This is a genomic window from Bradyrhizobium sp. KZN70725 (genome assembly GCF_055264925.1).
On record NZ_JBUYWT010000023.1, the window covers coordinates 1 to 56896 of the forward strand.

Below are 56896 nucleotides of genomic sequence, written 5' to 3' on the forward strand. Positions count from 1 at the left end.
AAGAACGCCGCCAGGTACTCGCGGCGATCGTTAAGCCGAAGGCCGAAAAGCCCGAGGTTTAGCCGCTAACCGGACAAACCAGCCCGCCCGCGGCCTACGCCGCATGCTTACGAAGGACCTCTACATCAAGAAAGAGATGGGCCTTGAGTTCGCCGAAAGTATCCACGCAGAACTCACGCTCCTCCCCGGCATTGGGCACTTTCCTCATCTGCAGAACCCAAAGCTGACTATCGATGAGGTTCGTGCTTCATTTCGATGAGTGCGCAATGGCCCAATCGCTGCACCTCGAGCCGAAGTAGAAGCGCCGGTCCGTGATTGACACCAGACTGATGACCGACATGCTTCTGGCCCGTTGCTGCCGTCGGCCCGGATGTCCGCTTCGCTCCAACTGCTGCCGATCCCTCAAACTGAGGCTTCGCCTCGCAGGCTCCGGCCACTCTGCACGCTATAGTGCGCCACAATACTCTGTTCGTGGAAACGCGGTGGAATTCAGACACCGAGCGGGGTTAAGTAGAGGCCACAACTCGGACCAGCGCTCGTATATGAGAGGAGTGAGAACAGCTTCACCAAAACTACGCCAAACTGCGCGATAGCAGCCGGCCGCCCTACTCCCACTCAATCATTTAGGAAGATGTTTCCGCGTTGATTTCCAAGCACAAATCCTTAGAGCTGACGAAGCGCTCTCTCCTCGGACAACCTTGCGGGTTGGTTTGGTGTCAACGGTACCGTCAACAAGGCCGGTCAGCCGACCGCGGATAATCTGCTCGGCCTCGCGCATGATGCGGTCGATCAGTTCCTTGACTGTCGGGATGTCGTGGATCAGGCCGACTACCATGCCGCAGCTCCATGCGCCGGCATCCATCTGACCGTTGATCATCACCTTGGGGTAGATGCCTGCGACCTGTGCATGGATGTCCTCGATCTTCAGCGACGCGCCCTTCGCACGCTCGATCTGGAGAAGCTCGTCGACGCCTTTGTTCCGCAGCACACGTTCGGTGTTGCGAAGCGCGCGCATCACCAGCACCGTATCGAACTCGGTCGCCCTGACCAACGCGTGCTTCACGTTGTCATGGACCGGCGCTTCCTTGGTGGCGATGAAGCGCGTACCCATGTTCATGCCGGCCGCGCCCATCGACAGCGCGGCGACCAGGCTGCGCGCGTCCGACATGCCGCCGGAGGCCACGAAGGGGATCTTCAGTTCGTCCGCTGCGCGCGGCAGTAGAATCATGTTCGGGATGTCATCCTCGCCGGGATGACCGCCACACTCGAAACCGTCGACGCTGACGGCGTCACAGCCGATCTGCTCGGCCTTGAGCGAATGCCGAACGGAGGTGCATTTGTGGATCACCTTGATGCCAGTCGCCTTCAGTGCCGGCATGTATTGCTCGGGGCTGCGGCCCGCTGTCTCCACGGCCTTGACGCCGCCTTCCCTGATCGCGGCGATGTATTCCGGATAAGGCGGCGCAGTGAAGCTCGGCAGGAAGGTGAGGTTAACGCCGAACGGCTTGTCCGTCATGCCGCGACAGCGCGCGATTTCCTTCGCCAGAAGCTCCGGCGTTTTCTGGGTCAGCCCCGTGATCATACCAAGACCGCCGGCATTCGACACCGCGGACGCAAGTTCAGCAAAACCGACGAAATGCATGCCGCCCTGGATGATAGGATGCTGGATGCCGAACAGTTCCGTGATTGCTGTCTTCACGTGAACACTCCGTTTTCCGATCAGCCCGGGCGGCCCCACCGCGCTTATTCGTCAGTTCCGCTGAGCCGTCCAGTATCCTGAGCAACGCGCGCCTCCCGAATAGCCGCTCCATGTCCCGCGACCGGAATTGCTCGAGAGCCGGCCCGAGCCGGTCGCATATTTATCCTGAACGGTCACAGACGCGTGGACGACGCCCGAACGCACCACTTTGCCCCTGAACTTCACGAGGTTGGGATGCGTGACGATGCCGTCGGTGATGTTGACGGAGAAATTATAGGTCGGGTCGCACGCGCCTCGCTGCGTCACGAAGAGAAGGTCCCAAGACCCGTCATATGCCGAGCGAGCTTGTGCGGCCGATACGAAGACGACCAGGCAACCGGCGGCTATCGCTGATGTGAAAAGGTTTCTCATTGTGTGCTCCATTGTTTTCGTCGTTTGCTTCGTCGAAAATCTTGCCTCAATGCGGTTTGCCGATCCGGCGGCCGTGGCCGATGCGGCATGCACAGCTTATCATTCTGCCGCGAGCGCATGGTGGCGCCGCGGCAATCCGACCCGGCCCCATGTATCGGTCAACGCCTCACCAAGCGCGTCAATCAGCTTGTCATCGTGATAGGGAGTCGGCGTGATGCGGAGGCGCTCGGAGCCACGCGGGACGGTGGGATAGTTGATCGGCTGGACATAAATGCCGTGCTCTGCGAGCAGGAGATCGCTCGCCTCTTTGCACTTCTCCGGATCACCCACCATCACCGGGACAATGTGCGTCTCACTGGGCATTACCGGCAGGCCCACTGCTTTGAGCACGGACTTTACCCGCGCCGCGCGCTCCTGGTGGCGGTCGCGCTCCCATTGCGAAGACTTGAGATGCCGGATCGATGCGGTAGCAGCGGCGCAAACCGGCGGCGGCAGCGCGGTGGTGAAGATGAAACCCGGCGCGTAAGAGCGCACCGCATCGATGATATCGGCGTTCGCAGCGATGTAGCCTCCCAGGCAGCCGAATGCCTTGGCCAGGGTGCCCTCGACGACGTCGATGCGATGCAACGCACCTTCTTGCTCGGCGATGCCGGCGCCACCGCGGCCGTACATGCCGGCCGAATGAACCTCGTCAATGTAGGTCATGGCGTTGTAGCGCTCCGCGAGCTGGCAGATGCGCTTCACCGGCGCGATGTCGCCATCCATCGAGTAGAGAGCTTCGAATACGATCAGCTTCGGCCGCTCGGGTGCCTCCGCCCCCAGCAATTCTTCGAGATGATCGACGTCATTATGACGCCAGATCTTCTTTTCCGCGCCAGCCCCCCGCACGCCTTCGATCATCGAATTGTGGTTCCAGGCGTCAGAGAGGATCAGGCAGTTCGGCAGCAGTTTGGCGATCGTCGCGATGCCGGCCTGGTTGGACACATACCCCGAGGTGAAGACCAGCGCGGCCTCCTTGCCGTGCAGATTGGCTATCTCGCGCTCCAATTCGACCAGTGGATGATTGGTGCCCGAAATGTTACGGGTTCCGCCCGCGCCAGCGCCCATGCGGGTCGCGGTTTCGATCATTGCGCCGATCACCTTCGGATGTTGACCCATGCCGAGATAGTCGTTCGAGCACCAGATCACGACCGGCCGTGGGCCATCTGGAGAATGCCATACTGCGCGCGGAAAACGTCCGGCAATGCGCTCGAGATCGGCAAACACGCGGTAGCGTCGTTCGGCGTGCAGCCGAGTTAGCGCCGCAGAAAAGAAATGATCATAGGTCATCGCGGATCTTCGCCTGGTTTTGCTCAACGATTGGGACTTCGCCTACTCAAAGAGCCGCCGAGCCCATCCGGTCCGCCGTGGCGCGTCAGGCCCCGAAAGGGGCGGCCGGTCCTCGGGAGGGAAAAGGACCGGCCGCGGGGAAGCCCGGCGAGGGACAGGGGGAGACACGCGCCGGGAGCCCAAGCTGCCTTCAGCTCATCGTGACAGATGCAGATGTCCCATGTTTGGCGAACCATTTTGGCCCCGGGCCACGCATGTAATGACGGGCCGATACCGATCATGAGCCCTCGCCATAAGCTTGCTCAGTCTGCACGCGAGTTCGTTCACCATTTCACCAAGCGGCACTTTCCGCGATCCTATTGCGCGCATGCTGACCTCAATGTGGTTTTCCAAGTACGAAGGCGAAAGGGACCACGAAGAGCTCATCGCCCTGGTCGTCACTGACATGCAGGACCCAGTCACGCCAATCCTCGAGGCTGTGCTCGTTGGTGAAGGATTGCACGAGGCGGGTCGCATGATCGTGCGCCTCGGCGAGATCGTTCACCACGGTGCCGTGTTGATCGAGGAAAACCTTTTTCGCCGTGGAGCGGTGGAAAAATACCTGGGTCATGTCCGATCTCCTTCGAACGGTGTCGCGGCGGCGGTGGACGGACGAGCCAAGGCCTTCGCCGCATCGGCATGCGAAGCTTGCTGCGCTCGCCGCTCGTACATGTCGGCAAGCGCCTTGAGCTGATCCGCAACCTCTCGATCGTTCACGGCATTGGCGGAATGGAGCAAGGTCTGCGCCGTTTTCAGATATTCCTTGCCTCGTCGTGAAATCTGCAACGTCATGGTGCCTTCCGTCGAACCTGCGATGCGAGATCAACTCGCCTTGGCCTGTGTTATGCGGCATTTTCCCGGACGTGGCTTTGCTCTGGTTGCCGCTATTTTGTCATGGGTTGCTGTCGGCGGCGGCCGGTGTATCCGGCCGATGCGTCCGCGACGCTTGAAGTGAGAGCGGCCTGGACGGCGCGACGGCAGTCCTCAACGGCCCTACGACTGCACGAAGATGGGTCCGCGATGCGCGGTACCGCGGTCAGAGCTGGCGCTCGCGTATCTCGTCGAATTCGTCGCGGCAGGCCTCGCTGAATTCGCGCAGCAGATCGATGGATCCGCATTTTGCCATGTCACGCAGTTCGTCGAAACTCTTGTCCGGCTCCAGATAGGTATCCATGATCGTCTTGGCGATGTGCTCAGCGCTCCGCACGACCGGCTTGGAAGACAGCACGCGCATCCTGTTGAGCTTTGCGTACAGGGCAACCAGTCCGGGGGCGCCGTCGCTGACCTCATGATGCTGAAGCGCATCGATGTGACATCTCGCCGCTTCCTCGATGAAATCCCGATAGAGGATCTGTCGCCGATTCTTCTCGTGAAGCAGCCATTGCGCGCGGACCTGGCTACGGTGGTTCAGCCAATTGGCCACCCCGCTCGTCAGGCCGCCAATCGTTGCACCGGAGAGGGCCGCGAGTGCAGAGATGATGGAGGCGTCCATGTGATTCAGCGCTGCGTTTGCAGATTCATCATCTCGCCATGCGCCATCATGTTCTCGTTCAAGTTGGCCATGATCACCAGAGAGCCTGCGAGAACCAGGAAGACGATGAGCACGCCAAATGCGAGCGCCAGCACATTGTGGGTGCTGTCCAGCCCCGTCGTGATGTGAAGAAAGAAGACAAGGTGCACGCCCATCTGGGCAATGGCGAGGACCGCCAGTCCGGCCGGCACGCCGGGCGCCCAGATCGCCGAGGTATTTGCCACCCAGAACGACGTGGCCGTCAGGATAGCCGCCAGCAGCAAGCCGATCGTGTATACGAGCAAGCCGGAAGATACGCTTCGCTCCGAGGCCGGAATCGCCGGCCGGTCTCCCGGTGCAACATCCCAACGCGTGTCGGTCATGGCAGGACTCCCATCAAGTAGACAATCGTGAATATCAGGACCCAGATGATGTCGAGCGCATGCCAGAACAGGGAGAAGCAGTGCAAGCGACGCACCACGACCTGCTGGAAACCCCGCAGCGACAGCTGAAACATCATGAGAACGAGCCAGACCAGCCCGACCGCCACATGCAGCCCGTGACAGCCGACCAGGGTGAAAAAAGCGGAAAGAAAGGCGCTGCGTTGAGGGGACGCCCCCACCGCAATCATCTCCTGGAATTCGCGTAGCTCGAGATTGAGAAATGCCGCACCCAGCAGGAATGTCACTACAGCGCCGAAGACGGTGCCGAGTTGGTGGCGCGAATTGACGGCCAGCGACATCAGTCCGCAGCTGTAACTGGAGAGCAGGAGAAACGCAGTCTCCATCCCGGCGTTGCGGAGATCGAACAGCTCGGCGCCGGTCGGACCGCCCGCACTCGCTTTTGCGAGTACGGCATAGCTCGCAAACAGCGCCGAGAACATCACGATGTCGCTAAGCAGGAAGATCCAGAACCCAAAGCCAGCGATGATTCGCTTGGGCGCGGGACCCGCCTCGCTGACATCGAGCAGCTCAGCTTGGCGGACAGATTCTACCTCAACCAGGACGTTCATAGCGTTACCTCCGCCGAATGCGTCCGATCGAACCGGCCAAGCTGCTCCGCTGGGATCTCGACTTCGTCCTCCGTGCGGAACATGAAGGCGAGCCACGTTATGGTCGCGCCGAGAAGCCCGACGCCTGCCATCCACCAGATGTGCCAGATCAGGGCGAAGCCGATGATCACTGCGAAGAACGCGGTCGCGAAACCAGCCGGACTGCTCTTCGGCATTTCGACTGGCTCATACCTGCGCTGCCTGCCTGGCAGTTCCTGCTTCGCGAGCACGCGCTGCTTCTTTGCCCAGAACGCATCGATGCCATCGACGCGAGGCAACGCCGCGAAATTCCAGGCCGGTGGCGGCGATGTGGTGGCCCATTCCAGGGTACGGCCGTTCCAAGGATCGCCCGTCGTATCGCGCAGTTGTTCACGGTGGCGAATGGACACCACGAGCTGGACCACCTGACAGATGATGCCGAGCATCACGATGACCGCGCCGGCTTCGGCAACCAGCAGCCACGGCTGCCAGGCGAGCACATCATAATGCTGCAGGCGGCGGGTCATGCCCATCAGGCCGGTCACGTAGAGCGGCATGAAAGCGAGGTGAAAGCCGATAAACCAGCACCAGAACGCGGCGACGCCCCAGCGCTCATCGAGCCTGAAGCCGAATGCCTTGGGAAACCAGTAATTGTAGCCGGCGATGGCGCCGAACAGGACACCCGGCACGATGACGTGATGGAAATGGGCGACCAGGAAGACAGAGTTGTGCACCTGCCAGTCGACCGCCGGCAACGCCAGCAGGACTCCGGTCAAGCCTCCGAAGACGAACGTCACCATGAAGCCGATCGTCCAGAGCACCGGCACGGTGAACCGGACGCGACCGCCGTACATCGTGAACAGCCAATTGAAGACTTTGACGCCGGTCGGCACCCCGATAATCATGCTGGTGATGCCGAAGAAGGCGTTCACGCCGGCGCTCGCGCCCATGGTGAAGAAGTGGTGCAGCCACACGGTGTAGGAGAGCACGCAGATCGCCAGGGTCGCACCGACCATCGACCGATATCCGAACAGCGTCTTTTCGGAAAATGTCGCGCTCACCTCAGAGTAGATGCCAAATGCCGGCAGGACTAGGATATAGACTTCGGGGTGGCCCCAGACCCAGAACAGGTTCACGTACATCATCGCGTTGCCGCCGGCATCCAGCGTAAAGAAGTGAAAGTCGAGGTAGCGATCGAGCAACAACATTGCGAACAGCGCGGTGAGCACGGGGAAAGCGGCCACAATCAGCAGATTCGAGGCGAGCGCAGTCCAGCAGAACACCGGCATACGCATATAGCTCATGCCCGGGGCCCGCATCTTCAGGATCGTGGTGACGAAGTTGACGCCGCTCAACAAGGTCCCAATGCCCGCGATTTGCAGGGACCAGAGATAGTAGTCGACGCCGACGCCCGGCGAGAACTGCAGCTCGCTGAGCGGCGGATAGGCGACCCAGCCGGTCTTTGCGAACTCACCGACAAAGAGCGAGACGTTGATCAGCAGGATTCCCGTCGCCGTCAACCAAAGGCTCGCGGAATTCATCGTGGGAAACGCCACGTCGCGGACACCGAGCTGCAAGGGCACTGCGAAATTCATCAGCCCGATCACGAACGGCATCGCCACGAAGAAGATCATGATGGTGCCGTGCGCCGAGAAGATCTGGTCGAAATGCTCGGGCGGCAGATATCCCTGCGCGCCGCCGGCGGCGACCGCCTGCTGCGTGCGCATCATGATTCCGTCCGCGAAGCCGCGCACGAGCATGAGCAGCGCTAGCACGATATACATCACGCCGATCCGCTTGTGATCGACCGATGTGATCCATTCCCGCCAGAGATACGGCCAGTATCCCCTGACGGTGATCCACGCCAGAGCCGCCAGGACGACGGCGCCGACGCTCACGACCGTGCCCATGATGATCGGTTCATGAAAAGGAATGGCGCTCCAGTCGAGTTTGCCCAACAGGTTCATCGTTCTGCCCTCATGGATTTGGGATAAGCGACACAGAGACCGGGGGCCGGCTGCATCGCGACATTCATGACGTTGGCAAACAGGCCGTCGACGACCGACCGATACGTAAAGGGCGCAACCGCCCTGCTCGGACGAACCAGACCGCCGTAAGCTTGCGCGTCGAGCACGGGTCCGGCGCTGCGCGCCGCAGCGGCCCATTGCGCAAAGCTTTCGGGCGCCACCGCGTCGACCTTGAAGACCATGTCGGAGAAGCCCGCGCCGCTGTAATTCGCCGACATCCCGCGATATGTGCCGGGATGGTCAGCCAGCAGATTCAGGCGCGTCACCATTCCGGCCATGGTGTAAATCTGGCCAGCGAGTTGCGGCACGAAAAAGCTGTTCATCACTCCCGAGGACGTTAGTTCGAAGCTGACCGGCGTGCCGACCGGGATCGTCAGATGATTGACGCTCGCGATGCCCTGCTCCGGATAGATGAACAGCCACTTCCAGTCGAGCGAAACGACTTGAATCTTCAGCGGCTTGGTGGAGGCGGTAATTGGCTTGGGCGGATCGAGATCGTATGCACCGATCCAGGCCACGGTGCCGACAAGCAGCACGGTCATCAGCGGGATCGACCAGACCAGTATCTCGATGCGGCCGGAATCGATGAAATCCGGCCGATAGCGCGCCCGCTCGTTGGATGCACGGAACCAGAAGGCAACGGCGAGCGTCGCAATAGCGACCGGAATCACGATCGCCAGCATGATGCCGGTCGCGTTGAACAGAATTTGCCGCTCGGCGAGGGCAACGGGTCCCTTCGGATCGAGCACGCCGTCGCAACCGGCGAGTGTCGCGGCCGTCAGCAGCACCAGGGTAAGCGAACCGTATCGCATATCAGACCTCGCTGACCTTGAAGGTGCGTTCACTGCGCGCGGTGTTCGGTTGTCGCGCGGCAAACGAGAACGCGCTTCCCCGGTCATCATGCGACAACCGCTTCGGCGTGAATGCACCACTGTTGTGGTCGACCAGAAGCGCTGCAAACAGCAGGAACAGATAGGCGATGGAGAAGGCGAACAGCCTGTGAGCCGCGCGGCGGTCGGCCGCAGCGCTCCTGTTCAGCTGAAGTGCGAGCAAGAGAAAAACCGCGCCGCAGATGGCGACGATCCCGCCAAAGATCATACCTGCAAAGCCGAGTCCCACGGGCAGCGCCGACGCGAGAACGAGGAGGCCGCTGTAGACCAGGACCTGACGCGTTGTTGCCGTCCGTCCTGCGACAACCGGCAGCATGGGAACACCCGCACGCGCATAGTCATCGGTGCGATTGATCGCGAGCGCCCAGAAATGCGGCGGCGTCCAGAGAAAGATGATGAGGGAAAGCGCGAGCGGTTCGAGCCCGACTTGGCCGGTCGCAGCGGCCCATCCGATCAAGGGTGGAAGCGCTCCGGCGGCACCACCGATGACGATGTTCTGTTGTGTCGCCCGCTTCAGCCACGCCGTGTACACGACGACATAGAAGAGGATGGTGCCAGCCAGCAGCGCGGCCGCCCCCAGGTTTGTTACCGCCGCGAGAGCTGCCACCGCGATAACGCCGAGCACGAGTCCGAAGATAAGCGCCTCGGTTTTCGAGACTTGACCGCGGGGAATAGGCCGCATCGCGGTGCGCGCCATGACCGCGTCGATGTCGGCGTCGTACCACATATTCAGTGCGCCGGCGGCCCCGGCCCCGGCTGCGATAGCCAGGATTGCGATGACGCCAGGAAATAGTTCCGGGCGCATCGGTGCAACCATCAATCCGACGAACGCGGTGAACAGCGAGAGCGCCATGACGCGCGGCTTGGCCAGACTTATGAAACATGGCAGTCGCTCTGCCCAGCCAGACCGCGAAGTCAGCCGGAAGCGCGACAATGGAATCGTGGACGTGTTCATGGTGGTCGATCCCTCAAGCGAGAGAGTTGTCGATGGACTTCACGGTTTCGCCGGCGCAAGGATTTTGTGCCGCCTCGCTATTCTGCTGCGACATCGCGCGGGGCTTCTGCACGCCTGGTGCGTAGCTCGAGGAGACCAAGCAGGATCTCGTCCCGTTCGGCTTCGAGCTCTTCGATAGTGCGCGATCCGACTTCGGCATGGACGCCGTCGATGAGCTTCTTCTTGAGCTCGGGCGTCAGCGTGGGCGATCCCAAAACCTTCCACCAGGCCGTGAGAGGTCCGGTGAACTGCTGCAACATATGCTCGATGCCGCCGGAGCCGCCGCCGAGGTGGTTGAGCATCACGTTGCCCATGATGCCCCAGCGCAGACCAGGACCCCAGGAAAGCGCCGTATCGACATCGGCGACACTGACAACTCCCTCATCTACGAGATAGTAGACCTCTCGCGCGAGCGCGGCCTGGAGACGATTGGCGACGTGGCCAGGAACCTCTTTGTTGAGCCGCACAGTCTGCTTGCCGATCGCGGTGTAGAACTCCGTCGCGCGCCGGATCGTCTCCTCCGAGGTTTTTGCCCCCCCGACGATCTCGACCAACGGAATCAGATGCGGCGGATTGAACGGATGACCGATGACGCAGCGCTCAGGATGCAGGCGACAATCGGACTGGATCTCGCTCATGGTGAGGCCTGACGAGCTCGACGCGATAATCACGTCGGCCGGCAGCAATTCATCCAGCTCGCGATACAGCTTCTTCTTGAAATCGATGCGCTCGGGCCCGTTTTCCTGAACGAGGTCCACACCGGTCACGGCGGTCCGCAGGTCAGGACAGAAGGCCAGACGAGACTGCGATGCGCCAGGAGCCAGGCCCAATCGCTCGAGCGCAGGCCAGGCAGCCTTCACGAAGCGTCGCAGCGACACCTCTGCATCAGGCGCGACGTCAGTCGCGACGACATCCATCCCCTTGGCGAGGAACTGCGCGGCCCAGCTTGCACCGATCACGCCAGTACCGATAATCGCGATCTTCTGAAATGGCTTGGTGTCGGACATTGTCATTTTCCTTTCAGGGCATTTCGACGTATGCGACGCCGGTGAGATTTCCTTGGGCAGCTAGCAGCATCCGCTTCTCGGTCCCGTCGAGCGTCGCCGCATAGAGCGAACCGGCAAAATCAGTCACGAACATGCGGTTGCCCGGAACATCGAGCGCGATGCCGATACCTTCCATCAGGTCCGAGACCACGATCTGCGGCGCGTTTTGCGCGGGCTTCGCGTCGACAGGCGCGCGGTTCACCGTGTTGCCCCGCGGAGGATTGCCGCGGTCGGTCCAGTAAAGAACACGATGTTCGAGATCGAGCTCGAGGTCGATCGGCTCGGGAAGGCCGTTGAAGAAGACCTCGACGTCGCTCCGATCAACTGCCGTCTCGCCCTTCGGGATATCGATCCCGGCGCGCAGGATGCGCCCGACTTCCGCGTTGTCACCGCCTTTTTGCGTCCAGTAGATCTGTCCCCGTGCCGGATCGACGGTGATTCCAACGCACCATCTGGTCTGATCACGCCGGTCATTTTCGCCCTCCCCCGTCTGGACCAGCGTCTCGATCTGCGAACCATCGAGATTCGAACGCATGACCCGCATCCCTTCGCGATCGGACCAGTAGAGCTTGCCGTTCGCCTTATCGAGATGGAGCTGCTTTGGCGTGAACGTGCCACCGGGCGAAACGATGAACCTGCGATTGCTTCCGTCGATATCGGCGCGTTCGATGGAGCCGTCGTTCAGCGCGGGGACGCCCATATTGGTCCAGTAGACGTGACCGGCTACCACATCGACGACGATGCCGTCGGGATGAGGGCAGTCGGCGGCGATCACTTGGGGATGCGAACCGTCCGGATCCATTGACAGGACGCGGCCGCCGCTCAAGTCGAGGAGGAACAATCGACCGGAGCGAGTTGTGGTCGACGCGGTTTTTGTTTGCGTGGCATGGAGTACGGTCATGGACTGTCCTTTGGTGTCGCTTCTGCGCCTGGCTATTCGGCCGCGCGCGGCTTCGGCAGGTTGGTGGAGAAATTGGCGGCCACTTCTCGCGGAACGCCGTGAGGGCTTCCTTGGGGGCTTCCTTTCGAGCGCCTCTGCACGGCTAGGCCGTGCGTTCCCTTGTTTTCGGAACGGCATCGCTTTCGCGCAGGCTTTCGATGCTCTTGGCGTCGAAGCCGAGCTCGCCGAGAATCTCCTCGGTGTGCTCACCGAGATCGGGCGCACGCCGGGCCGAAACCTTATCGACGCCATGGATCTTGATAGGGCTCGATACGGTTGAGGTCAGCTTGCCGCCGGCACCATTGAGCGGGACGATGATCTCGTTCTCCATGAGCTGCGGATCGTTGATCACCTCCTGAGGTCCGCGGACTTCGCCAAAGGTGACGTTCAGGCCGGCGAAGACCGAATGCCAATGCGACATGGGGTGTGTGCCGAACAGCTCGTCGAAGATGGCCGTGAGCGGCGCCATATTCGCCATGATCTGCGCCGGACTTGAAAAACGCTGATCGGTCAGCAGGTCGGCCCGACCGATCGCCTTGACGACGGTCACGAACTTGTCGGGCGTGACGATGAGAACGAACCAGATCCCGTCAGAGGAACGATAGACGTTCATCGCCGCGTTGGCGGGATGCGTGCGGTCGTGCAGTGGGGGAAACTTGGCGCCGGAAAGCGCCGCCTGGATCGAAACGCTTGCCGACCACACACCTTGGGCGAGCAGCGACGTCGTAACATACGCGCCTTTGCCGGTGCGTTCGCGCCGGTAGAGGGCAGTAACGATCCCCGAGTAGAGACCGACCGCCGTCGCGTTGTCGCCGCTGCCGCCCACCGGCCAGGTCGGCGGTGCGCCGGCATCGCGGGTCAACGACAGCAGGCCGCTGCGCGCCCAGTACGCTGTGACGTCGAAGCCAGGCAGGTCGGCATCAGGCCCGTTCTCGCCGAAACCGGTGAGATCGGCGTAGATCAGGCGCGGATTCCACCCTGCTACGTCCGCATATTCGAGCTTGAGCTGCTTGCGCGCGTGGTGCGGCGTATTGACGATGAACACGTCCGCCCAATTGACGAGTTCGAAGAGAACCTGCTGCGCGCTCTGTGACTTCAGATTGAGCGCGATGCTGCGCTTGTTGCGATTGGCGAGATGCCACTGATAGGGGTCCTCCGACATCGGCTGGATCGGGGTATGGTTGCCGCGCCGCCACGTGTCCCCGTACGGCGGCTCAACCTTGATGACATCGGCGCCGAAGTCGGAGAGGATCACGGCCGCGCCCGGTGCGGCGACGAAGCTCGAGAAGTCGACGACCTTCAAGCCTGAAAAGATGTTGTCGTTTGCCATTGGTGGCTCCTGAGTTCGATTGGGTTTGCTGGTGCAATATCAGCGGCCTTGGAATTCCGGCGCGCGTTTCTCGAGGAAGGCGGTGGTGCCCTCCCGCTTGTCTTCCGTCGAGGCGCAGATGCCGAAATACGAGGCTTCCAGCGCAAGACCTTCGCTTTGGCTGGTGTCGAGACCCTTGTTGGCCGCATCCAGCGAATACTTCACCGCGATCGGCGCGTTGGCCGCGATTTGCTTCAGGACGGCCTCTGCGCGTGCAATCAGGTTCGCGGCGGGAACGACTTCGTTGACCAGGCCTATGCGGTAAGCTTCGTGCGCCGAGATGGTCTCGCCGGTGAGAATGAGCTGCAGCGCGCGGCCCTTGCCGACCAAACGGGGCAGGCGCTGGGTACCGCCGCCACCGGGCAGCAGACCAAGCTTGACCTCGGGCTGGCCGAATTTGGCGTGTTCGGCGGCGATGCGGATGGTGCAGGCCATCGCCGTTTCGCATCCGCCGCCCAGCGCAAAGCCGTTGATCGCTGCGATCACCGGCTTGCCGAGGTTTTCAATCAGGTTGAGCACCTCGTGGCCGAAGCGGCTGAACTCTTCCGCCTCGTAGGCGTCGACGCGGGCAAGTTCGCTGATGTCGGCGCCGGCAACGAAAGCCTTGTCACCGGCGCCAGTCAGGATCACGCCGCGCAGGGAGCTGTCGGCCTTGGCGTCCTCGAACGCAGACCGCAAGTCTGCCCAGGTCGTCGCGTCCAGGGCGTTGAGCACCTTGGGGCGATTGAGCGTAACGTAGGCAATGCCGTTTCTCTTTTCATAGAGAACGTTCACGAGAGCGATAGTCATGGGGGACATGGTCATCTCCTGTCAGGGCGCAGACTGCGATTCTGCGCCCGCTCGCTGGTGATCAGACGAAGGCGCTGAGTCCGGTGATCGCCTTGCCGACGATCAGGGTCTGCATCTGGTAGGTGCCTTCGTAGGAGTAGATGGCCTCGGTGTCGGCAAAGAAGCGCGCCACGTTGTAGTCGACTAGGATCCCGTTGCCGCCCATCAGCTCGCGGGCCCACGCAACGGTCTCGCGCGCCTTGGACGTGCAGTACGCCTTGACGACCGCGGCCTGCGCGTCCGTCAGCTTGCCTTCGGTTTCCAGCTGCCCCGCGCGGACCAGCATGCCTTGACACGCAACGATGTTGCCCAGCATCTTCGCGAGAAGCTCCTGAACGAGCTGGAACGAGCCGATCGGCTTGCCGAACTGCAGGCGCTCCTGGGCGTATTTGAGGGCGTTTTCGTAGGCGCCCATCTGCGCGCCGGTGATTTCCCACCCGCTGCCATTCCGGGTGCCACGCAGCACCAGCGCGGCGTCCCGGAACGTTCCTTGGCCGCCCTGCAGACGATTCGCATCGGGCACGCGGCAGTCGGTCATCGTGATCTGGCCGTTCTGCACGACCTTCAGGGCGATCTTGTTCTGCATCTTCTCGACGCTGAACCCGGGCGTCGTCTTGTTCTCGACGATGAAACCCTTGACCTGGTTGTCTTCCACGTCACGCGCCCAGATGATCGAGACGTCGCACCACGGCGCGTTGCCGATCCAGCGCTTCTGGCCGTTGAGGATCCAGCTGTCGCCGTCACGCCTGGCCGTGGTCATGAGACCCGCACCGGTGCCCGATCCCACCAACGGCTCGGTCAACCCGAAGCAGCCGACCTTTTCCATGCGCGCCATCGGCGGCAGCCACTTCTGCTTCTGCTCCTCCGTGCCCGCGAGGTAGATGGACATCATCGCGAGTCCGGTGTGGACGCCGTGGAAGGTACAGAACGAAACATCGGTCCGTGCGATCTCCATCGCGACCAGGCCGAACAGCAACGGGCTTCCGCCCGCACAGCCGTAACCATTGAGGCCGAGACCGGCGATGTTCAGCTCCTTGTACGACGGCAGCAACTCGAACGGGAACGCGTCCTCGACCCAGTATTTGTTGATGATGGGCTGGACCTTCGTCTCCATGTAGGTCCGTACCTTCTTGACGATCGCCCGCTCCTCGTCGGAGAGCAATTCGGCGAATTGAAAGAAGTCGCTATTCGGCGGCGGAAGCTGTTTCGAAGGCTTTGGTGCGGCAGCGGTGGCCATGTCGGTCTCCATTCGTTGCGTGGCCTGCGACTGCGGCAGGCGTCTCATTCAACGCATTGAAGATTAGTGAAGCGACTAGCCGAAGGCTTTGCAGGGCTTGCTCTCGTTTTGTCATTTGTTGCGCGCGATCTGCGGCCGATGCAAAGGCAGGGATGACCGAGCGCGTCATCTCAGGAACGTTCTGATTGTGTTGGACGGGGTATGACAACGTCGAACGCGTGACGCGATCGAGGTCGGCACAGCGGACGCATTTCGACGTGCTCAGATCAGGTCGACGCCGCAACGCAAGAACTCGTCTCAGTGACGCGCTGTTGATCCAAATACCTGACGAAACTGACCTGGCGCCTGACCTGTTGCTTGCCTGAATGCGCGTGTGAAACTGGCTTGGTCGGAAAAGCTGAGCGCCAGTGCGATATCGACCAACGATCGATCGGCTTGCATCAACAGGTCTTTCGCGCGGTCAAGGCGCCTGGCGCTAACGTAGCGATGGGGAGATTGTCCAACGGCTTGCTTGAAGGCTCGTGCGAAGTGGTATCGGCTCAGGCAAGCAGCCGACGCCATGAGATCAAGGTTGAGATCGCCTTCCAGGTTCGCTTCGATAAATTCCATCACACGCTGCAGCCTGCGTCGATCGAGCCCGCCTCTCGGGAGAGGTATAAAGGGCTGGTTGGTCGACGCCATGATGTATTTTTGTATCAACCTCGCTGCCAGACACGATGCGAGGCCCTCAATCAGCAGACTGCCGGCGGAGGTTTGGCTCTGCAATTCCGATGCAATTGCACATCCGATCTCGGCCAGAAGCGGATCTTCGAACGCACTTTCATAACTCAGCGAGCCGATCAGGGACGGATCGACATTGATATCGCAATTGCCCAGCGAGAAATGGCTGAGTGGAAGATAGATATGCAAGACCCCGCTCATATCTTCGGCGATATCAACCGACCCGTCCTCCAAACCGGGAGGAGAGAGCCACACGATACCCCGCCTTACGACGATCCGACTTTCGATGCCTGGAGCCCGCCGCGCGATGAACGAATTATTACCGCGGACGTCGATGCAAATTCTTATTTCGGATTGTGGGGTCCTCCATGGGACCACGGCTTTGCTGACACTGCACAATTGGGCCGACAGGCCCGACCAGCCTCGATCTGTGGAAGTCGATAGCAGGTTCACTGGGCCATGCTTGCCCCAAAAATCGTAATATGGCCACGGCGCGTTGCGATCCGCAGCCGTCGGTTGCTCCCGCTGAATTTCCATGACGCGCTCCTGCAGAGTGGGCCTCAACTGTCGCTCGCCGGAAGGTTGGGTCAGAGAGCCCCTGCTTCACTGGACGGCGGAATAGAAAGGAGCATTTCCGAACGGTGGAAGGGCACGGATCACCGAAGTTCGAAGGCGGCCAGGACGATAGCAGCTCGCAGATAAGGCTACCTAATACTACTCTTGCCCAAGCGGCCTCGTCGCCGTTCTCACGCCGCCCGTCCGGCTCATAGCTTCAGCCGACCTGACGGGGCTTTCCGGCTCCGGAGAGGTCGCAACCGCGCTGCTTACGAAGCGGCTCTGCACCGGTTTGCGTGTCAATTCGACCACAGCAGCATCGGGACTGCCCGGCTGAGCAATCATATCGGTGGTGACGAGATTGGTCATTCGCAATTCATCTCGAGACAGTTCATGCAGATCTTCCCACGGTGGCACGTTCAGCGACAGCGACAACAGATCGCCCGCGCCGCCCATATCGAAGGTGTATTTGGCGAGCCGCCCGATATCGCGTTCCACGGTCACCAGATCATCTGCGCTGTAGGTCGCGGCCTTGGCGTTATTGGCGCGGTCGCCGAGCCAGATCTGATGCACCCGGACATGGGCAGTCTCGGGTACGTAACGCGTCTTGCCCGACAGCAGCAGGAACACGCACATCGATTCGCAATAGGCGACGGGCGCCATATTGGAAGGAGCATTCTGGGCGGTGTGGGTCTGGACGCTGATGCCGACGGTGGTCAGTGCCCCAAGCTCGCGGAAGCGCCGTCCAAGCGCGATCGCAGCGTTGACCGAACCGCCGCTGGAATCCAGCACGATGGTCGCGCCGCCGAGCTGTCGCCCACGGGCGAACTCATCAAAATCTTTAGGACTGTCGGCAGTCACGATCCCGGCCGCGCTGACCCAACCTCGGCAATTCGGCTGGCAATCGACCCAAGTGAACTTCATCGGCAATTTGCGTTCTTCGAGGACGACGCCGGCATGCACCGAATTGCTCAAGACAGCCATCAATGCGATGCAAAGGCCGGCGACCACAAGCAGCATCCATCCTCGGGTTTCCGCCCAACGAGCCCGATTTGAGGCTCGATCGGAGATGCGGATGCGCACTGAGGGTTTGGCCCTCGAGATTGTCGCCAGGCTGACCAAGAGGGACACGGCAAGCAGGTACGCTGGTATCACGAACATGATTGCGTTGCCTCGACCGTTATCGGATGTGGTCGGCCGAGCTGCGGCGTTTTACGAACACCGGCGACAGCTGATGGTAGCCGGCCAACGGCATGACTTCAGAACCGGCGCCTTGCCTGGGTTGATGCCTGGCCCGCCATTTTGGCCCTGGGCCGCGCATGTAATGCAGTTCGGGCCGGTAGCTGTCGCGCACGTCCATGATCAGGTTGTGAAAGACGCTGGCGAAGTTGCCTGCTGATTCAGCTGTTTTGCGAGCAAAGCCAAACAGTGCGCTTGTATCTATGATTCTCATCACCGAGCTCCTGAGTCGTCTATCGGTGCCAGGCGAGCCGTGATGCAACAGTGAACGATTGTCGGCCTTGCCTCACCGCAACGATCATGGCCGAGAAACCGGCGGAATTCTTTGCATCGCATGCTGTCATGTTGTCATTTCTTGCTGGCCAAAGGTAACCAACGCAGCTGGGATAGGGCTAAGCGATGTCTCTCGTCTTGACGGTGATGGCGGCCATCTCGCCCAGTTTGTCCCCTACCCGACTCCTCAAGCGGCGAGGTCGGACAAGTCCGTCTCTGGATGCTTGACGTTTTCGTTCTGGGCTTCGACGGCCTTGACGGAATTTTCAAACGCCTTCTCCAAAACGCCGCGGCCGATGGTCCCGAGCACGAAACCGAGCAGCCGCCCCATCAGGTTCTTGCCGTCACGTACGACAACCACGTCGATCTCGGTGGTGCCGTCGGGTTGACGTCTGAAGGTGTAGATGTGGCCCGACGCGCCATCCCACACATTGGAGTCGGCCGTCGTGAGCACGATGCGATTTGGATCGGACCAGTCGTAATGCAGGCGCTCCCAGATCCCACCCGAGCCTTCCGTGACATCGGCCTGCGAGACGCCCCGACGATGTACCTTGAGATACGCATCGTCGCTGTTGGCAAACAGCTTCGAGCGACCAGGCCCGAAATCGGTGAGCGCGGCGACGTACTGCTCCGGCGTCGCTGTGGTCGTCCGCTGAAGGTGGATGGTGGACATGTGAAACTTCCTCTTCCATTCGCACAATGCACGGCCCCGCCCGCATTCGCCGGCGTGACCGCTTGCACTATGCTTGCTCGAGCTTGGTAATCGTTGTCTCGGGCACGCCGGCAAAGTTGTTACCCAACAGATAACGCGGACTGGATTGCACCCATCTGGTGAGGTCTATCTCTTCGAACTTGCCGTTGTCCCAGGTCTGCACGATCTCAAGATCGTCATCGCCGATGTTCTTGATCGCGTGGCCAAAGCCCTGCGGAATGTAGGCAACATCTCCCGGATTGAACTCGGCGACCTTGCCGCGGCCGCCGGAACCGAAAAGCGCCACTTGCGCTTTGCCTCGCAGATAATAGTGCCATTCGTTGGCGTTCACATTCCAATGCAGCTTCTTCATGGCGCCTGGCTTGATGACCATCACGCCCCCCGACGTGGTTTTCGACACGGGCCACTCATCGACGGTGGCGAGTCGGAACGTGCCGCCATCGAAGTCGCGCACCGCCCGATTATCGTGCAGCAGGCTGAACTTGTGTGTGGAGTCTCTAGGCCAGGGCGCATCGAGAGCTTCCGAGGCGGGCAGCACCGGCCCCGCCTGAATGTAAGTCTCGCCCTTCGGGAAGGCGTCGAATACGTCCTTCGACACGCCGAAATTTAGTGCGAGCAGGTCCTTGGGCGTCACGTCGATCCAGTCCGTGATCGAGAATGTGCCGTGCTCGGAAAAGGCACCGTTATCGAACGACAGGATGAAATGACACGGCTTGTCGCCAATGGTCTGGATCGAGTGACCGTGGCCCTTCGGGAAATACCAGAGGTCGCCTGGGCCATAGTTGTTTATCTCGCTCGCTCCTGACGGATCGAGAACCACGGTTTGGCAGCGGCCGTCGATGACGAACGCCCATTCGGCTGCAATGGCGTGCCAGTGCAGCTCGCGCGACGCACCCGGCTCGAGAAACATGTGCACGCCGGCAATCCCCTTGCTGATAGAGAACTGGTGGACGGTGGCCTCTTTCGCCCAGCCGCCCGAAGTCACCTTCGGGACGCTGCCGTCGAGCGAGAAGCGGAAATCGGGGAGAGCCGCTACGTCCTTGGGATCGTGGTAAGCGACTTTATCGCCCGGAGGCAATTCGATCGCGTGTCGTCCAAAACCCCCGTCTCCCGGCTTGAACTGTGAAGGCCCGGCTTTCGCATTCCCAAGTGAGGATGCCGTCAAGAGACCTCCGGCACTGGCCGCCAGAATGTGACGACGTGAAATGGTGTTCATGGTAATCTCCTGTCTCACTTTTCCTTCTGAGACTGCTACTGCTGCATGGTCATCCATGGATTGGCAGCCGCACGAGTCGTTCAGTTCGAGGCCGTGTTCGGTTTGCGAACAAGCACGCTGTCACCTTCCCGGCTGATCTCGATCACGCCCGATGGCTGCGGTGTCGAGAGAAGCAGGCGCTGACCAGGTGTGAGAAGAGATACGACGCGGAACGGTGTTCCTGTCTCGCCTTGCGCCAGCGTGGTAACCACGCGAAATCCATCAGGCTCGACAGTGTAGTAGGCCACCCCCGATATCGCGCCGAGGTCGATGCTCTTGGCCTCGATTGGACGCAGCCCTTCTGCCTGGGCGGCCGTGACGGAGGCGATACCGAATGCGGCGGCGAGAAGCATGTTGCGGATTGACATGACGATTTCTCCTGATGGTTGACGATCGAGCACGGCGAAGTCTTCGATCACGACAACGGTTCGCCGCCCCGATGAATCCAGGTTCCGTTGATGACGATCGGTGTGCTGTCGGGCTGCCCGTTGACCGGACCGGCCGGCGGGAAGACGCTGTCGTAGATCGCGCGGGCTTCTCGTATCAGGCGGAGCCGCTCGCGCTCGGCCTTCGGGATAAATTGGATGACTTCACCCATATTCGCCTCCAGTTGGTAACGCCGTTTCCGGCAGGTCATGACTGGGAGGTGGGGCGAAAGGCCCGGGTCAACAGGCCGGGAAACCGGGAGTTATCCTTCCGGATTTTGGAAGCTCGACAGCGGAGTGAGCACCGGCTCGGTTTACTCCGCGAAAACTCGCTTCAGCCGCGGTGCTGCAAAGTCCAGGAACGCTCTGACCTTGATCGGCAGAAACCGGTTGGCGGTATAGACCAGATTGACCGGCATTGACGGCGGCTGGAATTCATCCAGCACGGTTGTCAAGGCTCCCGCTTCCGGACCAACCTCGAGTTGGTAAGCAAAGACGATGGAAATTCCCACGCCAGAGCGGGCTGCCGTACAAGCCGCTTCCGCGCTGCCCACGGTGAGCCGCGTATGCACCGGCGCCGCTATGGTCGCCTTGCCTCTGACGAATGTCCAAGCGTCGGGTGGCGAAAAGCCAGGATAGCTGATGCAATCATGCCCGGCCAAATCTTCCGGCGTGCGCGGCGTTCCGCGAGCCGCAAGATAGGCGGGACTGGCGCACACCACCCGGCGCGTCCTGCCGAGCCGTAGTGCGACCAGGCTTGAGTCCGGCAACTCGCCGATGCGCACCGCGACATCGATTTGCTCCTGGGCAAGGCTAAGCTTCTGATCGGTCGGGATCATCCTGACCTTGATATCCGGATAGGTCTTGAGGAAGTCCGCGATGATCGGCATCAGAATGATGCGCCCAAGGCCCAATGGGGTGGTTACGGCCAGCTCGCCTGTCGGTGTGGTATACTCGCCGGACGCCGTACGCTCCGCTTCGAGCACATCTGTGAGGATGCGCTTACAAGCCGCAACGTAGGACGTGCCTGCATCCGTCAGCACCAGCTGCCGGCTCGATCGGTTGAAGAGCTTCGTCCGCAGGTGAGCCTCGAGCTCGGATACGTTGCGACTGACTGTTGTGAGTGGCGTTTTCAGTTGCCTCGCCGCTGCGGACAAGCTGCCCTGCTCGACCACGGTCAGAAAGGTCGACATCGCTTCCAGGCGGTCCATCGGATCCCTTCCATAATTCGGGAGGATACCTTCCAATTTTGCCATATCGCCCCGGACTCCGGAAGACGGCATCGCCTGGGGTGGTCCGGATGGCCATTCGAGCGAGCCTTCCGCTGCCTGGAAGGACCCTTTCCACCTATGGCCCTTTTTGAGCCGGGCTCTCCAATCGATGTCTTTGGACGATGACGCGAGAAGCGCCGTCCTCAACACAGGAGAGTTCAATGACAAGGCATCTCGAATCCTATCGGTACGAAATCCAGTACAGCGACGACGCCGACTTCGTCACGTATCAGCGTAAGTCGAGCGACGGCGTTTGGCAGACGGTGTCGGCGTGGATGATCCCAAATTCGGCGGAGTACTGAGTATTGACGACCATTGCCGCGGCCGGTGGGCGGCGCTGCCTAGTGTGAGACTCGCAAACACTAACAGCCTCTAACAACCGATAACGAGCAAATTGCGCCGCCTGTGCCAAGTTAGCCTCGCAACAATGATGAATGCGATCCTGGAGCGCCACATGGAGATGCAATCAGAGCAGCCGGCCGCCGCAGGCCGCTATGAGCAGTGGCCGCACCGTGGCATTTGGGATCGGGACTGTCCAGGCCAGCTGCTGCTGTCTTCGACGGATCGGGGCTGGTCCGGCCTGTCGGCCGAATTGTGCACTGTTAGAAGAGGGGTTGGCCCGTGGAGGACCCCACAATCTGATATCCGGATTTGCGTCGCCACCCGGAGCAATCAAGCGACTCTGACGCGGCGGGCGCCGGGCATCGAAAGTCAGATAGTCGCCGAGCGAGGTACGGTTTGGCTCTCTCCTCCCGGCTTGCAGGAAGGTGAGATCGATTTCGCTGAGGATCTGCCGGAATTCCTGCACATCTATCTTCCGCTAAGCCAGTTCTCGTCGAGCAATCTCGACAACAAGACCGGCGAATCGGTAATCCACGCCCTAAACTACGAAACGGGTTTCGAAGATCCGCTGCTGGCCGAGATCGGATTTGCCATCGCCTCCGAGCTAAAGATTGAAACTTCCGCGGGCAGTGTGTTCGTCGAATCCCTCGCATCCAGTCTGGCGGCGAGGTTGCTGCAAAAGCGAGCCAGCGCATCGCGCACTCAGCTTTTTCCTCGTCGCGCTCGCCATGGGCTCGATCAGCGCAGACTCTTTCGTGTGCTGGACTACATCGATGCGAATCTGGAAAGTGACCTCAGCCTCGAAGGCATGGCAACGATCGCGTGCCTGAGCAAATACCATTTTGCGCGAGCCTTCCGACAAGCCGTCGGAGACTCTCCCCATCGCTACGTCAGTGCCAAGCGCCTGGAGCGGGCGAAAGCCCTGTTGATACGTGGCGATCGGCCCTTGGTGGACATCGCGTTGACGCTCAACTTTTCCAGCCAAGCCAATTTCACGCGAGCCTTCAAGCAGGTGACCGGGCAGGCGCCAGGTCAATATCGTCAGACGGCGGGATCCCAAGCATCCAAATCCTCTCTGACAGACGTCAGGCGTTCGCTTTCGATTTTTGCCTGAGCCTGCCTATCGTTTGCGAGCCAGCCGGCAGCAACAAATGACAAGACGAGAGCACGCGCTGCAAAGCCCCGCGTGCCATCATCCGACTATCTTCGCGGGCCTAGTCATTCACTGAAAGGCCGCTCGACGTGCCGATACGTCAATACTTCGTGTGGGTGGGAGGCGCCCTCCTCGTGTTGCTGTTTGCGGCCGACTGGCTGCTCCCAGCGCCTCCTGCCTATTCGCATTCCGCGGTCGCTCCGAGCGAACGAGCCAACCTGCGCATCACTTCGGATCAAAAATGGCCGGAGCGGGTGGTGTTCGACACCACTCACGCGCCCGTAACACACATTGCTGAGTCTGGCCTCGCGTCGGACCTCGTCCCCGAAGTCCTTTCCCAGACCTCGCGGCGCAGCCCACACGATGCGTTCGCTGCGGTGGAAGAAGTTGCGGCCGCTGCTCCGACAGCAAGAAATGAAAATGCATCGGCAATCCGTGCAAAGCCGCAGCAGACCAGAACGCGTATGACGAATGCAGCCAAGATCCACTGATCGAGACCCGACATGAAAGACGCTCTGTGCCTCGCCGTGTTCGCTGGCAAAATCCTGTGCCTCGTGATGTTCGTCGCGTTTCTGAAACCGGACGTCATCGGCGTCATGCAGACGTCGGCGACTCCAGCCGACTGCGGAACGAAACGCCCGATACCGCTGCAATGCGTTTCGAACGTATTTGCAACGGCGTCGCTGGCTGACGCGAGGTCATGCATCGCACATAGAAACTCCGTCCACTGCTGACGCAACGGTTGGCCGACTCCGTGACCCAAGCTGCCTCATTTCGGGACCGACATGCCGCCATCCTCTTCGCGCTGCGGACCTTTGCTGCGGCGATGCTGGCGTTTTCGATCGCGCTGCTGCTGGACATGCCGCGTCCCTATTGGGCCATGGCGTCAGTCTACATCACCTCGAACCTGTTCACGGGCGCAACTACCTCCAAGGCCGTCTACCGCATTCTGGGCACACTGATCGGCGCGGCGGGGACCATCGTGCTGGTTCCGAACCTCGTCAATGCGCCGGAGCTGCTCAGCCTCTGCATCGCGCTGTGGGTCGGCATCTGCCTGTATCTGTCGCTGATCGACGGCACGCCGCGCAGCTATGTCTTCATGCTGGCCGGCTACACCGTCGCGCTGCTCGGATTTCCCATCGTCTCGACGCCACAGTCGGCGTTCGACATCGTGGTTTCCCGCGTGCAGGAGATCATGCTCGGAATCGTCTGCGCGAGCGTTGTCGCGATGCTCGTGCTGCCACGCGGCGTGGCCTCCGCTGTCACCGCGCAAACCGACGCATGGCTGGCCGGCGCGCGCCGGCTCGCCGCAGACGTCCTGACGGGTCGCGGCAGCGATCAGCAGCGTGATAGCGAACGCATACGTCTTGCCGCTGCGGCCTCCGAAATCGACCAGCTGGGGCGTCATCTCGGCTTTGAGGCGACCACGTCCACAAATATCGGGCGAGGGCTGCAATTGCTCCGGCAGCACATGCTGTCGCTGCTGCCGCTGCTCGGATCGATCGAGGATCGCAAGCTGCCTCTCGGTCCGCATGACGAGGCGGCTGCGCGCATTTCCTCTATGTGCGCAAGGATAGCGGCATGGCTTGAAGCGGGAGGCCGCGATGGACAGGAAGCCGATGCGTTGCGCGCAGCGCTCGATAAAGCACGACCCGTGCTGAGCGCGGACGCCGGCTGGATCGAGATCGCGATCTCTGGCCTCATTGTACGGCTGCGCAACCTCGTCGATGTCATGCAGGATTGCCAGCTTCTGCGCGAGGCCATCTCCGAGGGGCGCAATCCCGAATCGCTTCATCTCGTCTTCTTTCATGGCGCCACGGCTGTTGCCGTCCCGCATCGCGACTACTGGTCTGCGCTCCTGGCGGCCGGGTCCGTAGCCCTTGCGGTGCTGTGCTGCAGTTGCTTCTCCATCGCGACCGGCTGGTCGGACGGAGTTGCCGCACCGCTTTTCGCAGCTGTCGTCGGCAGCTTTCTGGCGGGCGCGGACGATCCGCTGCCGGCGTTCCGCAATTTCTACGGACTATTCCTCGTCGTAATCGCGGTCCATGGCATCTACCTGTTTGGCGTGCTGCCGCGGATTACGACTCTCGAGGTGCTCATCGCCGCATTGATGCCTCCCTTCGTGCTGTTCGGCTGGATGACCGCGCGGCCCGCGACCGCGCGTATCGGTGCCATACTTGCCATCTACCTCTCGGTCCAACTCGCGTTGACCGAGACCTATTCGGCTGATTTTATCACCTATGCCAACTCCAGCGTTGCGCTGATGCTAGGTGTGGCGCTGACCGGCGTGACCTGCGGCATCGTTCGCATGGCCGGAGCCGATTGGATCGCAAAGCGATTGCTCCAAAGCAATTGGACCACGCTTGCATCAGTCGCCGAGCGCGCCTCGGATAAAGATCCCTTTGCGCTTGCCAGCCTCATGCAGCATCGCCTCGCCCTGCTTGCTACGCGTATCGCCGTCGTCCCCGCCGACGCAAGGAGCGGCGCCGCCAACCTTCGGCAGCTTCGGACAGCGCTCAACATACTCGGCGTGAGGCGATCGAGCCTGGGGCTGTCACGCAGCGCAAGAGCGGCAACCGAAGCGTTCTTCGCTCGTCTTGCCCCGATTTGCCGGACCCACACTGCGGGAGCGCTCCCCGATGAACTGGTAGGCCAGCTCGACGGCACCATCGCATTGGCGTTGCAGGAACCCAGGAGCGAAGCCCGCGATCACGTGCTGGTCGGTCTCACCGGCGTTCGTTCCGGGCTCTTCCCGGAGTCGCCGACCTATCAACCGCAGCAAATCGAAACTGGGACGATAGCCGCATGAAATATCAACTTGACCTTTTTGGCGTGCTCGTTCCGACGCTCCTGCTCTGGAGTGTGGTTGCCTACGCGCTTGAGCGCTTCATCAGCAAGCAGATCGCGCGTAACGGCCTCTATCGATGGATCTGGCATCCCGCACTGTTCGATTTCGCGCTTTTCATCTGCCTGCTCACCGGCCTCGTCTTAGGCTCAGCGGAGTTACTCACATGACAGCACCCGTCTCCCTCAAAAAGGCTCTATGGCGCGGGTTCAGGATGAAGTGCCCGAACTGCGGACAAGGCCACCTGTTCGGCGCCTTTCTCAAGGTGGTCGACAATTGCGAGGTTTGCGGTGAAGATTACACGCCGCAACGTGCCGACGACCTTCCGGCCTATCTCGTGATCGCGATCGTCGGCCATCTGGTCGTGCCGGGACTTCTTGCCGTCGAGATGGCCTATTCGCCTCCGGCGTGGCTTCAACTGCTGATCTGGCTCCCCGTCACCGGGCTTTCGGCTCTCTTTCTCCTGCAGCCCGTAAAGGGGACCATTGTTGGCCTGCAATGGCAGACCGGCATGCACGGCTTCGAGGCTGGCCGACAGCGCCGGGTCAATCAAGATCGCGTTGCAACGACGCCTGTACCGAACCTCATCTCCAAGGAGTTGGCGCCATGAAAGCCGTTCTCAACCCGCTACGTCGCTTCGCGCTGACCGGTACCGTTGTTTTGGTCGCAGTTTGGGCCGGTTACAAGCTGTGGGATTACTACTTTGATGCGCCCTGGACCCGTGACGGACACGTACGGGCCGACGTCGTGCCCGTGGCTCCCGATGTTTCCGGCTTTGTGAGCGAGGTTCTGGTTCGGGACAATCAGCAAGTCCAAAAGGGCGACGTGCTCTTCCGGATCGACCGGGCGCGCTATGAGATCGCGCTCAAGCAGGCAGAGGCGGTACAGGAAGGCAAGCGCGCAACGCTCGACAACGCCAATGCCGATCTGAAGCGCTACAGTGCGCTCACACCCGGCGTCGTGGTTTCTACGCAGCGGATGGATCAAGTCGTCGCGATTCAAGGCTCGGCCCAGGCGGCCTACGACCAGGCCGTCGCGGATGTTGCCCTTGCAAAGCTCAACATGGAACGCAGCGAGGTGCGGGCCTCGGTCAGCGGCATTGTCACCAACAACGAGCTGCGTCCGGGCGCCTATCTCACTCCCGGAAAGGGCGTGATGGCGCTGCTCGATAGTGACACGCTGCACGTGCAGGGCTACTTCGAAGAAACCAAGCTGCAGCGCATCCATGTCGGCGATCCCGTCAACGTGCGTCTGATGGGAAGCAGCCGTGCGTTGCTGGGCAAGGTCGAGAGCGTTGCAGCCGGCATCGAAGATCGCGATCGCAGCAACGGTTCCAGCCTTCTCGCCAACGTCAATCCGACCTTCAACTGGGTGCGGCTCGCCCAACGCGTCCCGGTCCGGATCGCGCTCGACCGTGCCGACGAGCGCAACGAACTCGTCGCCGGAGCTACTGCGACCGTCGAAGTCCTTGGGTCGGCTCCGCAGGGCGACATCGCTAAAGCTGGCAACCGACAAACCGCCTCACGCTAGTATGACTCAAAGAGCGACCAGTGGCATGTCCAGAGCATTGCAACATCGCCCCACGCTGGCGAGCAACACGAACCTTTCCCGGACGGTGCCGGTGTTTGTCCTCGGCCAGGGAGGCGTGTGCCGCTTTGTCTCAGGAAGCCGACCTCCCCGAGCGCGAGGATGGACTTGAATATCCTGATAGCATTTCTGGCCCTGGCGAGCGCAGGCGTTTTTGCGGCCCACACCATCGATGCGCTCCGCGCCTGAGCCACCAAGGGATGAGACGAATTGGCTTGGCCCGAGCAGTGAGCCTTGCCGGTCGTCCAGCCCAACTCCAATAACCGCCGCATCCGCGATCGAATGATCGACATTCATGCCGATAAAATCGCGCCTGTCCTCTTCTCCGGCACATGATAAGCTGCGTCCCCGGGACTGGAATCGTCTCCGACAGAGCGCGAAGCCAACGATGGCGAAAGGGCCGAAAAAATCCGCTTTTCCCCTGCAGAAGGAGCGCGACCGTATCCCGCGATCCAGGCTACCATCCTTGCTGGGACGCGAAGCAGAAATCGATCTCATCGATCAACTGCTTGACCGGATCGATCAGGGTGGGGCTACTCTCGTTATTAGCGGAGCAGCCGGAATTGGCAAATCGGCGCTGCTCGAGGAAGCCAAAGATCGAGCGCGGGAGCGCGGCATCGCCGTGCTCGGCATGACGGGCGTTCTCGCCGAAGCGCATCTGGCTTTCGCCGGGCTTCAGCAGGCGCTGCATCCGCTCATGAAGCAGGCAAAGTCTTTACCTGCTCATCAACGGTCTGCCTTTCTCAGCGCCTTTGGCATGGGCGGCGCGACCACCGAAGCACCGGATATTTGGCTGGTCGCACTTGCGACCCTGGCACTCCTGACAGAAGGCCCAGATCACAAACCAATCCTGCTGGCAGTTGACGATGCGCAATGGCTTGATGAACCGACGCGCCAGGTCTTGTCTTTTGTTTCCCGTCGGCTGAGTTCTGACCCCGTCGTTCTGCTGCTGGCTTTGCGCGAGGGTTTCGAGCTTCCATTTGGCGACGCCAACACCTTGCGACACGCTGTTCCGGCTCTCAGCGAAGCCGACGCGACCCGCTTGCTCGAGATGCAGGCGCCCGGCCTTTCCGAAAATCTGCGCAACCGGTTTTTGAGAGAAGCCGCCGGAAATCCCCTGGCGTTGGTGGAGCTACCGCGCAGCTCGCGTTCGGAGGATGATCGCGAGGCGGCATGGCTGCCGTTGACGGAGCGGCTTGAACGCACCTTCTCCAGCCGTCTGTCCGACCTTCCCGAGGTCACACGCATGCTGCTGTATATTGCGGCCGAGAACGACGGAAGCTCTCTCTACGAGATCATGCGTGCCGGCGAGGTGCTGCTGGCTCGGACCATTGATTTTTCAGCCTTTGAGCCTGCGGTCTTGGGCAAGCTCATCGAGCTCGATGCAACAGAGGCGCGGTTTCGACATCCTCTCGTGCGATCCGCGATCCACCAGGCCGCCGACATGGCCGTGCGTCAAAAGGTTCACGCCGCACTCGCCGGGGTCATCGAGGATCGGGATCGCAAGCTTTGGCATCGTGCAGCCGCGGCAATGGGTCCTGACGATGAATTGGCTGGCGAACTGGATCAGATGGCGCATCGAGCGCAGCGCAGAGGGGCCGGCAGCACCGTTGTCGAAGTCCTGCAAATTGCAGCAAAGCTGAGCAAGACGGTCGAGGCCAGGCGAGAGCGTTTCTTGCAGGCCGCCGAAATTGTGACGGACCTCGGGCGGCCGAAGTTGCTCGAGCATCTATTGCGAGAGGCTGCGGTTGATCCGTCGGACGAGTTAGGTACAGCGCGGGTCGGGTGGTGTCGGGAAATGAGCCAGTTCCTGACAATCAATGATCCCGGCAGGATCTCCGCGTTGGTCAAATTTGCCGACCAGGCACATGCGGGCGGAGCAAAGGACCTTGCAAGCAATCTTCTCTGGCGCGCAGCGCAACGCTGCTGGTGGAGTAACGCGAGTAGCGACCTGTGCTCAGACGTCCTCTCTGCGACTAGACGGCTCAAGCTCCTCGAGCTCGACCCAAGGGGCATAGCGATATCAGCCTATGCCGAGCCACTTCGCCGAGGTGGCGAGGTGTACGCAAAGCTGAAGGCGCTGTCCGAAAGGAGGAGCAACGATCCGCATGTCGCACGCATCCTTGGCAGCACTGCGAATGTTGTCGGCGCATTCGATCTTGGTGTGAGTTTTCTGGCCGATTCCACCGCGGAGCTGCGTAAGCAAGCTCGAATTGGCAACCTGTCGCGCGCACTTTTCGCCCAGGCATGGGCCGAAATGGAAGTCGGCGACTGGATTGGCGCGATGAGAGAGGCGGAGGAAGCGATCCGTTTTGCGGAAGAGATCGGATCCATCGTGTGGAAGGCAGCGGCTGCCATCGTGAAGGCGAAGGTTGCCGGCATGCAAGGCAATCTGGAGCGGTCTGAAGAATATGCGAGTGAAGCGGAACGCCTCGTTTTGCCCAGTCGAGCGAGCTTCCTGCTCGCGATGCTGCAACTGGCGCGAGGGATAACAGCCATCAGCGCGGGCCGGCATTCAGAGGCATTCGCGCATCTGCAGCGCCTGTTCGCGCCTGCCGATCCAGCCTTCAACGCGGGTCTGCAATTCTTTGCGCTGGCCGACTTCGTCGAGGCGGCTGTTCATTCGGATCGAGTGCAGGACGCGCGCAGCGTGATCGACGAGATAGAGCGCGTATCTGGCCCAAGACCGGTGCCATGGGTCCAAACGATGCTATCCTATGGCAAGGCGTTGGTCGCGACGAATGAGGATGCCGAACGGTTCTTCCTGGAAGGTCTTGGGCCAGCAGCCAAGAATTGGCCCTTCCTGCGCGGGCGCCTCTCGCTCGGTTATGGCGCCTGGCTGCGTCGGCAGCGGCGCTCCGCCGATGCACGAGCTCCGCTGCGCCAGGCACGTGATGTTTTTGACGCCCTTGGCGCCGCGCCCTGGAGTGATCGCGCGCGGGAAGAATTGCGAGCAGCAGGCGAGGCAAGCCTTCGCCGGACCGCGCAAGTCTGGGAGGACCTGACCCCGCAGGAGCTGCACATCGCCCAGCTAGCGGCGAAAGGACATTCGAACAAGGTCATCGGGGCGAGGCTCTATCTGTCTCATCGGACCGTCGGCTACCACCTGCAGCGGGTCTTTTCGAAGATCGGAATCACCTCCCGATCGGGCCTGTCTGCCATCCTCTCCACAGCCGGTACCTCGGCACCTTAATCCCATCAGTCACCGGACTGGTCATTTGACGGATGCCGCGCACGCCGCCCGGCCGCCTATTTTCGCGAGGTGCAATCCCGCGAGAACTGGCAGGAGGCCGCCTTGGAAACCGAAAGCAGAGTACCGGTAGCCCTTGCCACGAGGCTCCTTCAACCGGGGACCATGGAGCCAGCTGGCCATTCGAACGGCCTGTCAGCCAAGGGAAGGCTCGACCGACGCCGCCTGTTTCGAGTCCTCGACTACATCGATGGGCATCTGGAATGCGACCTCACCCTGGATGAGATGGCCTCGGTCGCCTGCCTCAGCCGGTTTCACTTCGCGCGAGCATTCAAGCAAGCCGTCGGGCAATCGCCTCACCGCTATGTCATTGCGCGGCGGCTTGAGCGCGCGGAAGTCTTGTTGACCGAAGGCGAAACGGCATTGGTCGAAATCGCGCTGTCTCTCCGATTCTCGAGCCAGGCAAACTTCAGTCGCGCATTCAGGCAGTCGACCGGTATGGCACCCGGCCAATATCGTCGCGAAGTGACAGTGGCGCGCGACATCAATGCGCTGCGCTCGAGGCGCGGTTTCAGCGAATCCGCCCTAGCGTCCATCGAGCCCGGGACAGCCTATTCGGCCAACATGTCGCCGCTTGCACATCCGAGCGACGAAGAACCGAGACGGACAGCAGCCACCCGCGCTGGCGCTGACCGCCGGCGGCTCGCGAGCGTCGGATAGGGAGACGAGCCATGGAACTGACCGCCACCACGATCCTGGTCGCCTTTGCCGGCGTCTTCTTGATCTGCTTCATGAAGGGGGCATTCGGCGGCGGCTTTGCCATTGTCGGCATTCCCATGCTGTCGCTGGTGATGGACCCCGTGACCGCCGGTGGCCTGCTGGCGCCCTTGTTCATCGCCATGGACCTGTATGCGCTGCGCTACTGGAAGCCCTCGACCTGGTCGAAGCCGGACCTCAAAATGCTGTTGCCGGGTCTCATGGCGGGAATTGGGCTCGGCTATGCACTGTTTCGTGTGCTCGACCATCGGGCCGTCGCAATCGTGATGGCCGTGGTCACCCTGATCTTCGTCGTGCTGTGGTTCTTCGGCGGCCCCGAGGTGACGATCCAGCCGCGTTCAACGCGGAAAGCCGTCGCTGCCGGCCTCAGCTCCGGAATCGCCTCAATGGTCGCACATTCGGGGGGACCGCCGCTTACGATGTATCTGCTCCCGCTTGGGCTCGCCAAGGACGTCTATGCGGGAACGGCGAGCATGTTCTTCACCGTCGGCAATGCGCTCAAGGCAGTGCCATGGTTGTTGCTGGTGAGGCCGGGCCACAACGTGTGGATCGTGATGGCGACGTGCCTGCTCGCCGTTCCCGCCGGCGTGTGGGCAGGCTGGCAGCTTCACGGCAGGCTCGACCAGCGCCAGATCTATCGGGCCTGCTACGGATTGCTCGTCATCACTGCGCTGAAGCTATTGTGGGACGGCGTGCACGGCTATCTGGGCTAGGCGACGACGAAAGCAGACAGATTGGCAGTAGGAGACGGCTTATGGCTATGATCGAGTGGTTTGACGACCTTGCCATTGGGATGCAATTCAGAACCGGTGAAGCCCAGATCACCGCTCCAGAAATCAAGCGTTTCGCGGCAGAATTCGACCCACAACCAATGCATTTGGACGAAGATTCAGCTGCCAAAACGTTCTTTAAAGGTCTTGCGGCATAGGGATGGCACACAGCTGCAATTGCAATGAGGCTGCTGGTTGAAAGCCGCCCGTTCGGTGATCATCCAATTATCGGAATTGGAGGCGGAGTGAGCTGGATGGCGCCAGTGCGCCCCGGCGACGTCCTGCACCTGGAGGGCGAAATCGAAAGCCTCGCTCCCTCGAAGACCAAACCGCAAGGCACCGTGGGCATGAAGTGGACGATGTACAACCAGCATGGCCAGGCAGTTTATGCGTTCACTCCGATGACCATCGTTCCGCGTCGCCCGGACGCATGAACCTTCATTCGAAGCGGACTAAAAACCGAGTCAAGATCTGGAAGTCGGGATCAGCCCTGCTTCACGTCCACTCCGCTCCTGAAAGCAGACGTGGATGGACCGAGCCATCATGTTGACCATCACTGGAGCCAGCAGCAGCTGCCGTTTTGGCTGTTACGCTGCGTTACGCCACCGCCACCATAGAAACGAAGAAGCGCGAAATCGTTTACCCGTCGAGCTCCGAACCAGCCGCAGTACTACATTTGGTACGACATGACCGATCGAGCTGCGGCTTAAGTAATGATTGCGCTTCACTTTTCCCGATGTCCCGGTCCAGTCCATCACGGGCCAGTTCAGCTAACAACGGCAAGAACAGCGTGGCCAATCAAATTCGTGCCCGCTTTGCGCCAAAACCTGCCGGTGCTCGAAGCAAAGATTTGGCCCCGGCCCTTCTGTACGATCCAACGCGCTACGATGAAGACGCAATGGATTTTGAACTTCTACCGGCGTAAGCCAAGCTCACTACTTCGGTCAGAATCCCCAACGCGAAGGAGGCGAGAACAATTCGACAAGACCACGCTAAACTACGCGATGGCAGCAAGCCGCACTACTCCCACTCAATCATTTCAGGCGACGTTTCGTCGTTGATCTACAAGCACAAATCCTCAAGTTTGACGGACAATCCCGACGGTATACCCGCCGTATTTCTTCGGTCTTGAATTCACAAAATTATTTGCGCCCCTCTGAACACTGGCGATTCCGCTACCTATCGGAGTCAATCGACTGAATAGATCTGCATAATAGCGGAATCGCCACTGCTCGTACTGGCACGGCGTAGCTACATATACCGTCAGAGATCATGAAGGCGCTGGTTTGGTCGTCCGATGGTGCGGTTGCTCGACAGCAGTAGCCGTCGTCGCTGACTTTGAGTTATTCGCGCGGGTTATGATTGGAGAGGCTTGCGCCGGCAGCCCTATCCAGAGGCGCGTCAGGCGTCGGCGATCAATGAGGCGATCTCCTCGAGCGGACGCCGGCTGAACTCCTTCGCGAACTCGCCCATGATCCTGCCTCTCAGGTCGCTGTGGAAGTGCTTGCGCATCTCCCCCAGGGTCCTGGGGTCGGAGACAACGACCAGGTGTTTTATGGTCCCATCCAGGCTGAGCTTGTTCAGGAACGCGGCCGCAGCTGCCGCGAAGTCGTCCTTATCGCGCCGCCTGCCGTCGGAGTTGGCAGAGCCGGTGTGATGGCGCGCACCCGAGCCTGAGTGGGCGGGCGCAGGCTGAGCCGCCGTGATCTCGATCAAATGCACCCCGGGTTTTATACCCGTATTGCGGAATAGGCGGACCGTCTCGCCGTCAGCGACTGCTACTGTCGTACCGGTGGGTAGAATCATCGAAAAACCTCCTACACGATCCTGCGTAAATGCCGACTGGCTATGATACTTGCGTGCTCACGCACTGCGGCGCCTTCTCGACAAGCTCCTGACGCGAAGCTCCCCAGAGCAAGGCAGTCCCAACAACGGCCGAAAGAGTCGACGCAGCGAACACGGCGATCTTGGCGGCCGAGAAGTCGGGAACGCTTGGAAACGCCTGCCCGGCAATAAAAAGCGACATCGTGAAGCCGATGCCAGCGAGGGCTCCCGCCCCGGCCAATTGCCGCCACGTGTACTCTGCCGGCTTGACAGCTATGCCTGCCCGCACGGCAGCAGCAGCCGCGAGGAAGATGCCGAGCGGCTTTCCTATGGCGAGACCAGCGACGATCGCGGCCACGAGCCAGCCATGCCCAACAAAGATGCCCGGATCGCTCGCCACGCCCGCATTCGCCAGTGCGAAGATCGGGAGGACGGCGTAGCTTGACCGCGCGCCGGCGCGCCGCAGCAGCCGGTCGGCAGGCGATTCAATTCTGTCGTAGATTGCGTCGAGCGCGTGCAGTGCCGGGATGGAGGGGCCGTGCCTGAGGACCTCACCCTCATGTCGGGCCTCGGAGGCGATGATGGTGCTGGCCTGCGTCATCAGGGCAGCCAGGTTGGCGGGCGGGCGCGTGGGAACGAACAGCGCCAGCACCACGCCAGCCAGCGTCGCGTGGAGACCGCCCGCGTAGACGAATGCCCATAACGCGATGCCCAACAGGATGTAAGGCGAGAGAAGGTAGACTCTCCACCGGCTCAGCAACGCCAGCGCGACGACGACCGCGGCGGCGGCCGCCAGGTAGCCCGGATGAATTTCGCCGGAGTAGAACACTGCGACGACGAGGATCGCACCTATGTCGTCGACGATGGCCGCCGCAGTGAGAAAGATGCGCAGCCCGACGGGAACGCGGGCACCCATCAAGGCCATCAAGGCAATTGCGAACGCAGTGTCGGTCGCCATCGGAACGCCCCACCCGTGCGACCAGGGCCCCGCAGGGATGACGAGCGCATACAGAAGCGCAGGCACGACCATGCCGCCGAGCGCGGCGGCGATCGGAAGCGCGGCCGAGCGGCGGCTTGCGAGATGACCAACTGTCATCTCGCGCTTCACTTCCAATCCCACGACGAGGAAAAACCCCGTCAGCAGGCCGTCGTTGACCCAATGGAGGATGGGCATCTGAAAGGCTGCGCCGCCCAAGCTCCCGCCGAGCTCCTGGCGCCAGAGCCCCTCGAACGCTGGCCCGATCGGCGAGTTCGTCAAGACGATCGCCGCCACGGTCGCAAGGACCAGCAAAATGCCGGCGGAGGGACCCCAGGTCGCGAAGTCCAGGGCTGCCGTACGGACGCGGTGGCCGAGCGTACCAAGCATCGCGTCTACGAGAGAGCTCTCGTCCCAGGGTCCGTCGTAGCGCCGCCGGTTGATGTAGAAGGTCGGCGTAAATCTTACCCCGCTCGCGCGTGAGCTTGCGACGTCCGCCTCCACCCTCGCCCTCGCGCGCCGCACGGCGTCGCCGTCGCCGAGCGCGAAGTCGGCGTTCACGCCAAGATCGGCGGCCACCGCGACGAGGTCGTCCTCTGTGAGCTGCATCGACCTCGTCATCAGCTTTATGTGCGCAGACCAGAACGCCTCGGGCGTCCGGGCAAGCTCAACGAGCTCGGCGGCCCGAAACGAAAGGCCGTTGTCCATGAGCGGTCTGTGGCGGAAGGCGTAGCAGACGCGGTCGCCAAGTTGATCGCGTGCTTGGGCGATGCGCTCGTTGGCAGCTCTGCAGTGCGCGCACGCGTAGCTGCCATACTCGACGAGCGTAATCTCTGCATCGGGAGAGCCGAGCACGTGGTCCCGCTCTTGGTCGACCGGACGGTCGAGGTGGCCGGGCGGGATCATAAGCTGCATCACTGAACCGGTTTCCAGGTGTTCGCGAGGGCTACGAAGACCGCTCAGCCGTCGCTGGGTTGATGACGTGGAATACGCCGCCGTCCGGTGACAGCGTGTACGCAATCTCCGCACCAACGATGCCGCCGGAGAGCCCAGCAGCGTGCACGCGCCGAAGGAAGAGGCGCACCAGCGTGCCGCTACCCCGCTCGCTCTCGATACAGATCGCGCCGCCTCGTGCTTCGGCGAAGCGCTTGACCTGGAGGTCCCCGAGGCCGGTGCCGCTGCCCGCGACCTTTGTCGTAAAGTACGGGGTGAATGCCTTCGAGAGAACCTCGACGGGCATGCCCTCCCCATCGTCGGCGACGACGATCTCGATGAAGCGCTGGCTCGCGCCCGCGGAAGCTTCGACGTTCCGCGCCACGACGCTGATCGCACCGCCCCCTGGCATAGCATCGGCCGAGTTTCGGCAGAGGTTCAGCAGCGCAAAGTACAACTCCTCCGGGTCAGCGTCGAAGTCCCACAAATCTTCAGCGATATCGGTACGGACTGTGATGTCGGAACGCAACGCCTGGTCCAGCGAGCCCGCCAGCGTTGCGAGACGGCTGCCTGCAAGCCCGCCGATCGACCCGGGGTATGGTCGCGCAACGTCTAGGAACTGACGGCTGAGCAATGCTCCACGCGTGATCGCGTGCTGCATCCTGCTGATGATTGCCCTTCGGTATGTGGCGTCGCCCTGGCTCTCGAGCAGACGCAGGCCTCCGCCAATCACAGCGAGAAGGTTGTTGATATCGTGGACCACGAACTGTACCACGTCGCCGATCGCCCTCGTCATCTCCGGACTTCCGGAGGAGAACGCCGTGCGCATGTCGGGCTGTGGGGCGGTCCGACACAAAACGCCCGAGATCTCGCCGTCGGGCCCGACGAGCGGAATCTCCACGCGTCTGGCGATGAGACCGCTACCATCATCGCGGACACTCCGCACCCTCGCACTGAATGCGCGTTGCACTCCAAGCGCGACGCCGGCGCTGTCCGCGAGGACGACGACATCTTCCAGCGTAGAGTTCTCGACCACGCCGGCGAACGAAACATCGGGCGTCTCTTTGATCTGCATGTCGGACCTCTTTGTTTGCGATCGTTCAATAGAACGTCGACTTCGCCCCTACACAGGACGGGCGGCGACGGTGCGCACTTTGAGTCGATGACGGTCCAAAGGAAAATCACCTCTCGCCATGGAATCGATAGCCCACCATTATCGGAATAGCTGATGGACCGCGGCGCGCGCTTCGTGAGGTCTCAACCCGTCTTATGCTCAATGATCAGATTTCCCACACTCGCTTCAAGTGTCCATGCCTATCCGACCCAGCGCCGCTGTCCGAGGGCCTAAGCAGGAGCGGCCGGTCCCCGGGAGGGAAGGACCGGCCGCAGGCAGACCGCGGCGAAGTCGAACGGCGCGCGCCGAGCACTTGGGAGCTATCCGCCCCTCTGAGATAGATTGGTATCCGACAAGGAACGTCGGTGCGAGTGAAGCAGTCCGAATCTCAGCAAATCGTGCCTAATGCGTATACCGTCGGGTCGACCATTTGCGATTTGGAGTTGTCTGCCGGTGACTTAAGAGAACGCGACGCTGATGTCGATCTAGTCCGGCAGCCCCTTGGTTGCGGCGCGCCACTAAAAACGCCAAAGCCAACGGTGCGCAAGGTCTTTTAGCTCGAGGCCTGCGGACCAAACTGTTCAGCCGGACGAGCCGCAAGGGCCAATCCGCGAAACGATCTTCTGAAACTCGAAGCCATGATAAATTACGCTACCAGTTGGCGAACTGGTCGACATTGCACCCTAAGTTCGTCGGCCATCCTTTTGACCGAGCACGCAGCGCCATGCCGCAAGACGCTCAGTCGGATGCTGGTTCATCCAGTCGACGAGCTGCGGTGCGCCCATCAGGCAGGACTGCATCGAGACGTCAGCGAAGTCCGAGGTGGTGACGGTCTGCTCGTGGCAATTTGCCGGAGAAGACAAACTCCAGAGCAAGGCGATGATCGCGACCATGATAGACTCCCCTCAGCCACCGCATTTCGTGGCGAACACGTCTTTGAAAGCGTTCACCACAGACTCGACCGCAGTTAACATCCGCGCGCCGTCGGCCCGACCGGCAGCGATTTGCCGCAGCACCGCGGACTCATAATATGAGGCCGCGTAGGCTAGACAAGTCTTCTCGTTATCGGCCGCGTTATCGGGTTTGCTGTGCACACTCGCCGAGTCCGCGCGAGCGACAAAAACGTCCTTGTTTAACGTGGGTGCCGCAAGCGCTGGAATTGTAGATGCATTGATCAGAGCAGAAACAATGAGAACAGTAATTCTCCTCATGGGCAGACTCCAGAACGCGAGTTGTTGCGAGGAGATTTGCACTACTGTCGGTCTATCTTCTATTGCACGTGGGGCTGTTCAGGATACGGCTGTAGCTGCGCCAGATAAGCCTTGGTTTAGAAAACGAATGCCGGTTTCGGATGCCGGCCGAGGGTCACCGCCCTAGTCCCTGAAAACTGACGAACAACGCCAAACTTGTAGCCAGCCAAATGCGGTTCGCGAAGGTCCAGGAACGGTCCCTTTTTCCAAAGGATACGCGCCGGGTACACCAAGCCTACGCGCGCTGACACAGCTCGCTCTTCCGACGCTTGGATCGACTTTCGGCCGGAGTTCGATTTCCGGTCGGCCCGATAGCTGCTGAGGGAGCTGCCATCAACTCATGTATGCCACGCGTATTCAGCGCTCGTCAGATCGAGCCAATGCCTTGGCTGCATCGTCGAGCGAAGCCCTCTCTGCTCGCCGCTCGTAGTCGTCAGCAAGAGCCTTAAGCTGAGCGGCAATGGCTTGGTCCGTCATGGTTTTGGCAGTACGAATCAACGTCTGCGCTGTCTTCAAGTACTCCCTGCCTCGATATGAGATCTGAAGCTTCATGGCGCGCGGTTTTCGGACGACTGATTGAAAGCGAATAGGAACCAACCCATCCAATTGTGGTCAGCTTGGCGGCGCGCGTTGAAGCGATCGACGCACTTCCTGGAGCAAAGCGGCGTTCGCCACGAATAGTGCCGGACGAGGCCAAACTTGCCCTCACAGACTGCGCATCGCATGGTTTTGTCTGACCCGTGACTTTCCGAGCAGTAAGGCATTGTTTTCTCCTTTTGGCCTGTGCGCATTTCGGATGCACTAACTTTAAGAGGATCGTCACCAACGGCTCAATTGAGCGCGGGTTGAGCTCGGGCATCCAAAGGGGGCGGGACGATGATACAAAGGCTTAGAGGATTCCTGGAGTTGGCCGCGACTGCTTTCGTCCGGCGGAAGCCTCGATCACGAGCATGCCGGATTGGCTTCGCAATCAGGCTCGTACGTTCGCGCTGAACGCGTGCTGAGGCACGCCTGGCGGTCCCGCAGCGAGAGTGCGGCGCTTGTTCCACGAGGATTCGCTCGAGCGGAACTCTCGGCCGCCGCGAAAGACCAAGGGACGGCTGGCATTTCTCGGGCGATGGAGTACGATTTCTCCATGCCGGAGAGACGCCGCGCGTGTGGCGCGCGAGGTGCTTGATCAGCCGACTTCAAGCCGACGCCTGACACCGGAGTCTGACAGATGGTGCAGCCGTCGCTGAACGTCACCTACTCGGACGGTAGCTCCCAGGTGTTGTGGGAGGACGGCGAGCGCGTGCTCAGCCGTGACTGGCGACTGGACGACAATGGCAACCGGGTAGCGGTGCTGCTTGTTGCCGCTGCGGCCGACCGTCCGTCCCGCTCAAGACTCGATCGCCTCGCTCACGAATTGAGCTTGAAAGATGAGCTGGAAGCAGCCTGGGCTGTGCGACCGCTCAAGGTGGAGCGCGGCAGCGGCCGAACCATGCTGCTGGTGCTCGAGGATCCGGGCGGCGAGCCGCTCGCCAGGCTACTCGGCTCACCCATGGATGTGGGAGGCTTCTTGGCCCTCGCGATCGGCGCCGCAGCAGCTATAGGCAAGCTCCACCAACACGGCCTCATCCACAAAGACATCAAACCAGCTAACATTGTGGTGCACTGCGCTGATGGACACGTGCGGCTCACCGGATTTGGTATCGCATCGCGCCTGGCCCGCGAGCGGCAGGCGCCCGAGCCGCCCGAGACCATCGCCGGTACGCTTGCCTACATGGCACCCGAACAAACCGGGCGGATGAACCGTTCGATCGACGCCCGCAGCGATCTCTACGCCTTCGGTGTTACGCTGTACCAAATGCTCACGGGCGTTCTGCCCTTAACGGCGGCCGATCCCATGGAGTGGGTGCACTGCCATATTGCCAGAAAGCCGGTGTCGCCAGGCGAGCTGGTAGAGAGTCTCCCAGCGCCCGTATCGGCGATCATCATGAAACTGCTCACCAAGACACCCGAGGATCGTTACCAGACCGCCGGCGGTGTCGAGCGCGATCTGCGACGCTGCCTGGCGGAATGGGAAGCGCGCCGCCGCATCGATGACTTCCCGCTCGGCCTGCAGGACACGCCGAACCAGCTGCTGATCCCCGAAAGGCTGTACGGACGAGATCGTGAGATCGCGGCATTGCTTTCCAGCTTCGATCGCATCATCAAGACCCGTGAGCCAGAGTTGGTGCTGGTCTCAGGATATTCCGGCATCGGCAAGTCCTCAGTCGTCGACGAACTACACAAGGCGCTCGTGCCGCAGCGCAGCCTGTTTGCGTCTGGCAAATTCGACCAGTACAAGCGCGATATCCCTTACGCGACACTGGTGCAGGCTTTTCAAAGTCTCGTCCGGTCTCTCCTCAGCAAGAGCGAATCCGAGTTGGCAAGCTGGCGCCACGCGCTTCTAGAGGCGCTGGGATCGGACGGGCGGCTCATGATCGACCTCATACCCGCACTCAAGCTAATCATCGGAGACCAGCCACCGGTTCCTACGTTGCCGCCACAGCAGGCACAAAGCCGTTTTCAACTCGTATTTCGGCGCTTCATTGGCGCATTTGCCCGCTCGAACCAGCCACTGGCGCTCTTCCTCGACGACCTGCAGTGGGTCGATGCGGCGACTCTTGATCTGCTAGAGGACCTGTTGCGGTCAGATCTGGAGCACCTCATGCTGATCGGTGCCTATCGCGACAACGAAGTCGCTGCGGCCCATCCGCTAACGAGAAAGCTCCATGCCATCAAGACCGCCGGCGGAAAGGTCGCAGAGATCAAGCTGTCGCCGCTCACCCAAGAGCAAGTTGGGCAGCTGGTTGCCGACGCACTTCGCTGCGAGTTAGAGCGCGCAGAGCCGCTTGCGAAGCTGGTACAACTGAAGACCGGCGGAAATCCGTTTTTCGCTGTTCAGTTCCTGTCTTCGCTCGTCGAGGAAGGATTACTCACATTCGATCATGATGGTGCGCGCTGGTCCTGGGATATCGACCGCATTCACGCCAAGGACTACACCGATAACGTCGCTGATCTTATGATCGGGAAGCTAACCCGTCTGCCGACCGAGGCGCAGAACGCATTGCAGCAGCTGGCTTGTCTTGGAAACATTGCCGAGAGCGCAGTACTTTCGATGGTACTCGGGATTTCGGAGGAGCAGCTCGATACGACTCTGTGGCCGGCCCGCGATCAGGAGTTGGTCGAGCGTGTGGCAGGCGCTTACCGGTTCGTCCACGATCGCGTTCAGGAGGCCGCCTATGGGCTGATCGCGGAGCAGCTGCGCGGCGAGGCGCACCTTCGAATAGGGAGACTGCTCGCGGCGCGGACATCTCCGGAGAAGCGGGACGAGGCGACCTTTGAAATCGTTAATCAGCTCAACCGAGGTCTTGGTTTAATCACATCGGTCGATGAACGCGAGCAGGCCGCGGAATTGAACTTGGCAGCAGGCCGGCGCGCCAAAGCATCGGCTGCCTACGTTTCGGCGCTCAGTTACTTTATCGCCGGTCGAGGCCTGTTGGCAGAGGGTTGCTGGGAGCACCGGTGGGACCTCATCTTCGCACTCGACCTCCATCGCGCCGAATGCGAGCTCTTGACTGGCGCGCTCTCGGACGCAGAAAACCACTTGGCTGCATTATCTGCTCGCGTCACGGATATGGCTGATCGAGCGGGTGTAGCGCGCCTCGGAATCGACCTTTACCTCACGCTCAATCAGCCCAGCCGCTCGGTCGCCGTCGGTCTCGAGTACCTATGGTACCTCGGCATCACCTGGTCGCCGCATCCGACGGATGAGGAGGCGCGCCAAGCGTATCAGTGTGTCTGGTCGGAGCTCGGCCGGCGCGCAACCGAGGAGCTGGTCGCCCTTCCCTTGATGACCGACCCGGCATCCCTCGCCGAGCTAGATGTCCTGAACCGGCTCTCTTCACCGGCACAATACACTGACCTCAACCTCTACACGCTCGTCGTCTGCCAAATGCTGCGTCTTACCTTGGATCGTGGCAACAGCGACGCGTCTGCCGTCGCCTATGGCCGGCTTGGAATGATCGCCGGGCTGCGGTTCGGCGAGTACGAGGGCGCGTACCGCGTCGGGCAACTCGCTTGTGAGCTCGTCGAGCAGCGTGGACTATGGCGTTTCCAGGCGGGTGTGTATCTGAACTTCGGAAATATGGTCATGCCTTGGACAAGGCATATCAGAACATGCTGCGAACTCATCGGCCGCGCATTTGATGCGGCGCAGAAAACCGGCGACCTCGTGTATGCAGGGATCTGCTCCGGGCTGAGGGTCCTGAATCTTCTTGCGGTCGGTGATGCGCTTGCCGACATCGAACGCGAAGCTGAAAGGGTACAGTTAGGCCACATACAGCTTGGCACAAACCTCGAAATCGTCGGTGTGGCACTCGCTATCGTGCGAATGCTGCGCGGCGCAACGGCAAGATTCGGCTCCTTGGATGACGGCCAGTTTGATGAGCAGCGAATCGAACGCGATTTCGCGAACACTTCGGACGTGACGGCCGCCCAATGCTTGTATTGGATCTGCAAGTTGCAGGCCCGCTTTTTGGCTGGTGACTATGCGACGGCGGTTGATGCTGCATCGAAGGCGCAGCCGCTTCTGAGCATGTCCCTCACGATCATCGAGGCGGCCGACTATCACTTCTACGGCGCCTTGTCGTGCGCCGCGTTTTGCGATTCGATGCCCGCCAGCCAGCGGACGCCGACTCTGGAGGCCTTGGCCCCTCATCACCGCCAGCTCGCCAGCTGGGCCGCGGCCTGTCCGGAAAACTTCGAGAACCGCGCTGCGTTGGTTGGTGCGGAGATTGCCCGGATTGATGGCCGCGCGTTCGATGCCATGAACTTTTACGAACGAGCCATTCTTTTGTCACGGGCAAACGGCTTTGTCCACAACGAGGCACTCGCCAATGAGTTGGCGGCGCGCTTTTACACCGCGTGCGGCTTCGAGCAAATCGCGCATCTGTATCTGCGAAACGCCCGCGACTGCTACCTGCGCTGGGGCGCGGACGGCAAGGTGCGCCAACTGGATGCGATGTATCCGCGCCTCAAGATGGAAGAGCCCGCACCTGCTTCGACAAGCACGATCGCAGCGTGCGTCGAACAACTCGACCTCGCAACGGTGATCAAGGTGTCGCAGGCCATCTCGGCCGAGATCGTGCTGGAGAAGCTGCTCGAAATGCTTATGCGCACGGCGCTCGAACAGGCTGGCGCCGAACGAGGCTTGTTGATTCTTTCACGCGGAGCTGAGCAACGGATCGCCGCCGAAGCCACGACGGAGGGCGATTCGGTGACCGTGCATCTGCGCGACGAGGAGGTGGCTGCGACAGTGCTGCCGGTGTCGGTGCTCCACTATGTCCTGCGCACCCGGGAAAGCGTTATTCTCGACGATGCGTTATCTCGCAATCCATATTCTGACGATCCCTACATCGTTGAGAATCATCTCCGTTCTATTCTCTGTTTTCCGTTAATCAACCAGGGAAGGCTTACAGGCATCCTCTACCTGGAGAACAATCTGACACCCATGGCCTTTACGCCCGATCGCGTCGCCCTGTTGACGGTGCTTGCATCTCAGGCGGCGATCTCACTCGAAAATTCGCGGCTTTATCGCGACGTCGCAGACCGCGAAGGGAAGATTCGGCGTTTGGTCGACGCCAACATCATTGGGATCATCATTGCCGACCGCGAAGGTCGAATTCTTGAAGCCAATGACGCGTTTCTACGTATCGTGGGATATGACCGTGAGGACTTGGTTTCGGGCCGCGTGCGCTGGACCGAGCTGTCCCCGCCCGAATGGCGCGAGCGCGACATATTGACTCGGGCAGAACTGAACTCAACCGGCATCGTTCAGCCCTTCGAGAAGGAGTATTTTCGGAAAGACGGCAGCCGCGTTCCTGTGCTTATTGGCGCCGCGATGTTCAAGGAAGGAGGCGACGAGGGCCTTGCATTCGTGCTCGATTTGACAGAGCGCAAGCGCGTCGAGGAAGCGCTGATGCGAAGTAAGGATTATTTGGCTGAAGCGCAGAAGCTGACGCATACAGGCAGTTGGGCTTGGGATCCCCGCACGGAACAAGTACTGTATTGTTCCGAGGAAATGTTCAATATTTACGGATTGGATCCACGGTCGAGCCTACCTTCTCGAGAAAACTTTCGACAGCAAATCCACCCCGAGGATCGCGATTGGGTACAGGAGAGATTTGAGGAGTCGCTTCGCAAAAAAATTGACACCTATGCCGAGTACAGGGTTGTGCTGCCAGACGGGACAGTTAGGCACATCAGTGCCTCAGGTCATCCGGTTCTCAACGAAGACGGCGAGCTCATCCAGTTTGTCGGTACCGCTGTAGATGTGACAAAGCGCAAACAAGCTGAGGATTCATTGCGGGAAAGTGAGGCGAATCTCGCCCACATGAACCGCGTGAGCACGATGGGAGAGTTTGCTGCCTCGCTGTCCCATGAAATTTTGCATCCGATAGCGACCGCTCGAAACAACGCCCGTGCGGGAATGCGCTTCTTGGAAATGAATCCGCCGAATCTGGGTGAGGCCGTGGAAGCGTTCGGTTGTGTTGTGAGGGACGCGGACCGAGCCAGGGACATCGTCGGACGGATGCGCGATCACATGAAGAAAGCGCCACCGCGAAAGGAAAGTTTTGACCTCAACGCGACGCTGAGCGAAGTGCTCGTATTGGCGCAAAGTGTGATCCAGAAGAATGGGGTTTCGGTTCAAACTCGACTTGCGGATGGATTGCTTCCGGTTCTGGGGGATCGGATACAGCTGCAACAGGTCTTGCTGAACCTGATTCTGAATGCGGCTGAAGCAATGGGTTCGGCCGAGAAGAGGGCAAGAGAGTTGTCGATCAGCACCCAACAAGACCGGCGAGGCGTTCTCGTGGCGGTGCGCGATTCCGGGCCTGGCATTGATCCGGAGCATCTCGATCGTGTCTTCGACGCCTTCTACACCACCAAATCCAGTGGAACAGGGATGGGGCTGTCGATATGCCGATCCATCATCGATGCTCACGGCGGCAAGCTGTGGGCGGAGGCGAACGAGCCTCGGGGTGCCGTATTTCAGTTCACCCTGCCGACGGCGAAAGAGGACTCATGAATTCCCTTCGATTGGCGTGCCCGGCCGCAGAGCCGAACGTAGGCATCGTTCAAGATGGTTGTCGTCCACCGGCTTACTGAGGTAGCAAACGACCCCGTCCCTTAGAGCCCGATCCCTGACGATTTCATCGGGGTATGCGGTAACGAGGATCGTCGGGATCGCATACCCTGCATCGACCAAATGCCTGTGCAGCTCGATTCCAGTCATTCCGGGCATGTGAACGTCGGTGATCAAGCAGGTTGTTTCCGGCAAAAAGCGTGACGCAAGGAAATCGGCAGCTGACGGAAACGCTTCGACAGTGTAGCCCATTAGCACTACGAGCTTTCGCACTGACTCACGATAGAGCTGATCATCGTCGACGATGGATATCAATGTTCGGTTCAACATTGCCGGATCCATGCACCTTCGTCGCTCCACCACCCCGGCCCGCAAAACTCGCGCCTGCATGCAATTTCTAGTGTCCGGGAACTTCCCGAATAATGCAATGACCGCGCCTGTAAGCGATGGCTTAGGGTTCCGGCTATTCGCTTAGGCCTGTTCATCTTGGCTGAGTGTGCGTAGAATGACGCGGGAATAGCAAAATGCGCTTCCCCACGCAGGATACCGAGAATGGGTGAGGCAAATCCCAGTGTCTTGGTTATCGATGACGACCCCGAGTTTCGCGACTCGGTCGTGCGGCTGTTGCGGACAGTCGGTCTACCTGCCCTACAATTTTCGTCTGTTCCTGATTTTCTCAAGGCCGATCCGCCGGACGGTCCTACTTGCCTGGTGCTCGACGTGAGAATGCCGGGGCGAAGTGGTCTTGAGCTTCAGCGCGACCTTGTCGCCGCAAACAGGCAAGTGCCGATCATCTTCATCACAGCGCACGCCGACGTGCCGATGACCGTGCAAGCGATGAAGGGCGGTGCGATAGAGTTCCTTACAAAGCCATTCCGTGATCAGGATCTGCTTGACGCCATCCAGGCCGGCCTCGCTCTCGATCGTGCCCGTCGCGAGAGTGATAGCGCATTGGCTGTGCTCAAGGAGCGTTTCGACATGCTCAGCTCACGCGAGCGTGAAGTCATGCTCGGCGTCGTGGCCGGTCGTCTAAACAAGCAGATTGCCCACGCTATCGGCATCTCCGAATCAACGGTGAAGGTGCATCGCGTGAACCTGATGCGGAAGATGAAGGCACGTTCGCTTCCCGAGCTCAGCCGGATGGCGGACCTTCTCGATATAAGACTACAGCAGCCGCAAGACCCCTGAGCCGGAAAGGCATGTCTCACCGTTTTCGTGCGAGGGCACTATCCATACGCGCAACTTGCGTCTACCGCATTTTGCTGCCCCGCTCCCCTCCCCCAATTGTCCATCCGGCTAACCGATTCGGGGCCCGAGGATTTCGCACCCGCTTCTAAGCGATCGCTTAGCACAGGCAGCCACAAGCGAACCTCACAGTACCTGCCGCGCAATCGACCGCAGCGCTCCAAGCCATCTAAATGCGCCTTTACTGCTACGGCGGCGCACGCGGGTCAATAAAGCGCCATGCCCGCTGGTCCCGAGGGGACTCGGAGCGCAGACCCAAAAGGAACGATCATGACGGTACTTGAAGCAAGCAAGTCGACGAATGCAAGCGCGGATGGCTTCGCAGCTTTGCGCGCCAGAAAGACCGTTTGCAGCTCGACCTCGCCCATATCCCAGTCAGCGAGGACGCGCATGACCAAATCCTCCGAGAGCTCCTTCCTCGCGGCGGCGCGCACGGTCGTCGAGTGCCGCCCAAGCCTAGCGACGGCAGCCGCCAAGCCGACCTCGTTGAAGACCAGCCGGCCGTTGCCAGTCACCGAAGTCGCCTTCCCTCTCCTAGTGAACCACCACAAGCGCCCGAGTCCGGAGGGGGCGACGCAAGGCTCGCCAGTATAGTCCGCGGCAACTTGACGGAGAACAACCCATGGAGCTTCATCAAGTTCGCTACTTCCTCGCAGTCGCGTCCACACTCAATTTCACCCGCGCAGCCGAGCAGTGCAATGTCACGCAGCCCGCCCTGACCAAGGGGGTACAGAAGCTCGAGCAGGAGCTCGGCGGTCAGTTGATCTACCGCGAGCGCCAGTTGACGCAGCTCACGGACCTTGGAAAGGAAGTCCTTCCGATGCTCAAGCACACATTAGCCTCGGCACGGGCAGTGCGTTGCAAAGCCCAGGAGTTCCAACGCAAGGAGATTGCGCCACTGAAGATTGGCCTCGCCCCGTCAATCTCGGTGTCGCTCGTCCTCGATCCGATCGCGGAGATCGCAAAGCTCCTCCCTGGACTTCGCGTCGAACTGCGCGAGGGCACGGCGGAGAAGCTCGTCGACCTATTGCTTGAGGGGGAAATCAACGCCGCAATGGTCGGGGACGTGCAGGACATCCCAGCCCGCATCGACAACTGGTCGCTGTTCAAGGAGCGCTACGTCGCGGTTCTCGCGCCGACACACCGGCTCGCAAACCGTCCCTCGATCGGTCTCGACGAACTCCGCGAGACCATTTTGCTGGAACGCGCCGGGTGCGACGTCGCGCCGAAGATCCAACGATCATATTTCCCCGAGGAACCACCCCGCCTGGGCCACTGCAGCGGTCACGACTTACACCTGCAGTACATGGCCGCGGCTGGCTTGGGCGTGATACTCGCGCCCGAGCACATGCCGCGCCTTCCGACGCTCAAGACTATTCCGCTCGAAGGCGACCCGGTTTCGCGCGAGGTGCGGCTGCTAGCTGTGCAGGGGCGCCGTTACTCGCCGGCGCTGGACGCTTTCGTCAAGGTCACTCGACTTCGCGATTGGTCGGTCGAAGTCTCTTAGCACGGCATGCTGCACGCCGCTCCCCGAGGTGGCGAGCGCGTCCGCATGACACGACATGCACGCCGGCCGCCAACCGTTTCCAGCCAATCGACCGCCCGGGCACTGCCCCTCACAGTGGCGTTGCCGGCGAAGCGTAACGCTATGCAATCCATTCCCGATCGTTATTTCGCGGAGGCCGCGGCGTGCGATAGCGTCGGAGTCATCGCGACAACAGCACGGCGAGGAACAGCGAATGAAGACGGCGACTTGGAACGGTACGACGATCGCAGAGTCGGATAAAACGATCGTGGTCGAGGGAAATCACTATTTCCCGCCCGGGAGTGTCCGCATGGAATTCCTACAGCGGAGTTCGAGGACGAGCCGCTGTCCGTGGAAGGGTATGGCGAGGTACTACTCGTTGGTGGTCGACGGAAAGACCAACGAGGACGCCGCGTGGTACTACCCGGAGCCGTCGACGGCGGCCGCGAACATCAGGGACTACGTGGCTTTCTGGAACGGGGTTGACGTCAGGTAGTGCGACGACGACCGCCGGCACGGCGCGCATGGTACCACGGGCGTGCAATCGCGGAGACCGTCGCGAAACTCCACTGCTGAACAACGCGATCAGGATGCTGCAGAGCACTGGCCGCGTCGGCCCCGCCATCGATCCGACGGGTTGCTAGTAGCGTGGAAGAGAAGGCGGAAGACTAGGACAGCATGGAACAGACCGAGCACGACGTGCTCGCCGACCTCAGGCGAACGCGCTGTTCGCTTCGGCTTCAGGCCATGGATGAGCCCCGGGCGGTTGCGCGCCTGACTCCGGGCCAAGGATAGCGGACGCGGTCGCCACCGTCATTGGGATCGTGGAGCTTCATCATCGTCCAGAGCGCGATCCTGATCGTCTGGATAACCGCCAAACTGGTGGGCGCGATCAGGGGGTGGGATCCCTACCCGTTCATTCTTCTAGATCTCGCGCTTTCCTTCCAGGCCGCCTACGCGGCGCCAGTCATCATGATGAGCCAGAACCCGCAGCAGGACATCGATCGCGAGGCCGCGGAGAAGGACTACCACATCAACGTGAAGGCGGAGCTCGAGATAGAGTTGCTGCACGAGAAGATCGATCAACTCCGCGAACGGGAGGTCCTGAAGCTCACCGAGGCTGTCAGGGTGCTGACCGAGCTGCAGCAGCAGTCTGCCTCGCGCGCACGCGATTCCGATTCAGAAGGCGGACGGCCGTTATAACGCGCGGCTATCGACTTCATGGCGTAACGTCATTTCCCATTCGCCCCGCGAAATTCCATGCTTCACGGTACGTTGTGAGCGGCAACCTTTCGCCGCCACTGCGAAGTCGAACAAAGGTCCAACATAGGAGACTACAAAATGTCAGTCCAACAGCCGGTTCTCACGCCGCCCCACGGCGGCGAGACGGTGACCTCGAGCAGAGGCTCTAGCGTCGAGATGAAAGTGGAGAGCAGCCAGTCCGGAGGCGAATATGGCACTGTCATGTGGACGGTGCGGGCCGGGGAGGAACCGCCGCTGCACACCCACTCGCGCGAGGACGAACTGCTCTACGTGGTTCAGGGGAAGCTGATCGCGCGGGTCGGCGATGCCCGTGTCGAGGTGGGACCGGGCGCCTACGCGGCTCTTCCCCGCGGTGTGCCGCATACCATCGAGGTGGTCGGCGACCAGGCAACCCTGCTGCTCAGCTTCGTGCCGGGTGGGCTCGAGCGCTTCTTGGTCCCCCGGAAAGGCGAGCAGCCCGATCCGGCCGCTTTCGGCCTGACATTCCCCTAGGGGCGGCGACCGCGGCGCGCGGCGTTCGTGACCGTGCGCGCGCGGGCCCGGCGCCGGCCGCTCGCGACCGCGCCAGATGATTGATTCCACGCGCCGGCACGGAGGAAATCCACCATGGTCACTCGCGGTTTCACAGGCCGCCAATCCGGATCCGAACCAACGGACCGGATTCCCCCGGGGCAGCACCTCGTCAACAATTTCCCGGTGCTTACGGCCGGCCCCACGCCGCAGATCGAGCCCGCAGACTGGACTTTCACGCTAAAGGTCGGCCCTCGTCCGGTCAAAGCGTGGAGCTGGTCGGAGTTCAACGCGCTCCCTCGAACCAGGATGACGCGAGACATCCACTGTGTGACCTCGTGGTCGAAGCTCAACACCGCCTGGGAGGGCGTGGCCGTCGACGACATCCTCGCCGACGCTGGCCTTACCGCACCCACTCCGTTTGCGCACGCACATTGCTACGACGGATACTCCACCAATGTGCCACTCGCGGACCTCACGACTGGGAAGGCGATGGTCGCGCTCAGGTACGAAGGCCAGCCGCTGCCGCGCGACCACGGGGGACCGGCGCGCCTGCTCGTGCCGCATCTCTACTTCTGGAAGTCGGCGAAGTGGGTGAACGGGCTTCAGTTCACGGAGCGTGACGAGGCCGGCTTCTGGGAGTTGCGAGGGTACCACATGTACGGCGATCCGTGGCATGAACAGCGATACACGAATGACTGAAGCGATTGCCGCGACCGCGCGATGGCAGAGCTGCGCGATTGTCGAGATTGCAACGAGAACGTCGACTATCAAAAGCTTCTTTCTCCGCCTCTCCGAAACGTTCGACCATACGGCCGGACAGCACGTTGACGTGCGGCTGACCGCGCCCAACGGCTACACTGCCATGCGCAGCTACTCGATCGCCTCGGCCCCGAGCGATTCCAGGGTGATCGAGCTGGCGATCGAGCGCCTCCCGGACGGCGAGGTCTCCCCGTTCTTCCACGACGTCGCCCAGGTAGGCGACATGATCGAGCTTCGCGGGCCGCTTGGCGGACACTTTCTCTGGCCGGGGCCTTCCAGCAAATCAGTGCTCTTGATCGGCGCCGGCTCCGGCGTCGTGCCGCTCATGGCCATGATCCGGTATCGGAAGGCCACCGGCGAGCCGGTGCCTGTCGCGCTGTCGCTCTCCTCCAGGACCTGGGGCGATGTGCTGTTCAGGGACGAGCTCCTCGAGCTCGAGAGCTCGCTTCCCGATTTCGCCCTCGCCTTGGCGCTGACACGCGAGCCCGCGACGCGCCGCACCGACTTCAGCAGGCGCATCGACGCCAGGATGGTCGCTGACGTCGCGGCACGGCTGCCTATGTCTCCCGGCTGCGCCTTCGTGTGCGGGTCGAACGCGTTCGTCGACATCGCGGCGGACGCCGCCCTCGCCTTGGGACTGGAAGCGAGGGCGATCAAGACCGAACGCTACGGCGCTTGAGAGACGACTCCTCTCGCTTTGCGAGCGGATAGTTTTCGAAGGCCAGATTATCCGCGCGGCCTGTGGCGATTATGGTCACGCCGAATGCAAGAAGACGCAACAGTGAACGAAACGGGTGCCGCGTGGATGCTGTCCAAAACGATCGATGATGGCAGCTTGAAGGTCTTCTGCCGTGAAGAGCGCGCCTGGCCTGGGCAATTCGACATCGAAATCGACTGCGTCGCACACTCCAAGAGCGGGATACGAACATGTTTTCAGTGATTTTCGAGGTCCTCCCCAATAAGGAGAACTGGGATGACTACCTCGACAACGCCAAGATGCTACGCCCCGAGCTGGAGCAGGCCGAGGGCTTCGTCGACAACGTCCGCTACAAGAGCCTGACCCGCGAGGGCTGGATCCTTTCGCTTTCGAACTGGCGGGACGAGAAATCGCTCGTCCGATGGCGCACCCACAGGCGCCATCACGAGGTCCAGCGGAAGGGCCGCGACGAAATTCTCGCAGACTACCACCTCCGCGTCGGCCAGATCACTGCTGACAATGAGGTGCCCGCGGGGTACGCCCTCACGGAGCAGCGGCTCGACGAGACCGAAGTCGGGGAAGGAACGACGGTCACGCTGATCAACGCGACGCGCCCCGCGGAGTGGAAGCAGACGATCAACCCGTACGACTGCGCCGAGTGGCTCGGTCTGAACCCGTGGGCCGCCGACTGCACGTCCTGGGACATCTTCGACGCCATACTCGCGCCCGGCGAGCTGATTCTCCTCATATCTTGGAAGGACGGCGCTGCAGCGCAGGCCTACGAGGACGCTTCCGGGCCGAATGACAAGGCAAGGGTCCGGAGAGTGCGGATCGTGCGCGACTACGGGAAATACGACCGTCGCGAGGCGCCTCAGTACTACGCAGATGCCAAGGGCGGCGAGCCCCTCCATGCCTGACACCGCTCCGGAAAGCACGATGACGAATTCAAACCACGATGGAGCTCCCCGCCCACAGGCCGAGGTGGCCGGTGACCTTGACGGCGCTGGCACCCTTAGCGGCCGTACAGGCGCATCGGTGTTCTCGATCGGCGGTCCCGACGGCAGGGGCGGCACGGCAGCGGGGGCGAACCCCTACGAGTTGCTAAGCGCTTCTCTTGCCGCGTGCACGGCGATGACGATACGGCTGCAGGCGCGAAGGCGGAAAATCCCGCTCTCCCACGTCGAGGTAGCCGTGTCGTACCACCATGGCGGCAATGGGGGCCGCGACTCCTTCAATCGCTCCATCAGGCTCGAAGGAAACCTTGGCGACGAAGAGCGCGCCCAACTGATGCAGGCTGCGAACATGTGTCCCGTCGGGCGGACGCTCGGCCTCAGTGCCGACATCCGCACGAACGATAACGTCGGCATGGGGTCGGCGGCAAGCTATGATGATGACTTGAGCGATCTTCCGATCCCATACATTGACCCCGACTAGTCTGCCGCGAAAAAGCCCGCGAGCGCCTCGGCGTTGTTGCGCTGGTGTCGTGCGCGCCGAAGAGCGGCTGACTTCGCCCGTTGATACAAGATCCGTCAGGTGCTCGACTGCGGCGTGATTGGCGCGGAGTTCCTCGAAGTATCGCTTTTGAAACTCGCGCCAACGGTTCGGGTCAGGGCCAAACCAGGTCCTGAGGCCTGCGCTCGGGGCGATGTCCTTCCACAGGTCAACGCTGGCATGCTCATTCGTGAGCCCGCGCGGCCAGATGCGGTCGACGAGCACCCCTCATGCCGCCCGAGGCCTCGGGCGGCTCGTAGACGCGCTTGACACCAGACCGCGGGGACCGTCGAGACATTGGATTCACCAGCCCTCCCCTCTCCAAAGGAAGGCACCTCTCGTCAGGCTGCCTTCGCGGGACTGACCTTGGGAAAATCGATCGGGGTCTGCACCGCGTTGTTCATGAAGTTGGTCAAAAGGAACTGGGCAGTCAGCGCGATCATCTCAACGATGTTGGCGTCTGTCCAACCAGCATCCCTGACCGCCGCAAACTGGGTGTCGGAAACTTTGCCGCGCGTCTCGATGAGCGCTTTCGCGAAGGCGACCGCAGCCTGGCGCTTGGGATCGCTCGAGCGGCCCTCCCTGTTCAGCCCGATTTCGTCCGCCGGGATTTTGGCCAGGTTGCCCGCGATGAAGCTGTGCGCGGCCAGGCAGTAGTCGCACCCGTCCGCCTCCGACACCGCCAGCGAGATCCCGTCTCTCGTCTTGACGTCCAGGGTCTTCGCGAGCGATCCCATCAGGGTAGCCCAGCCGGAGAGCGCGTTAGGGCTGATCGACATGAGGCGGTGCAGGTTGGGCACGAAGCCCAGCATCTTGTCAACGTTGTCGAGGATCGGCTTGGACTCCGCGGGGGCGTCCTCACGTTTCGGAATGGCAATACGCGGCATTTGATCCTCCTACCGTAGACCGCGAACGATTATTCGGTTCGTGATGATGCGGGCCGTCACTGACGCCCGACCGTCTCAGCCAGTGTTCGCCACTGGAGTGCCTCGAAAGCTAGCGCGCGTCACGCCGCGGCGGGCATGTTTCTTGATCATGCAATCGATAACAGCAGGTCATCGACGGAGCACCGACCGGCGCACCAATGTCACGTCTCCCGGTCTTCGTCCTCAGCTGCGCCCGACCCGCCGCGCTGGCCATGCGCGGAGCGCCCCTTACCCTCGGATTCTGTCGGGACGTATCCATGCACTTGGCGAAAAGCACGGAGAAAGCTGCTGTGGCTCCTATAACCGACCGCCCGCGCGATCTGCTCAACTGAAAATGTCTTCGCGGCGAGCATATCGGCTGCGCGCTTCATCCGCATTTGCCGGAGCGCGACCATCGGCGAACTTCCAATTGCGCGCACAAACCGCGCCATGAATGCGGATCGGCTCAAGCCAGCCTTCTGCGCCAAGGCCATGACGGAGTGATCGGCCGATGGCCGTGCCACCATATCGGCGAACGCATGGGCGATTTGACGGTCACTCAGGATAGAAAAGCGCTCGAGCCAAACGCTGGTCGAATTCAAACTCCGACGGATGAGCGTGACGAGCACCTGCTTCAGGATGGCGGTGGTCATCGCCTGCATTCCAACCTGCCGGCTGCTAATTTCTGCCAACGCAGCCTGCAACTTTGACCCCAGTTCGTCGTCGGGTTCGAAGCGCTCGACAATCGGCGTGGAAAGGTCAGCAAAGAGGTCGATCGACGAGCCGTAAGTGGCGCGAAAGTATCCGCAGATCAGCATCACCGCCGGGTCGACGTTCCCGGCGACGAATCGCTGGATACCCTCGCCGAAGCGGGAATCCCATTGAGCTTCGACCACATTCACTGTTTTGGCCGCTGTGCGGTCATCAACCTCGATGTGAAACGGCTTCTTGGGCGGTGTGATGACAAGGGTGTGAGGTACCAGAGGAAATGCGGAGAAACCACTCACGACCATTCGTCCGGTCCCGGAAAGATTGTAGTGGATAGCCGGCGCGTCCGCGCTCTCGAATGACAGGCGCCAACCTGGACTGACCAAACACTCGATGAGCCCAATGACTTCGACATCGAAAGTTGCCATCAGTACGTCGAGATCGGATCGAGGCAACACAAGATTTGGACGATCGGGCATTTGTTTCGGACTCTCGGGGTGAGCTGATGTCCTATTCTCGGGACAGGACAATTGCAAATCCTGGTACTGCTTTATGGCCAAGACGGTGCGCGTCTGCGCCCTGACCGGCGGCCTTGGTGGAAGCTGGGAACCTCTTTGACGAACGTGGGCTTGCCGCCCTCATTCCGACGTCTCAGAACTGAGTCCTTGGGAGATCCTGATGAGCAAAAAGCACTTGATGAAAAGACGACCGAGCCGATCCCGACGCAAACCCTGACATATGACTGGTCTCGCCTATACCGGCGCACAATATCGGTTTCCGCGGAAACTCCGCGACAAACCGCTTTGCCATCGGCTCTGCCTACTACGGCAACGAACTGGAACGGTCCGAACGAGGGCAAGTCTTTCGAGTATGAGTATGCAGCTGCAGTTTTATCAGGTGCGATATTTCTTAGCTCTAGCAAGGACACTCAATTTTACGCGGGCTGCGGAGCAATGCAATGTGACGCAGCCGGCGCTGACAAAGGCAGTACAAAAGTTAGAGCAAGAACTCGGTGGCGCGTTGATTCACCGTGAGCGTCACCTCACCCAGCTCACCGAGCTGGGCAAGATGGTTTTGCCCACACTGGAGAAAATATTTGCTGCCGCCGAGGCGGTACGGCTTCAGGCGCGAGACTATCAAAAGAAGACAATCGCCCCGCTCAAGATCGGGCTGGTGCCGTCAGTCTCCGCCGCACTCATTACGGAATTGCTCCGGGAAGTCGCCAGGATTATCCCTGACCTGCGAGTCGATCTGCGCGAGTCGGATGCCAACGGGCTCATTGCGATGCTTTTGGATGGCGAGATCAATGCCGCACTCGTCGGTGACGCCGTGGAGCTACCTGAGCGTATCGATCGCTGGCGGCTGTTCGAGGAGCGGTACGTGCTCGTCTTGTCTCTGAAACATCCGATGGCGAGGCAAACCGTTATCCCGCTCAAAGACTTGCATGAGGTGGAATTTCTCGAAAGGGTCGGATGCGACGTCGCCGACCGATTCAAACAGGCTTGTTTTGCCGACCAGACAGGCCCCAAGGTTGTGCACAGGAGCGATCAGGAAAGCCATCTTCCCGAAATGGCGTCCGCCGGTTTTGGGGCCATTCTGGCGCCAGAGCACGCTCCAAGGCTGCCGTCACTCGCCGCTATTCCAATTGAGGGCGACCCCGTCCGGCGCGAGGTGCAGCTTCTGGCCGTGGCGGGGAGGCAGTATTCGCCCGCGCTTGACGCCTTTATCAAGGTCGCTCGTGTTCGTGACTGGACGAGTGCACTGGACAAACTCCGCTGCGCGTCTGCCCCTGCCTCAAGCAATGTCAATGTTCGCAAGGTTGACGCACAAGGTGTAGGCTCCCCGATCCAGATCACAGGTCCCGGTCCCGCCTCCTCACGCCAGAGCTTGTCGCGGGCATCCAACCGTCGTTGCTAAAGTGGCGCGAAGTCGTTGATGGCCGAGGGACAAGCCCACGACGCAGTTGCAGTCACCCACGCGAAGCCTCCTGAATTTGATTTGTCCGTTTCCGGTTAGCCTAAGGGCGAGGCTTAGGCCCCTCCAATTCGGACAGGGCAGC

At 61.1% G+C, this 56896-nt stretch carries 55 protein-coding genes and 4 pseudogenes (1 of these 59 cut by a window edge); 23 read left to right on the top strand and 36 right to left on the bottom strand.

From position 1 onward, the window contains the following. Nucleotides 1-112 precede the first annotated feature (112 nt). Nucleotides 113-259 (top strand): annotated as a pseudogene (locus ACZBJS_RS21945) (alpha/beta fold hydrolase); the annotation flags it as partial. 462 nt (nt 260-721) lie between these two features. On the opposite strand, the pseudogene ACZBJS_RS21950 reads toward ACZBJS_RS21945, so the two are convergent. The 24 genes and pseudogenes from ACZBJS_RS21950 to ACZBJS_RS22065 all read right to left on the bottom strand — a co-directional run. Beyond that, nucleotides 722-1699 (bottom strand): annotated as a pseudogene (locus ACZBJS_RS21950) (NAD(P)H-dependent flavin oxidoreductase); the annotation flags it as partial. 51 nt (nt 1700-1750) lie between these two features. Further along, nucleotides 1751-2005: a hypothetical protein gene (locus ACZBJS_RS21955; RefSeq protein WP_316396235.1), complete on the bottom strand. Its 255-nt coding sequence runs from the start codon at nt 2003-2005 to the stop codon at nt 1751-1753. Nucleotides 2006-2209: 204 nt separating this feature from the next. Next, nucleotides 2210-3439, bottom strand: coding sequence for a 5-aminolevulinate synthase (hemA, locus tag ACZBJS_RS21960; protein ID WP_463439125.1), 1230 nt, complete (start codon nt 3437-3439; stop codon nt 2210-2212). Between the two features lie 376 nt (nt 3440-3815). Further along, nucleotides 3816-4049, bottom strand: a complete 234-nt coding sequence (locus ACZBJS_RS21965; RefSeq protein WP_463439126.1) for a DUF6894 family protein — start codon at nt 4047-4049, stop codon at nt 3816-3818. Continuing rightward, nucleotides 4046-4270: a hypothetical protein gene (locus ACZBJS_RS21970; protein ID WP_316396241.1), complete on the bottom strand. Its 225-nt coding sequence runs from the start codon at nt 4268-4270 to the stop codon at nt 4046-4048. Before ACZBJS_RS21970 ends, ACZBJS_RS21965 begins: the two co-directional genes overlap by 4 nt. A 244-nt stretch (nt 4271-4514) precedes the next feature. Next, complete coding sequence (locus tag ACZBJS_RS21975; RefSeq protein WP_463439127.1) at nt 4515-4970, bottom strand: hypothetical protein; 456 nt, start codon at nt 4968-4970, stop codon at nt 4515-4517. Nucleotides 4971-4975: 5 nt separating this feature from the next. Next, complete coding sequence (gene cyoD, locus ACZBJS_RS21980) at nt 4976-5371, bottom strand: cytochrome o ubiquinol oxidase subunit IV (protein WP_316396244.1); 396 nt, start codon at nt 5369-5371, stop codon at nt 4976-4978. Beyond that, the gene (locus ACZBJS_RS21985) at nt 5368-6000 is read right to left on the bottom strand and encodes a cytochrome (ubi)quinol oxidase subunit III (protein WP_316396245.1); all 633 of its coding nucleotides are present in this window, start codon (nt 5998-6000) and stop codon (nt 5368-5370) included. Before ACZBJS_RS21985 ends, cyoD begins: the two co-directional genes overlap by 4 nt. Next, the gene (cyoB, locus tag ACZBJS_RS21990; RefSeq protein WP_316396279.1) at nt 5997-7979 is read right to left on the bottom strand and encodes a cytochrome o ubiquinol oxidase subunit I; all 1983 of its coding nucleotides are present in this window, start codon (nt 7977-7979) and stop codon (nt 5997-5999) included. Before cyoB ends, ACZBJS_RS21985 begins: the two co-directional genes overlap by 4 nt. A gap of 2 nt (nt 7980-7981) precedes the next feature. Next, nucleotides 7982-8857 carry a ubiquinol oxidase subunit II gene (gene cyoA / locus ACZBJS_RS21995; RefSeq protein ID WP_316396246.1) on the bottom strand — a complete coding sequence of 292 codons (876 nt, stop codon included), beginning with the start codon at nt 8855-8857 and terminating at the stop codon, nt 7982-7984. A 1-nt stretch (nt 8858) separates the two neighbouring features. Continuing rightward, entirely contained in the window at nt 8859-9890 is a 1032-nt protein-coding gene (locus tag ACZBJS_RS22000) for a heme o synthase (protein ID WP_316396247.1), read from the bottom strand. 77 nt (nt 9891-9967) lie between these two features. Further along, a complete protein-coding gene (locus ACZBJS_RS22005) occupies nt 9968-10936 on the bottom strand; it encodes a 3-hydroxyacyl-CoA dehydrogenase NAD-binding domain-containing protein (RefSeq protein ID WP_316396248.1) in 969 nt (322 codons plus the stop codon). A 13-nt stretch (nt 10937-10949) separates the two neighbouring features. After that, the gene (locus ACZBJS_RS22010; protein ID WP_316396249.1) at nt 10950-11876 is read right to left on the bottom strand and encodes a 3-hydroxyacyl-CoA dehydrogenase; all 927 of its coding nucleotides are present in this window, start codon (nt 11874-11876) and stop codon (nt 10950-10952) included. A 142-nt stretch (nt 11877-12018) separates the two neighbouring features. Further along, nucleotides 12019-13218, bottom strand: a complete 1200-nt coding sequence (locus tag ACZBJS_RS22015; RefSeq protein WP_316396250.1) for a CaiB/BaiF CoA transferase family protein — start codon at nt 13216-13218, stop codon at nt 12019-12021. 66 nt (nt 13219-13284) lie between these two features. Next, on the bottom strand, nt 13285-14088 hold the full coding sequence (locus ACZBJS_RS22020) for an enoyl-CoA hydratase-related protein (RefSeq protein ID WP_463439128.1): 804 nt from the start codon (nt 14086-14088) through the stop codon (nt 13285-13287). Between the two features lie 46 nt (nt 14089-14134). Continuing rightward, nucleotides 14135-15349, bottom strand: coding sequence for an acyl-CoA dehydrogenase family protein (locus ACZBJS_RS22025; RefSeq protein ID WP_316396252.1), 1215 nt, complete (start codon nt 15347-15349; stop codon nt 14135-14137). 297 nt (nt 15350-15646) lie between these two features. Beyond that, nucleotides 15647-16606 carry a helix-turn-helix domain-containing protein gene (locus tag ACZBJS_RS22030; protein ID WP_463439129.1) on the bottom strand — a complete coding sequence of 320 codons (960 nt, stop codon included), beginning with the start codon at nt 16604-16606 and terminating at the stop codon, nt 15647-15649. Between the two features lie 177 nt (nt 16607-16783). Further along, nucleotides 16784-17644 (bottom strand): COG3904 family protein, encoded by an 861-nt coding sequence (locus tag ACZBJS_RS22035; protein WP_463439130.1) that lies wholly within the window; start codon nt 17642-17644, stop codon nt 16784-16786. A 160-nt stretch (nt 17645-17804) separates the two neighbouring features. Beyond that, nucleotides 17805-18077, bottom strand: a complete 273-nt coding sequence (locus ACZBJS_RS22040; protein WP_316396255.1) for a hypothetical protein — start codon at nt 18075-18077, stop codon at nt 17805-17807. A 246-nt stretch (nt 18078-18323) separates the two neighbouring features. Next, nucleotides 18324-18809 (bottom strand): hypothetical protein, encoded by a 486-nt coding sequence (locus tag ACZBJS_RS22045; protein ID WP_316396256.1) that lies wholly within the window; start codon nt 18807-18809, stop codon nt 18324-18326. 67 nt (nt 18810-18876) lie between these two features. Next, entirely contained in the window at nt 18877-20064 is a 1188-nt protein-coding gene (locus tag ACZBJS_RS22050; RefSeq protein ID WP_463439131.1) for a cupin domain-containing protein, read from the bottom strand. A gap of 80 nt (nt 20065-20144) precedes the next feature. Then, nucleotides 20145-20522, bottom strand: coding sequence for a hypothetical protein (locus ACZBJS_RS22055; protein ID WP_316396258.1), 378 nt, complete (start codon nt 20520-20522; stop codon nt 20145-20147). Then, a complete protein-coding gene (locus tag ACZBJS_RS22060; RefSeq protein WP_316396259.1) occupies nt 20519-20701 on the bottom strand; it encodes a hypothetical protein in 183 nt (60 codons plus the stop codon). Before ACZBJS_RS22060 ends, ACZBJS_RS22055 begins: the two co-directional genes overlap by 4 nt. A gap of 141 nt (nt 20702-20842) precedes the next feature. Further along, nucleotides 20843-21739 (bottom strand): LysR family transcriptional regulator, encoded by an 897-nt coding sequence (locus tag ACZBJS_RS22065; RefSeq protein WP_316396260.1) that lies wholly within the window; start codon nt 21737-21739, stop codon nt 20843-20845. A 221-nt stretch (nt 21740-21960) separates the two neighbouring features. Here ACZBJS_RS22065 and ACZBJS_RS22070 point away from each other — a divergent pair, with 221 nt between their 5' ends. The 11 genes and pseudogenes from ACZBJS_RS22070 to ACZBJS_RS22120 all read left to right on the top strand — a co-directional run bounded on the left by ACZBJS_RS22070 (nt 21961) and on the right by ACZBJS_RS22120 (nt 32897). Beyond that, nucleotides 21961-22101, top strand: a complete 141-nt coding sequence (locus ACZBJS_RS22070) for a hypothetical protein (RefSeq protein ID WP_316396261.1) — start codon at nt 21961-21963, stop codon at nt 22099-22101. 152 nt (nt 22102-22253) lie between these two features. Further along, entirely contained in the window at nt 22254-23255 is a 1002-nt protein-coding gene (locus tag ACZBJS_RS22075; RefSeq protein ID WP_316396262.1) for a helix-turn-helix domain-containing protein, read from the top strand. A 173-nt stretch (nt 23256-23428) separates the two neighbouring features. Next, nucleotides 23429-23785, top strand: coding sequence for a hypothetical protein (locus ACZBJS_RS22080; protein ID WP_463439132.1), 357 nt, complete (start codon nt 23429-23431; stop codon nt 23783-23785). Nucleotides 23786-24036: 251 nt separating this feature from the next. Then, entirely contained in the window at nt 24037-26103 is a 2067-nt protein-coding gene (locus ACZBJS_RS22085) for an FUSC family protein (RefSeq protein ID WP_463439133.1), read from the top strand. Continuing rightward, nucleotides 26100-26309: a DUF1656 domain-containing protein gene (locus ACZBJS_RS22090; protein WP_316396265.1), complete on the top strand. Its 210-nt coding sequence runs from the start codon at nt 26100-26102 to the stop codon at nt 26307-26309. The genes ACZBJS_RS22085 and ACZBJS_RS22090 overlap by 4 nt, the downstream gene beginning before the upstream one ends. Then, nucleotides 26306-26749, top strand: a complete 444-nt coding sequence (locus ACZBJS_RS22095) for a DUF983 domain-containing protein (protein ID WP_316396266.1) — start codon at nt 26306-26308, stop codon at nt 26747-26749. Before ACZBJS_RS22090 ends, ACZBJS_RS22095 begins: the two co-directional genes overlap by 4 nt. Beyond that, entirely contained in the window at nt 26746-27669 is a 924-nt protein-coding gene (locus ACZBJS_RS22100; protein WP_316396267.1) for an efflux RND transporter periplasmic adaptor subunit, read from the top strand. Before ACZBJS_RS22095 ends, ACZBJS_RS22100 begins: the two co-directional genes overlap by 4 nt. A gap of 445 nt (nt 27670-28114) precedes the next feature. After that, a complete protein-coding gene (locus ACZBJS_RS22105; protein ID WP_463439134.1) occupies nt 28115-30919 on the top strand; it encodes an ATP-binding protein in 2805 nt (934 codons plus the stop codon). Nucleotides 30920-31021: 102 nt separating this feature from the next. Then, complete coding sequence (locus ACZBJS_RS22110) at nt 31022-31636, top strand: helix-turn-helix transcriptional regulator (RefSeq protein ID WP_316396269.1); 615 nt, start codon at nt 31022-31024, stop codon at nt 31634-31636. An 11-nt stretch (nt 31637-31647) separates the two neighbouring features. Further along, nucleotides 31648-32406 (top strand): sulfite exporter TauE/SafE family protein, encoded by a 759-nt coding sequence (locus ACZBJS_RS22115; protein ID WP_316396270.1) that lies wholly within the window; start codon nt 31648-31650, stop codon nt 32404-32406. Nucleotides 32407-32447: 41 nt separating this feature from the next. Further along, nucleotides 32448-32897 (top strand): annotated as a pseudogene (locus ACZBJS_RS22120) (MaoC family dehydratase). A gap of 967 nt (nt 32898-33864) precedes the next feature. Here ACZBJS_RS22120 and ACZBJS_RS22125 read toward each other — a convergent pair. The 6 genes from ACZBJS_RS22125 to ACZBJS_RS22150 all read right to left on the bottom strand — a co-directional run bounded on the left by ACZBJS_RS22125 (nt 33865) and on the right by ACZBJS_RS22150 (nt 39112). Continuing rightward, nucleotides 33865-34269 carry a baeRF12 domain-containing protein gene (locus ACZBJS_RS22125; RefSeq protein WP_463439135.1) on the bottom strand — a complete coding sequence of 135 codons (405 nt, stop codon included), beginning with the start codon at nt 34267-34269 and terminating at the stop codon, nt 33865-33867. Nucleotides 34270-34309: 40 nt separating this feature from the next. Then, a complete protein-coding gene (gene nhaA / locus ACZBJS_RS22130) occupies nt 34310-36178 on the bottom strand; it encodes a Na+/H+ antiporter NhaA (protein WP_463439136.1) in 1869 nt (622 codons plus the stop codon). 31 nt (nt 36179-36209) lie between these two features. After that, a complete protein-coding gene (locus ACZBJS_RS22135; protein WP_463439137.1) occupies nt 36210-37271 on the bottom strand; it encodes an ATP-binding protein in 1062 nt (353 codons plus the stop codon). A 722-nt stretch (nt 37272-37993) separates the two neighbouring features. Continuing rightward, nucleotides 37994-38203 carry a hypothetical protein gene (locus ACZBJS_RS22140; RefSeq protein WP_463439138.1) on the bottom strand — a complete coding sequence of 70 codons (210 nt, stop codon included), beginning with the start codon at nt 38201-38203 and terminating at the stop codon, nt 37994-37996. Nucleotides 38204-38215: 12 nt separating this feature from the next. Then, nucleotides 38216-38521: a hypothetical protein gene (locus tag ACZBJS_RS22145; RefSeq protein WP_463439139.1), complete on the bottom strand. Its 306-nt coding sequence runs from the start codon at nt 38519-38521 to the stop codon at nt 38216-38218. A 396-nt stretch (nt 38522-38917) separates the two neighbouring features. Continuing rightward, on the bottom strand, nt 38918-39112 hold the full coding sequence (locus ACZBJS_RS22150; RefSeq protein ID WP_463439140.1) for a hypothetical protein: 195 nt from the start codon (nt 39110-39112) through the stop codon (nt 38918-38920). A gap of 667 nt (nt 39113-39779) precedes the next feature. On the opposite strand from ACZBJS_RS22150, the gene ACZBJS_RS22155 reads away from it, so the two are divergent. After that, nucleotides 39780-45674: an ATP-binding sensor histidine kinase gene (locus ACZBJS_RS22155; protein WP_463439141.1), complete on the top strand. Its 5895-nt coding sequence runs from the start codon at nt 39780-39782 to the stop codon at nt 45672-45674. Here ACZBJS_RS22155 and ACZBJS_RS22160 read toward each other — a convergent pair. After that, complete coding sequence (locus ACZBJS_RS22160; protein ID WP_463439142.1) at nt 45669-46073, bottom strand: response regulator transcription factor; 405 nt, start codon at nt 46071-46073, stop codon at nt 45669-45671. The genes ACZBJS_RS22155 and ACZBJS_RS22160 overlap by 6 nt on opposite strands. A 210-nt stretch (nt 46074-46283) precedes the next feature. On the opposite strand from ACZBJS_RS22160, the gene ACZBJS_RS22165 reads away from it, so the two are divergent. After that, on the top strand, nt 46284-46919 hold the full coding sequence (locus ACZBJS_RS22165; RefSeq protein ID WP_463439143.1) for a response regulator transcription factor: 636 nt from the start codon (nt 46284-46286) through the stop codon (nt 46917-46919). Between the two features lie 263 nt (nt 46920-47182). Here ACZBJS_RS22165 and ACZBJS_RS22170 read toward each other — a convergent pair whose 3' ends face one another. Beyond that, on the bottom strand, nt 47183-47491 hold the full coding sequence (locus tag ACZBJS_RS22170; protein WP_463439144.1) for a hypothetical protein: 309 nt from the start codon (nt 47489-47491) through the stop codon (nt 47183-47185). Nucleotides 47492-47598: 107 nt separating this feature from the next. Here ACZBJS_RS22170 and ACZBJS_RS22175 point away from each other — a divergent pair, with 107 nt between their 5' ends. The 8 genes from ACZBJS_RS22175 to ACZBJS_RS22210 all read left to right on the top strand — a co-directional run bounded on the left by ACZBJS_RS22175 (nt 47599) and on the right by ACZBJS_RS22210 (nt 53167). Further along, complete coding sequence (locus tag ACZBJS_RS22175) at nt 47599-48483, top strand: LysR family transcriptional regulator (RefSeq protein WP_463439145.1); 885 nt, start codon at nt 47599-47601, stop codon at nt 48481-48483. A 232-nt stretch (nt 48484-48715) separates the two neighbouring features. Further along, a complete protein-coding gene (locus ACZBJS_RS22180) occupies nt 48716-48997 on the top strand; it encodes a DUF427 domain-containing protein (RefSeq protein WP_194471113.1) in 282 nt (93 codons plus the stop codon). Between the two features lie 320 nt (nt 48998-49317). Continuing rightward, entirely contained in the window at nt 49318-49704 is a 387-nt protein-coding gene (locus tag ACZBJS_RS22185) for a DUF1003 domain-containing protein (protein WP_463439146.1), read from the top strand. Nucleotides 49705-49842: 138 nt separating this feature from the next. Then, nucleotides 49843-50256, top strand: a complete 414-nt coding sequence (locus ACZBJS_RS22190; RefSeq protein ID WP_463439147.1) for a cupin domain-containing protein — start codon at nt 49843-49845, stop codon at nt 50254-50256. A 114-nt stretch (nt 50257-50370) separates the two neighbouring features. Beyond that, nucleotides 50371-50976: a sulfite oxidase-like oxidoreductase gene (locus tag ACZBJS_RS22195; protein WP_463439148.1), complete on the top strand. Its 606-nt coding sequence runs from the start codon at nt 50371-50373 to the stop codon at nt 50974-50976. Further along, a complete protein-coding gene (locus ACZBJS_RS22200; RefSeq protein WP_463439149.1) occupies nt 50969-51715 on the top strand; it encodes a ferredoxin reductase in 747 nt (248 codons plus the stop codon). Before ACZBJS_RS22195 ends, ACZBJS_RS22200 begins: the two co-directional genes overlap by 8 nt. A gap of 248 nt (nt 51716-51963) precedes the next feature. Continuing rightward, the gene (locus ACZBJS_RS22205) at nt 51964-52650 is read left to right on the top strand and encodes an antibiotic biosynthesis monooxygenase family protein (protein ID WP_463439150.1); all 687 of its coding nucleotides are present in this window, start codon (nt 51964-51966) and stop codon (nt 52648-52650) included. Further along, nucleotides 52643-53167, top strand: a complete 525-nt coding sequence (locus tag ACZBJS_RS22210) for an OsmC family protein (RefSeq protein WP_463439151.1) — start codon at nt 52643-52645, stop codon at nt 53165-53167. Before ACZBJS_RS22205 ends, ACZBJS_RS22210 begins: the two co-directional genes overlap by 8 nt. Nucleotides 53168-53281: 114 nt before the next feature. On the opposite strand, the pseudogene ACZBJS_RS22215 reads toward ACZBJS_RS22210, so the two are convergent. The 3 genes and pseudogenes from ACZBJS_RS22215 to ACZBJS_RS22225 form a co-directional block, all read right to left on the bottom strand. Then, nucleotides 53282-53449: pseudogene (locus ACZBJS_RS22215) on the bottom strand (DUF488 domain-containing protein); the annotation flags it as partial. A gap of 116 nt (nt 53450-53565) precedes the next feature. After that, a complete protein-coding gene (locus ACZBJS_RS22220) occupies nt 53566-54111 on the bottom strand; it encodes a carboxymuconolactone decarboxylase family protein (RefSeq protein WP_463439152.1) in 546 nt (181 codons plus the stop codon). 200 nt (nt 54112-54311) lie between these two features. Continuing rightward, a complete protein-coding gene (locus tag ACZBJS_RS22225) occupies nt 54312-55316 on the bottom strand; it encodes a helix-turn-helix domain-containing protein (RefSeq protein ID WP_463439153.1) in 1005 nt (334 codons plus the stop codon). A gap of 397 nt (nt 55317-55713) precedes the next feature. Here ACZBJS_RS22225 and ACZBJS_RS22230 point away from each other — a divergent pair, with 397 nt between their 5' ends. Continuing rightward, nucleotides 55714-56754, top strand: a complete 1041-nt coding sequence (locus ACZBJS_RS22230; RefSeq protein ID WP_463439154.1) for a LysR family transcriptional regulator — start codon at nt 55714-55716, stop codon at nt 56752-56754. A gap of 100 nt (nt 56755-56854) precedes the next feature. Here ACZBJS_RS22230 and ACZBJS_RS22235 read toward each other — a convergent pair whose 3' ends face one another. Continuing rightward, on the bottom strand, nt 56855-56896 hold the 3' end of the coding sequence (locus ACZBJS_RS22235; protein ID WP_463439155.1) for a redoxin domain-containing protein. Its footprint extends 645 nt past the window's final position; the window shows 42 of its 687 coding nt (coding positions 646-687); the start codon falls outside the window, past its right edge — the gene reads right to left on this strand; the stop codon is at nt 56855-56857.

Coding starts and splice junctions, on each gene's coding strand:
- cyoD (WP_316396244.1), bottom strand. CDS start 5,371: ATGACCGACACGCGTTGGGATGTTGCACCGGGAGACCGGCCGGCGATT.
- ACZBJS_RS22135 (WP_463439137.1), bottom strand. CDS start 37,271: ATGCAGATCAAAGAGACGCCCGATGTTTCGTTCGCCGGCGTGGTCGAG.
- ACZBJS_RS22175 (WP_463439145.1), top strand. CDS start 47,599: ATGGAGCTTCATCAAGTTCGCTACTTCCTCGCAGTCGCGTCCACACTC.
- ACZBJS_RS22100 (WP_316396267.1), top strand. CDS start 26,746: ATGAAAGCCGTTCTCAACCCGCTACGTCGCTTCGCGCTGACCGGTACC.
- ACZBJS_RS21965 (WP_463439126.1), bottom strand. CDS start 4,049: ATGACCCAGGTATTTTTCCACCGCTCCACGGCGAAAAAGGTTTTCCTC.
- ACZBJS_RS22220 (WP_463439152.1), bottom strand. CDS start 54,111: ATGCCGCGTATTGCCATTCCGAAACGTGAGGACGCCCCCGCGGAGTCC.
- ACZBJS_RS21970 (WP_316396241.1), bottom strand. CDS start 4,270: ATGACGTTGCAGATTTCACGACGAGGCAAGGAATATCTGAAAACGGCG.
- ACZBJS_RS22105 (WP_463439134.1), top strand. CDS start 28,115: ATGGCGAAAGGGCCGAAAAAATCCGCTTTTCCCCTGCAGAAGGAGCGC.
- ACZBJS_RS22210 (WP_463439151.1), top strand. CDS start 52,643: ATGCCTGACACCGCTCCGGAAAGCACGATGACGAATTCAAACCACGAT.
- ACZBJS_RS22205 (WP_463439150.1), top strand. CDS start 51,964: ATGTTTTCAGTGATTTTCGAGGTCCTCCCCAATAAGGAGAACTGGGAT.
- ACZBJS_RS22145 (WP_463439139.1), bottom strand. CDS start 38,521: ATGAGGAGAATTACTGTTCTCATTGTTTCTGCTCTGATCAATGCATCT.
- ACZBJS_RS22035 (WP_463439130.1), bottom strand. CDS start 17,644: ATGCTGCTTGTGGTCGCCGGCCTTTGCATCGCATTGATGGCTGTCTTG.
- ACZBJS_RS22190 (WP_463439147.1), top strand. CDS start 49,843: ATGTCAGTCCAACAGCCGGTTCTCACGCCGCCCCACGGCGGCGAGACG.
- cyoA (WP_316396246.1), bottom strand. CDS start 8,857: ATGCGATACGGTTCGCTTACCCTGGTGCTGCTGACGGCCGCGACACTC.
- ACZBJS_RS22065 (WP_316396260.1), bottom strand. CDS start 21,739: ATGGACCGCCTGGAAGCGATGTCGACCTTTCTGACCGTGGTCGAGCAG.
- ACZBJS_RS22230 (WP_463439154.1), top strand. CDS start 55,714: ATGCAGCTGCAGTTTTATCAGGTGCGATATTTCTTAGCTCTAGCAAGG.
- ACZBJS_RS22070 (WP_316396261.1), top strand. CDS start 21,961: ATGACAAGGCATCTCGAATCCTATCGGTACGAAATCCAGTACAGCGAC.
- ACZBJS_RS22150 (WP_463439140.1), bottom strand. CDS start 39,112: ATGAAGCTTCAGATCTCATATCGAGGCAGGGAGTACTTGAAGACAGCG.
- ACZBJS_RS22200 (WP_463439149.1), top strand. CDS start 50,969: ATGACTGAAGCGATTGCCGCGACCGCGCGATGGCAGAGCTGCGCGATT.
- ACZBJS_RS22010 (WP_316396249.1), bottom strand. CDS start 11,876: ATGACCGTACTCCATGCCACGCAAACAAAAACCGCGTCGACCACAACT.
- ACZBJS_RS22005 (WP_316396248.1), bottom strand. CDS start 10,936: ATGTCCGACACCAAGCCATTTCAGAAGATCGCGATTATCGGTACTGGC.
- ACZBJS_RS22155 (WP_463439141.1), top strand. CDS start 39,780: ATGGTGCAGCCGTCGCTGAACGTCACCTACTCGGACGGTAGCTCCCAG.
- ACZBJS_RS21975 (WP_463439127.1), bottom strand. CDS start 4,970: ATGGACGCCTCCATCATCTCTGCACTCGCGGCCCTCTCCGGTGCAACG.
- ACZBJS_RS22020 (WP_463439128.1), bottom strand. CDS start 14,088: ATGACCATGTCCCCCATGACTATCGCTCTCGTGAACGTTCTCTATGAA.
- ACZBJS_RS22025 (WP_316396252.1), bottom strand. CDS start 15,349: ATGGCCACCGCTGCCGCACCAAAGCCTTCGAAACAGCTTCCGCCGCCG.
- ACZBJS_RS21985 (WP_316396245.1), bottom strand. CDS start 6,000: ATGAACGTCCTGGTTGAGGTAGAATCTGTCCGCCAAGCTGAGCTGCTC.
- ACZBJS_RS22115 (WP_316396270.1), top strand. CDS start 31,648: ATGGAACTGACCGCCACCACGATCCTGGTCGCCTTTGCCGGCGTCTTC.
- ACZBJS_RS22030 (WP_463439129.1), bottom strand. CDS start 16,606: ATGGAAATTCAGCGGGAGCAACCGACGGCTGCGGATCGCAACGCGCCG.
- ACZBJS_RS22090 (WP_316396265.1), top strand. CDS start 26,100: ATGAAATATCAACTTGACCTTTTTGGCGTGCTCGTTCCGACGCTCCTG.
- ACZBJS_RS22195 (WP_463439148.1), top strand. CDS start 50,371: ATGGTCACTCGCGGTTTCACAGGCCGCCAATCCGGATCCGAACCAACG.
- ACZBJS_RS22000 (WP_316396247.1), bottom strand. CDS start 9,890: ATGAACACGTCCACGATTCCATTGTCGCGCTTCCGGCTGACTTCGCGG.
- hemA (WP_463439125.1), bottom strand. CDS start 3,439: ATGACCTATGATCATTTCTTTTCTGCGGCGCTAACTCGGCTGCACGCC.
- ACZBJS_RS22225 (WP_463439153.1), bottom strand. CDS start 55,316: ATGCCCGATCGTCCAAATCTTGTGTTGCCTCGATCCGATCTCGACGTA.
- ACZBJS_RS22045 (WP_316396256.1), bottom strand. CDS start 18,809: ATGTCCACCATCCACCTTCAGCGGACGACCACAGCGACGCCGGAGCAG.
- ACZBJS_RS22160 (WP_463439142.1), bottom strand. CDS start 46,073: ATGGATCCGGCAATGTTGAACCGAACATTGATATCCATCGTCGACGAT.
- ACZBJS_RS22060 (WP_316396259.1), bottom strand. CDS start 20,701: ATGGGTGAAGTCATCCAATTTATCCCGAAGGCCGAGCGCGAGCGGCTC.
- ACZBJS_RS22165 (WP_463439143.1), top strand. CDS start 46,284: ATGGGTGAGGCAAATCCCAGTGTCTTGGTTATCGATGACGACCCCGAG.
- ACZBJS_RS22140 (WP_463439138.1), bottom strand. CDS start 38,203: ATGGTCGCGATCATCGCCTTGCTCTGGAGTTTGTCTTCTCCGGCAAAT.
- ACZBJS_RS22050 (WP_463439131.1), bottom strand. CDS start 20,064: ATGAACACCATTTCACGTCGTCACATTCTGGCGGCCAGTGCCGGAGGT.
- ACZBJS_RS22180 (WP_194471113.1), top strand. CDS start 48,716: ATGAAGACGGCGACTTGGAACGGTACGACGATCGCAGAGTCGGATAAA.
- nhaA (WP_463439136.1), bottom strand. CDS start 36,178: ATGCAGCTTATGATCCCGCCCGGCCACCTCGACCGTCCGGTCGACCAA.
- ACZBJS_RS22095 (WP_316396266.1), top strand. CDS start 26,306: ATGACAGCACCCGTCTCCCTCAAAAAGGCTCTATGGCGCGGGTTCAGG.
- ACZBJS_RS22125 (WP_463439135.1), bottom strand. CDS start 34,269: ATGATTCTACCCACCGGTACGACAGTAGCAGTCGCTGACGGCGAGACG.
- ACZBJS_RS22075 (WP_316396262.1), top strand. CDS start 22,254: ATGGAGATGCAATCAGAGCAGCCGGCCGCCGCAGGCCGCTATGAGCAG.
- ACZBJS_RS22040 (WP_316396255.1), bottom strand. CDS start 18,077: ATGAGAATCATAGATACAAGCGCACTGTTTGGCTTTGCTCGCAAAACA.